The sequence below is a fragment of the Peribacillus sp. SRI_006 genome (genome assembly GCF_057586375.1).
Genome location: NZ_JBYCZT010000026.1, coordinates 1 through 54927, shown reverse-complemented (window position 1 = coordinate 54927; position 54927 = coordinate 1). Strand labels below are relative to the sequence as shown.

45 protein-coding genes are annotated in these 54927 nt (G+C 40.1%); 4 read left to right on the top strand and 41 right to left on the bottom strand.

The genetic code is table 11. The annotated features are described in order from the left end of the window. Window position 1: 1 nt before the first annotated feature. The 5 genes from AC2YHV_RS26310 to AC2YHV_RS26290 all read right to left on the bottom strand — a co-directional run bounded on the left by AC2YHV_RS26310 (window position 2) and on the right by AC2YHV_RS26290 (window position 6205). The gene (locus AC2YHV_RS26310) at window positions 2-673 is read right to left on the bottom strand and encodes an SOS response-associated peptidase (protein ID WP_106026528.1); all 672 of its coding nucleotides are present in this window, start codon (window positions 671-673) and stop codon (window positions 2-4) included. A gap of 59 nt (window positions 674-732) precedes the next feature. Beyond that, complete coding sequence (locus AC2YHV_RS26305; RefSeq protein ID WP_156404305.1) at window positions 733-888, bottom strand: hypothetical protein; 156 nt, start codon at window positions 886-888, stop codon at window positions 733-735. Window positions 889-1212: 324 nt separating this feature from the next. Then, window positions 1213-2169: a formimidoylglutamase gene (hutG, locus tag AC2YHV_RS26300; RefSeq protein WP_487374468.1), complete on the bottom strand. Its 957-nt coding sequence runs from the start codon at window positions 2167-2169 to the stop codon at window positions 1213-1215. A 468-nt stretch (window positions 2170-2637) separates the two neighbouring features. After that, window positions 2638-5253 carry a phosphoenolpyruvate synthase gene (gene ppsA / locus AC2YHV_RS26295; protein ID WP_487374467.1) on the bottom strand — a complete coding sequence of 872 codons (2616 nt, stop codon included), beginning with the start codon at window positions 5251-5253 and terminating at the stop codon, window positions 2638-2640. A 547-nt stretch (window positions 5254-5800) separates the two neighbouring features. Continuing rightward, complete coding sequence (locus tag AC2YHV_RS26290; RefSeq protein WP_057275944.1) at window positions 5801-6205, bottom strand: VOC family protein; 405 nt, start codon at window positions 6203-6205, stop codon at window positions 5801-5803. 784 nt (window positions 6206-6989) lie between these two features. On the opposite strand from AC2YHV_RS26290, the gene AC2YHV_RS26285 reads away from it, so the two are divergent. Then, on the top strand, window positions 6990-7439 hold the full coding sequence (locus AC2YHV_RS26285) for an SRPBCC domain-containing protein (RefSeq protein WP_487374470.1): 450 nt from the start codon (window positions 6990-6992) through the stop codon (window positions 7437-7439). 33 nt (window positions 7440-7472) lie between these two features. On the opposite strand, the gene ggt is transcribed toward AC2YHV_RS26285, so the two are convergent. The 4 genes from ggt to AC2YHV_RS26265 all read right to left on the bottom strand — a co-directional run bounded on the left by ggt (window position 7473) and on the right by AC2YHV_RS26265 (window position 13319). Next, window positions 7473-9548, bottom strand: a complete 2076-nt coding sequence (ggt, locus tag AC2YHV_RS26280) for a gamma-glutamyltransferase (protein ID WP_487374466.1) — start codon at window positions 9546-9548, stop codon at window positions 7473-7475. A 218-nt stretch (window positions 9549-9766) separates the two neighbouring features. Then, the gene (locus tag AC2YHV_RS26275) at window positions 9767-11761 is read right to left on the bottom strand and encodes a TRAP transporter permease (RefSeq protein WP_095678321.1); all 1995 of its coding nucleotides are present in this window, start codon (window positions 11759-11761) and stop codon (window positions 9767-9769) included. Continuing rightward, complete coding sequence (locus AC2YHV_RS26270; RefSeq protein ID WP_095678320.1) at window positions 11754-12260, bottom strand: DUF1850 domain-containing protein; 507 nt, start codon at window positions 12258-12260, stop codon at window positions 11754-11756. The genes AC2YHV_RS26275 and AC2YHV_RS26270 overlap by 8 nt, the downstream gene beginning before the upstream one ends. Window positions 12261-12344: 84 nt before the next feature. Then, window positions 12345-13319 (bottom strand): TAXI family TRAP transporter solute-binding subunit, encoded by a 975-nt coding sequence (locus tag AC2YHV_RS26265; RefSeq protein WP_268565771.1) that lies wholly within the window; start codon window positions 13317-13319, stop codon window positions 12345-12347. A gap of 387 nt (window positions 13320-13706) precedes the next feature. On the opposite strand from AC2YHV_RS26265, the gene AC2YHV_RS26260 reads away from it, so the two are divergent. After that, complete coding sequence (locus AC2YHV_RS26260) at window positions 13707-14618, top strand: LysR family transcriptional regulator (RefSeq protein WP_057275948.1); 912 nt, start codon at window positions 13707-13709, stop codon at window positions 14616-14618. A gap of 515 nt (window positions 14619-15133) precedes the next feature. On the opposite strand, the gene AC2YHV_RS26255 is transcribed toward AC2YHV_RS26260, so the two are convergent. The 5 genes from AC2YHV_RS26255 to AC2YHV_RS26235 form a co-directional block, all read right to left on the bottom strand. Beyond that, window positions 15134-16126, bottom strand: coding sequence for an NAD(P)/FAD-dependent oxidoreductase (locus AC2YHV_RS26255; protein WP_034312587.1), 993 nt, complete (start codon window positions 16124-16126; stop codon window positions 15134-15136). A gap of 222 nt (window positions 16127-16348) precedes the next feature. Next, a complete protein-coding gene (locus AC2YHV_RS26250; RefSeq protein WP_034312590.1) occupies window positions 16349-16597 on the bottom strand; it encodes a ferredoxin in 249 nt (82 codons plus the stop codon). Window positions 16598-16664: 67 nt separating this feature from the next. Beyond that, entirely contained in the window at window positions 16665-17459 is a 795-nt protein-coding gene (locus AC2YHV_RS26245) for an alpha/beta fold hydrolase (protein ID WP_487374465.1), read from the bottom strand. A 175-nt stretch (window positions 17460-17634) separates the two neighbouring features. Then, window positions 17635-18423, bottom strand: coding sequence for an SDR family NAD(P)-dependent oxidoreductase (locus AC2YHV_RS26240; RefSeq protein WP_487374464.1), 789 nt, complete (start codon window positions 18421-18423; stop codon window positions 17635-17637). A gap of 363 nt (window positions 18424-18786) precedes the next feature. Next, window positions 18787-20067, bottom strand: coding sequence for an MFS transporter (locus AC2YHV_RS26235; protein WP_098936549.1), 1281 nt, complete (start codon window positions 20065-20067; stop codon window positions 18787-18789). A 705-nt stretch (window positions 20068-20772) separates the two neighbouring features. Between AC2YHV_RS26235 and AC2YHV_RS26230 the strand changes: the two genes are divergently transcribed. Continuing rightward, window positions 20773-21795: an NAD(P)H-dependent amine dehydrogenase family protein gene (locus AC2YHV_RS26230; RefSeq protein WP_487374463.1), complete on the top strand. Its 1023-nt coding sequence runs from the start codon at window positions 20773-20775 to the stop codon at window positions 21793-21795. A gap of 217 nt (window positions 21796-22012) precedes the next feature. Here AC2YHV_RS26230 and AC2YHV_RS26225 read toward each other — a convergent pair whose 3' ends face one another. The 27 genes from AC2YHV_RS26225 to AC2YHV_RS26095 all read right to left on the bottom strand — a co-directional run bounded on the left by AC2YHV_RS26225 (window position 22013) and on the right by AC2YHV_RS26095 (window position 53361). Continuing rightward, window positions 22013-22768 (bottom strand): IclR family transcriptional regulator, encoded by a 756-nt coding sequence (locus AC2YHV_RS26225; protein ID WP_034312598.1) that lies wholly within the window; start codon window positions 22766-22768, stop codon window positions 22013-22015. Window positions 22769-23024: 256 nt separating this feature from the next. Continuing rightward, a complete protein-coding gene (locus AC2YHV_RS26220; RefSeq protein WP_487374462.1) occupies window positions 23025-24752 on the bottom strand; it encodes a sensor histidine kinase in 1728 nt (575 codons plus the stop codon). Between the two features lie 23 nt (window positions 24753-24775). Beyond that, the gene (locus tag AC2YHV_RS26215; protein WP_034312603.1) at window positions 24776-25237 is read right to left on the bottom strand and encodes a GAF domain-containing protein; all 462 of its coding nucleotides are present in this window, start codon (window positions 25235-25237) and stop codon (window positions 24776-24778) included. Further along, window positions 25227-25880 carry a response regulator transcription factor gene (locus AC2YHV_RS26210; RefSeq protein ID WP_034312606.1) on the bottom strand — a complete coding sequence of 218 codons (654 nt, stop codon included), beginning with the start codon at window positions 25878-25880 and terminating at the stop codon, window positions 25227-25229. The genes AC2YHV_RS26215 and AC2YHV_RS26210 overlap by 11 nt, the downstream gene beginning before the upstream one ends. A gap of 89 nt (window positions 25881-25969) precedes the next feature. Beyond that, the gene (locus AC2YHV_RS26205; protein WP_487374461.1) at window positions 25970-26620 is read right to left on the bottom strand and encodes a sensor histidine kinase; all 651 of its coding nucleotides are present in this window, start codon (window positions 26618-26620) and stop codon (window positions 25970-25972) included. Window positions 26621-26816: 196 nt separating this feature from the next. Then, window positions 26817-28322 (bottom strand): nitrate/nitrite transporter, encoded by a 1506-nt coding sequence (locus AC2YHV_RS26200; protein WP_098864609.1) that lies wholly within the window; start codon window positions 28320-28322, stop codon window positions 26817-26819. Beyond that, the gene (locus AC2YHV_RS26195) at window positions 28315-28602 is read right to left on the bottom strand and encodes a hypothetical protein (protein ID WP_268937906.1); all 288 of its coding nucleotides are present in this window, start codon (window positions 28600-28602) and stop codon (window positions 28315-28317) included. The genes AC2YHV_RS26200 and AC2YHV_RS26195 overlap by 8 nt, the downstream gene beginning before the upstream one ends. After that, a complete protein-coding gene (locus AC2YHV_RS26190) occupies window positions 28589-28900 on the bottom strand; it encodes a hypothetical protein (protein WP_054396283.1) in 312 nt (103 codons plus the stop codon). The genes AC2YHV_RS26195 and AC2YHV_RS26190 overlap by 14 nt, the downstream gene beginning before the upstream one ends. Before the next feature lie 186 nt (window positions 28901-29086). Beyond that, complete coding sequence (locus AC2YHV_RS26185) at window positions 29087-29614, bottom strand: Rieske (2Fe-2S) protein (RefSeq protein ID WP_487374460.1); 528 nt, start codon at window positions 29612-29614, stop codon at window positions 29087-29089. A gap of 11 nt (window positions 29615-29625) precedes the next feature. Continuing rightward, on the bottom strand, window positions 29626-30186 hold the full coding sequence (locus AC2YHV_RS26180; protein WP_487374459.1) for a 4Fe-4S dicluster domain-containing protein: 561 nt from the start codon (window positions 30184-30186) through the stop codon (window positions 29626-29628). Further along, window positions 30187-32355 (bottom strand): molybdopterin oxidoreductase family protein, encoded by a 2169-nt coding sequence (locus AC2YHV_RS26175; RefSeq protein ID WP_268937903.1) that lies wholly within the window; start codon window positions 32353-32355, stop codon window positions 30187-30189. It abuts the gene before it with no gap. After that, window positions 32342-33424 carry a hypothetical protein gene (locus tag AC2YHV_RS26170; RefSeq protein WP_063591345.1) on the bottom strand — a complete coding sequence of 361 codons (1083 nt, stop codon included), beginning with the start codon at window positions 33422-33424 and terminating at the stop codon, window positions 32342-32344. Before AC2YHV_RS26170 ends, AC2YHV_RS26175 begins: the two co-directional genes overlap by 14 nt. A gap of 904 nt (window positions 33425-34328) precedes the next feature. Further along, window positions 34329-35324, bottom strand: a complete 996-nt coding sequence (locus AC2YHV_RS26165) for a 5-oxoprolinase subunit C family protein (protein ID WP_487374458.1) — start codon at window positions 35322-35324, stop codon at window positions 34329-34331. Next, window positions 35321-36079 carry a 5-oxoprolinase subunit PxpB gene (gene pxpB / locus AC2YHV_RS26160; RefSeq protein WP_187049262.1) on the bottom strand — a complete coding sequence of 253 codons (759 nt, stop codon included), beginning with the start codon at window positions 36077-36079 and terminating at the stop codon, window positions 35321-35323. The genes AC2YHV_RS26165 and pxpB overlap by 4 nt, the downstream gene beginning before the upstream one ends. Before the next feature lie 22 nt (window positions 36080-36101). Next, entirely contained in the window at window positions 36102-36893 is a 792-nt protein-coding gene (locus AC2YHV_RS26155) for a putative hydro-lyase (protein ID WP_191929855.1), read from the bottom strand. A 90-nt stretch (window positions 36894-36983) separates the two neighbouring features. Next, window positions 36984-38123, bottom strand: coding sequence for an NRAMP family divalent metal transporter (locus AC2YHV_RS26150; protein ID WP_487374469.1), 1140 nt, complete (start codon window positions 38121-38123; stop codon window positions 36984-36986). A gap of 121 nt (window positions 38124-38244) precedes the next feature. Next, window positions 38245-39003, bottom strand: a complete 759-nt coding sequence (gene pxpA, locus AC2YHV_RS26145; protein WP_063576516.1) for a 5-oxoprolinase subunit PxpA — start codon at window positions 39001-39003, stop codon at window positions 38245-38247. A 261-nt stretch (window positions 39004-39264) separates the two neighbouring features. After that, entirely contained in the window at window positions 39265-40389 is a 1125-nt protein-coding gene (gene solA / locus AC2YHV_RS26140) for an N-methyl-L-tryptophan oxidase (RefSeq protein ID WP_487374457.1), read from the bottom strand. A 93-nt stretch (window positions 40390-40482) separates the two neighbouring features. Beyond that, complete coding sequence (gene hutH, locus AC2YHV_RS26135) at window positions 40483-42042, bottom strand: histidine ammonia-lyase (RefSeq protein WP_487374456.1); 1560 nt, start codon at window positions 42040-42042, stop codon at window positions 40483-40485. Between the two features lie 81 nt (window positions 42043-42123). Beyond that, window positions 42124-43509, bottom strand: a complete 1386-nt coding sequence (locus AC2YHV_RS26130; protein ID WP_268937899.1) for an MFS transporter — start codon at window positions 43507-43509, stop codon at window positions 42124-42126. A 214-nt stretch (window positions 43510-43723) separates the two neighbouring features. Continuing rightward, the gene (locus tag AC2YHV_RS26125; protein ID WP_164468791.1) at window positions 43724-43876 is read right to left on the bottom strand and encodes a hypothetical protein; all 153 of its coding nucleotides are present in this window, start codon (window positions 43874-43876) and stop codon (window positions 43724-43726) included. 442 nt (window positions 43877-44318) lie between these two features. Then, window positions 44319-45641, bottom strand: a complete 1323-nt coding sequence (locus AC2YHV_RS26120; protein ID WP_187049260.1) for an MFS transporter — start codon at window positions 45639-45641, stop codon at window positions 44319-44321. Between the two features lie 439 nt (window positions 45642-46080). Continuing rightward, window positions 46081-47379, bottom strand: coding sequence for an imidazolonepropionase (gene hutI, locus AC2YHV_RS26115; RefSeq protein WP_063576520.1), 1299 nt, complete (start codon window positions 47377-47379; stop codon window positions 46081-46083). Then, window positions 47376-49052 (bottom strand): urocanate hydratase, encoded by a 1677-nt coding sequence (gene hutU, locus AC2YHV_RS26110; RefSeq protein WP_063576521.1) that lies wholly within the window; start codon window positions 49050-49052, stop codon window positions 47376-47378. The genes hutI and hutU overlap by 4 nt, the downstream gene beginning before the upstream one ends. Window positions 49053-49590: 538 nt before the next feature. Then, window positions 49591-51060, bottom strand: coding sequence for a helix-turn-helix transcriptional regulator (locus tag AC2YHV_RS26105; protein WP_487374455.1), 1470 nt, complete (start codon window positions 51058-51060; stop codon window positions 49591-49593). Window positions 51061-51523: 463 nt separating this feature from the next. Beyond that, window positions 51524-52405: a DMT family transporter gene (locus AC2YHV_RS26100; protein ID WP_487374454.1), complete on the bottom strand. Its 882-nt coding sequence runs from the start codon at window positions 52403-52405 to the stop codon at window positions 51524-51526. After that, a complete protein-coding gene (locus tag AC2YHV_RS26095) occupies window positions 52405-53361 on the bottom strand; it encodes a DMT family transporter (protein ID WP_487374453.1) in 957 nt (318 codons plus the stop codon). The genes AC2YHV_RS26100 and AC2YHV_RS26095 overlap by 1 nt, the downstream gene beginning before the upstream one ends. A 115-nt stretch (window positions 53362-53476) precedes the next feature. Here AC2YHV_RS26095 and AC2YHV_RS26090 point away from each other — a divergent pair, with 115 nt between their 5' ends. Further along, window positions 53477-54820 (top strand): aminotransferase-like domain-containing protein, encoded by a 1344-nt coding sequence (locus AC2YHV_RS26090; protein ID WP_487374452.1) that lies wholly within the window; start codon window positions 53477-53479, stop codon window positions 54818-54820. Window positions 54821-54927 lie beyond the last annotated feature (107 nt).

Genomic DNA, 54927 nt, shown 5'->3' with positions numbered 1-54927 from the left:
CTCAACAAATTTGTTGGATTAGGTTAGGTGTATTATTTTTAGTCGAGTTTACATCAGTCGATACTTCAAATGCTTCCATCTGTTCCGAATCGAATGATTTTAAATACTGTTGCAGATATGCAGGATCATTAATGGAAGGATTCAACCAATCTTTTTCATCTTCTGGTTTTAGGATGACAGGCATGCGGTCATGAATGCTGGTCATTAGCTCATTTGGCACAGTTGTTATAACAGAGCACGAATAGATGCTGATGCCTTCAGGAGATTTCCAGGATTCCCAGAGACCGGCCATTCCAAATGGAGCATGATTCTTCAGTTTTATCCGCATCGGTATTTTTCTTTCTGGTGTCTTCTTCCATTCATAAAAAGAGTCAGCGATTATCAAGCATCTCTTCTTCTTATACGCATTCCTGAAGCTTGCTTTTTCAGCAATGGTTTCCGCTCTGGCATTGATCATTTTGTAGCCCGCTTTTTCGTCTTTTGCCCAGAAAGGAATGAGTCCCCACCGAAGATATCCAAGCCGGTTCCTTACCCCGTCATTAATGACGGAGAGCACGGATTGGGAGGGAGCAATATTGTAGCTGAATTGGTATTCCTCATCAAATGACCCTTGGATATCAAACCGTTCTTTTATTTCTTCTATGTCAGTGAAAAGAGTGAAACGTCCACACATTATATCGCCACCGTATTAAGATTTATTACAGTGTATCAAATGGAATGGGCAGGCACAAATCAGCTTTCTAAAATCCTGATATCAGTAAATGGTTGATTAAATAATTCGCTGGAAATCAAAAGAGTGCCAAGGACTTCTCTTTCATCTTCAGCTTTAATGATTTCCGACAAAATTAAGGTACTGCCATTCCTGACCGTTACTTTATATTCATTCATGGAATCCCTCCTCAAAAGGCTAGATGGTTGTTATTATAAACCAAAAACCCACAAGTATCAGTATTGAACTTAGCAGAGGCATGGAAAATCCACATGCCTTTATACTTTAAATGGTTAGTCGAACGAAGCAATGCCAAGGACCATGAACCCTTGTGAAGGAGGCGCAAAAAACTGTCCATGAATGATTCATGGACAGTCTGGGGGCTTTAAAGGTTTTTCGCTTCAATATTGAAGATAACATTAAGGAAAGCCCCAACAGTCGATACGAAAAGAAACGCTCTTTCTGGGAAGACCGTAATTGGAGTTGCCGCCATCCAATGTCCATTATTTAAAATGCAGCAAAACCTCATTTATTAAATGCCCTGCCAATGTAACGGTCTTATTATTTTCGTCCAATGAAGGGTTCACTTCAGAGATATCAAATGAGAGGATCTTTTCATTCGATACGATATGCCTAATAATGGCACGGACCAATTTCGGATCCAGTCCAAACGGCGATGGTGCACTTACCCCAGGTGCGTAGGCTGAATCAATAACATCCGTACATAATGTAAGCATGATATAGTCATTTTCCTTAGCGAATTCATTTATCCTCCGCTTCGTTTCATCCATTTCGTATAATGACAAATCTTCTTCCAATATGTAGTCGACATTACTCCTCTCTGCAGTTTCAAACAGTGCCTTCGTATTCCCCTGCTTCTGAATTCCGATACATAAATAGCCACAACTTTGATCTTCGTCCAAAATCTGCTTAAACATCGTGCCAGATGAAGTTTCATTTTCATAAGGTCTCATATCAAAGTGAGCGTCAATATTAATAATCCCTAGTCTAGCTTTTGGTCCAATGGATTTCCTAATCCCAAGATAATGGCCATACAGGGTTTCGTGACCTCCCCCAAGTATGATAGGAATCGCTTTACTCTCCAAAATCCGGGCAACAGCTGATCCCAGTTGAGATTGGGCGGCTTCCATCTCTGTACTTTCACATATTACATCGCCAGCATCCACCAGCTCGGTTTGGGAAGGTAAATGACAAGGTAATTTTGCCAACGATTGCCTAATATGATCAGGACCCTCGGCAGCACCAACCCTGCCTTTATTCCTTTTGACGCCTTCATCACATTTAAAGCCAATCAGTCCAAAAGTTCGTGATGCATTGGAAGAGGTGTCTAATTCCGAAATGGGTGCCAAGCGCACTCTTTGGTGGTATCTGAAGCTGTCCAGGTCAGTTTGGGAATCAATTCTTCCATTCCAATATTTTAAAGTCGGGTGAGTATACATAATTTCTCCTTTATTTTAAAAATTCCGAAATATCTTTCTTAAAAATTATAATAGAGATAATGTATAATTACCAATACAAAAATTTAATATTTCTATAGAAGGTCAGCGTACATTTATGATATTGACAGATATATCTGTTGGAGAATATCTTCCTTGTATCCGTTTGACATTGCTGCTCAAGCCAGTAGATTTAGCAAGGGCGTATCGATTTTGCCTATAAATAAAATCCACAAAAAGCCCAATTTCTCGGTGTTGCAAAGAGAGAAATTGGGCTTTGCATCATATAAAAGCGACCTTTAACAGAAGGCCCGATCTCAAGTTGATCTTACTAAACTTTAGTATCAATTTTCAGTTACTGCCCCCTTATATGACCTAGTGACAGGGGGCTTTGCCAAAAACCGCAAAGCATCATGATTTCAATGATTCTCCTAATTCGAATGTCCTTCTTTATGATAGAAATGTAATGAATTATAGTATTTCTATATAACCTTCTGTTCCATTTACTCGAATACGTTGCCCATCTTTTATCAGCTTGGTGGCATTTACCACACCGACAACGGCAGGTAAGCCATATTCACGCGCGATGACTGCTCCATGGGTCATCAGCCCGCCAACTTCGGTGACGAGTCCTTTTATGGATACAAATAATGGTGTCCAGCTAGGATCGGTGAAGGTTGTAACCAGTATATCTCCATCTTCTAGATCTGCATCTTCCATGTTTAGGATGACGCGTGCTCTGCCCTCTATAATTCCGGAAGAAACCGGTAGACCTACAATAGCATCGGCCATGAGATTGTCTCGTTTATACTCCCCTATAATGATTTCACCATCAGACGTGATAACCCGTGGTGGAGTAAGTTTTTCATATAATCTGTACTCGTCTTTTCGTTTGCTGATCATCTGGTAATCTAGTTTATTTGTTCGTACGACTTCAAGAAGTTCTTCAAAAGTGAGATAATATATATCTTCTTTTTCATGAATAACATTGGCTTGTACGAGTTGTTCGGCTTCCTTGAGTAAAGACTGCTTATAAACGAAGTAGCGGTTAACCATGCCGTATTTTGGATATTCCCGATAACCGATGAAATTCCGGATTAGACTGATCATTCGTTTTGTTTCTTTGGCTTTTTGTTCACCATCTGGTAATTGCTTCAATCGATCTAATATCTCTAGTTCTTTTTTCAAAGCTTCCTGTCGCCCTTGCTCAAATTTCAGATTGCTGGCATTAGGCTCAAAGTTTTTGATATTACTTAGAATCACGGGGACAAGTGTAGTTGGTTTTTCGCTCCAACGGGTTTTAGTAATATCGATTTCTCCAGCACATCGCATTCCGTATTTGCCGAGATAATCATAGATAGCATCCTGAGTTTCCTGACCACCATCAAACTTAACTAGTTCATCCATAAAATTATCATCTTTTACTTGTTGTAAATAATCAATTACTTTTGGATAAGGACGTATCACATCTGCGACATCCATTAGGGCCAGACCCATTTCTGAAGTTATATTGTTTGGTACAGATTGAGAAAGCGTGTCGGCTGCGTTTTTTTCACCTAACCACTTATTCATTTTTTCATTGATCCATGATGATGCATCTATAGCAGCCATAAACACAGCTGAACTTTGTGGGTCAAATAAAATCTTCTTTAATATCTGGATATCTTCCAGAATGAAATCAAATAACTCCGAACCTGATTTCGTTTGGATGTTTTGTTTTAATTCTTCTATCGATGTTTGACTACGTTTAATCAAATCAGAAACGATTGTCGGGTCGTTTTCAATTTGTGCCCTAGAATCCGCAGACGGCACACTTTTATTGCTTTTACCGGAACTCTGTTCTTTCTTATCATTTGGTACAGATTTTATGAAATCCCCTCGCTCTATTATGTTAATGAGTGCGTCTTTCATGAGCGGGTCGTGTTGTCCCATGGCCTCTACTAACATTTTTCTGTTTTCAGGTGAAGCCACCATATGTGTGACATCAACAAACAACCTTCCGCCAGCTATACGCATGGGTGCAGGAGTCGTTAACAGCCAAAAAGATAATCCCAATGGTTTCATGGCGTCCGTCATCATTTGTTGATGACCGACAGATACATAAACGTGATTCTCTTGATCATTCGCTTCTGGGATGGGGTATAAAGTAGTGATTGGACGGCTCTGGACAATATAAATTGTATCATCAACCAAACACCATTCGATATCTTGCGGACAGCCAAAATGCGCTTCAAGCTTTCTGCCGATCCTTTCAAGCCCCAACACTTGCTCATCTGATAGGGTCGATAAAACCTGCTGCCCCGGCTCAATTTCCTTTTCCACCGTTCCGCCTTCTTTTCGTGCATATATAGCCAACTTTTTGGCAGAAATCTTCTTCTCCACAATCCTACCTTCTTGCACTTTATAATTGTCCGCAGACACTAAGCCAGAGACAAGTGCCTCACCCAGCCCAAAGCTAGCATCGATCGAAAGCACCTTGCGGTTTGAGGAAACTGGATCAGCTGTAAATAGTATTCCTGAAGCTTGTGGAAAAATCATCCTTTGAATAACAACAGACAGATAAACCTTGCGATGGTCAAATCCGTTTTGCATTCGGTAAATCACGGCACGATCAGTAAATAGTGAAGCCCAGCACTTACTAATATGTTGTAAAATTGAATCTTTTCCTTTGATGTTTAGATAGGTATCCTGTTGACCTGCAAAGGAGGCAAATGGAAGATCTTCGGCTGTAGCGCTAGAACGAACAGCATATGCATGCTCGAAGCCAAAAGTTAAGAGACATCGGTCGATATCTTCTTCGATCCCCTTGTCGATCTCGATTCCCTCAATCAGATCACGAATCTTCCTGCTAATTTCACTTATTCTTTTTCGTTCGTCCACTTTTTGTACTGCAAGCTGATCGAGTAATTGATGAAGCTCATCATTTTCCCCAATGACTCTTTTAAATGCCTCAGTAGTAACACAAAATCCTTCTGGTACAAGAATTCCATCAATCCTCGAGCATTCGCCCAAATTCATCCCTTTGCCACCGACCACCATTTGTTTTGTTTTATCGATCTCCCGAAACTCCAGTACATATGGTTTCATTTCTTTCCCTCCCATTTATCGCTTAATACCAAGACAATCATATGAAAATTGTTCATGTGATCAACCATTAACGCTGTCCGGTCGTTCTTGCTCCTACTGAAGTTCCATGTTCCTATCAAACACTCCTTTAAAAAAATAAAAAAGGTTTGACTGAGAAGGAAATTATGTTGTATAATTATAATAGGGTATAATTTATACAAAATACTAAATTGGTGTATCTATATAAATTTAACACAGTTTCTCATTTTTTTCAATGTAATTTCATGACCACAATTGTAGTAAATGCAAAGTCAGAAAACCCCATTTTACAAGACAACTCACATAAATGATTTCCAAATATCCAATCATTTATTGCAGCTTAAGGGAAAATACGGATGTACAACCTTAATAAACTCCAATAGTAAAAATCCCGGTTTCTTAGTATTAAGAAATCGGGATTTTTTAGATACTCCATTAAAGCGTCCGAGCTTTATTGAGAATTTTTAAAATTTTCACCTTCCCAAATAATAGTAACGACTTTACAAAGAAGGATGTCTTCTGGTTTAGATTAATTGACAGTAAACATCCATGAAACACCAAATTTATCCTTCAACGAACCGTGAAGTTTCGCAAAGAATGTTTCATGAAGATCCATATGTATAGATCCCTCTTCTTTTAATGTGTTCCATGCCTTTCTAGCTTGTTCCACCGAGTTCAGCTCCACACTTACAACCACTTTGTCACTATCATTCAATTCACGGTTTGAATCAGAACCCATTATAACTCCATCTTCTGTTAATCTTAATTGTGAGTAAAGAACAAGGTCTTTATCACTTTCTTCAACAGGAAAGTCTGGACTTGATGGGATCTCACTATATTTTTGCATAGCAATAAGTTCCCCGCCAAAAGCCTCGATATAAAATTTGAAAGCCTCTTCACATTCTCTGTTAAACATTAAATATGGTTTAATCATTTTCATTCTCCTTTGAATCAAGATTGGATTCCTTAATAATAACCGGTACCAAGATTATCATCGTTACAAGCATACACGAACGTCAGTTCTGTTTTCAAATAAAAACTTCTGATCGTTCTTTTTTAATAAAACTTAAACCTATATCATTATGCACAAAAATAGCATTGTTATATTCTCGACGTACAGCATGGTAAACGGTTTCCAAAAATAGAACGTGATTTCATCAACAAAACTTATAATGATATCCACAATGCAGCACTATCCCGGAACAAGGATCAGCGCTCATTTTTTCATTTTAGGGGAAGGATATTTTTGGTACCGCCTCGGAGGACAACAATACATTTCTTCAATATTATTTGACGGGAATATTCCTGTTTGTTTATATCTCACACAAAGGACTATCATTCTAATAAATCGTGGGGTAAAGATGAATACTAGATTATTAATTACTCTTCGGGTGGGAATAGTGAACTCAATAGAAACGGCCCTTTCACCGCGGGAAAATATGCAGAACGACTTTAGATTCGGCATCCATTGGCATCCAAATATATAAGCGGGCTTCATAAATCAGGAGTAGTGGAATTTATACGGAAGCAATTCGTCGAATTTACAAGCTTCGTCCAGAGCCCGTTAGCATTAAACTTTTGGTTTGAACAGTATTGTGAAATATGGGAGAAAGACTCGACAGCTTGGAACATTAACTGAAATATCGGAGGAATAAAATGTTTCCAAAAACAATGCTCCTCGCGAGCTTGTATTTAAGGCTTTTACCGAATCAGAACATCTGCAGAACTGGCGGGGCCCAAAAGGATGGGCTTTTGATATTTCTAAGTTCGAGCTTCGCCAGGAAGGTGTTTGCCATTACAGCCAGGCATCTCCTGATGGTAATGTAATGTGGGTCAAATTTGTTTATCATGTAAATGCCCCAGATAAACTCGTTTACCCCTCTTTCTTTTCTGATGAAATGGGTAACATCGTACGTGCTCCTTTTAACGACAACTGGCCATTGGAAACTCTCAATACTTTTACATTCACCGAGCATGTAGGTAAAACAATACTTACGGTGATTGGGCACCTGTATCCCCAACCGAGGAGGAAACGGTTCAGGAGGGCTTTTCAGGAACCTTCGTTCAACTGGCTGACTACCTCTCTACTATTTCATATGACTAAAAAACAACCCCAGACCTCTCTTTACATAGAGAAGTCCGGGGTTGTCAAGTTTAGGTTCATTTAGTAATCAAGTTCCCGAGCGGACTTAGAAAAGCAATCAATTCGTGACACTGCCATCTTCGTCCGGATCCTCAATATCCGCCGGATCTTTTTCCAATAGTGCCTCTTTGTCTTTTTCGTTCCATCTTGTTTTATACCCTAATGATTTCGCTACTCCTAACACAGGTAGATACGATTTTTTATCTGGTTTAAATGTTTCTAAATCCCTTGTTTGGATTACACCCAAACCTAGTAGCAATTTATCTGATTGGATATAGGGTTTATCATCGATCAGTTTCATTTGATCAGCTGTATAAGGATAAACGGCTCCATTCACTTTTAAGGTAAACGGTCCCTTTTTTTCTTCTTTTATTTCTTTCGGCTTTTTCGATTTATGAGAAACATCATACACACCTTGAACAGTTCCTTCTCTCGTATTATCGGCTCCTCCATACATTTTTCCCTTTTCATAATCATAAATAACAGCTTGCACATTTCCGATATGTTGCGGTTTTTCTTCATAAACATGGCCTTTAGCCATCAACTCAAGCCTTGTATTTTGTTCAATTCCCGGTTCCCATCTTACTGTCGGATAACCAGCAGAATAAATACGTGGCGCATATATGGCATCTTGAATGGGCATTTTATGATCAAGCACGTTCATGATCGTTTCAGATACCGATGCGATTATCGTCGCTCCTCCTGGTGAACCAACGGCCATGAAAGGATTGCCATCTTTTAATACGAAGGTCGGGGACATACTGCTTCTTGGTCTTTTTCCTGGTTCCACCTGGTTAACTCCACCCGGTGTGGCATCAAAATCCGTCATTTCATTATTTAGCATGAACCCATAATCTGGTACCATGATACCAGATCCGAATACTTGCTCGATTGTAGTCGTATAAGCAACCATATTCCCCCACTTATCCATTACAGAAAAGTGAGTCGTTTGTCCGATTGGGGTTTTCTCTTCTTTTACCATCTTCATTGCAGTGGGTTCTTTGCCCTCATACTTCCATGGATCGCCCGCTTTGACATCAGCTGTTGATCTATTTGGATTGATGAGTTTTCTTCTTTCTTTAATATAATCTTCATCTAATAGTCCCTCTGTTGGTACATCATAAAAATCTTCATCCGCCATATAAGCAGCGCGATCGGCAAAAGCAAGATGCATGGCTTCGGTTAGATGATGAAGATACTCAGGTGAGTTGGCCCCCATCTTTTGCACATCGTATCCTTCCATAAGCTCCAGAATTTGCAGAACAGTCAGACTGCCTGAGCTTGGTGAAGCTGCCCCTACCACTTCAAATCCCCTATATTCCGATTTAATCGGCTCTCTTTCCTTCACTTCATAGTTTTCCAAATCCTCAGTTGTCATCGTTCCTTCACGCTTTTGAACTTCTTCGGTAAGCGCTTCCCCGATTTCACCTTTATAAAAAACGTCAGAACCTTGTTTTTTTATTAACTTAAGAGTCTTTGCCAGATCTGGCTGAACAAGGGTGTCTCCTTCCTCCAACGGCTTTCCGTCTGGTACAAAAACTTTTGCAGCCGATTGGTTATTTTTAAGCTTTGTTACATTTTCATCGATATATTGTGCTGTTGCCCAATTGACTTTTACCCCTTCTTCAGCTTGTTTAATGGCCGGGCCTATGACTTGTGATAATTTCAATGTTCCATATTTCTCAAGAGAAGTCTCCACCCCCATAAGAGTCCCAGGAACTGCAACCGCTTTCCCGGATGTATGCCGCTTACTAAAAGGAATAGGTTTTCCCTTTTCATCTAAAAAAAGTTTAGGCGTAACATTTTGAGGTGCCATTTCGCGATTTTCGATCATCGTTATTTTATTTTCCTTTTTATTATAAATCATGATAAAACCACCGCCGCCGATTCCAGACATCATTGGTTCAACCACATTTAACGATAATTGAATGGCTGCCGCTGCATCGACTGCATTTCCGCCTTGTTTTAGTATCTCTATACCCGCTTCAGCTGCTAACGGATGAGAAACTGATACGATTCCATTTGTAAAACCCTTTCCCATTGACCCATCCACTCCAGGAACACTTGCAAAAGCCGGTGTGATCATACAAAAGAAACTGAAAGTAACTAAAATAAAACTTTTTAAAAATTTCATGAATTAGTCTCCTTTCAAAATAAAACAAATTGGGTTTTATCATAAGGCAAGTGGATATACGAGCAGAATTCTCTTGTAGGAATATGCTGGTTGTCTCGATAAAAAACAGTAAGCACATTCCCATTTTCGTTGCATTCTCGATGATGCTTCACTTCAAAAAATCACCCCCCCCGAATGGTTAAGCTCTACCCTTTACTTCCGGATTGATATTCGCAGGGTCAACTTTTCTCAATACTTTGGTTATTTTCCAAGATCTTGGAGCTGTCGTGATTGTCATTTTTCCAAAGATATTGTAAAGCCAGCAACACGATAAAAGCGGATATCCCAATGATGTCCGATACCGTTTCAGGGTAGATCAATAGTAAACCTACGATTACGGCGAGGACTCTTTCTAACCAGTTCATTCCCCTCATCCAGTAACCTATGACACCCGCCCCAATTGCAATCATGCCTGCCATTGCTGTAAGTACGACCCATGCAACCTCCATCCAAGTTGTATCGATCATTAGCATTTGCGGGGAGAGAACAAAAATATATGGAATGATGAATGCAGCGATGGCAAGTTTCGATGACTCAATCCCCGTTTTTATCGGCTCGCCTCCCGCTACCCCTGCCGCTGCAAATGCCGCTAAAGCAACTGGAGGAGTTATATCTGCTATAATGCCAAAATAGAAAACGAATAAATGTGCAGATAGATCGGGAACACCAAGCAAAATTATCGCAGGCGCTGCAATCGTCGATGTGATTACATAATTGGCGGTCGTAGGTGAACCCATTCCTAATATAAGTGCCGCTACCATAGTGAGCATCAGAGTTGGAATCAAATATCCACCAGCTAAATCAATCAAGCCATTAGCAAGCTTAAGTCCTAGCCCAGTTTTCGTGACGATACCGACAATAATGCCTGCTGCTGCTGTTGCAGCGGCCACTGCAAGAGCTGTTCGGGCCCCATCCACCAATGCATAAATGATATCGATGAATTTCATGCGTACATCCTTGTTTATGAAACCTACAAGAACCGAGATGGCGATGGAATACAGTGCTGCATGTGTAACCGTGATATTCATCATGAGCAATAAAATAATGGCAAGGATCGGTATTAGTAAATAAAGCTTGCCGAACACTTCCTTTTTACTTGGCATCTCTTCTTGCGTTAACCCTCGCAGCCCAAGACGTTTCGCTTCAAAATGGGTCATGATCCAAATTCCTGAAAAATAAAGGATAGCTGGAATCGCAGCCGCCTTTGCTATATCCCAATACGTAATTCCATTCCCAATGAACTCAACCATTAAGAATGCCGCTGCCCCCATTACCGGAGGCATCAATTGCCCGCCTGTTGAAGCAGCCGCCTCTACCGCCCCGGCAAATTCCTTCTTATATCCAAGATTTTTCATCATAGGTATCGTAAATGCTCCTGATGTGACCACATTAGCCACAGAGCTTCCGCTAATCGTTCCTTGAAGAGCACTTGAAAAAATCGCAACCTTTGCAGGTCCCCCTATCCTTCTGCCGGCAATGGCGGTAGAGAGATCATTAAAGTATTGACCGACGCCTGTTCGCACCAGAAATGATCCAAACAGTAAAAATAGGAAGATGAATGTCGATGACACCGCTAACGGAGTACCCAAAATGCCCTCTGTCGAGAAGAACATCGTTTGCACCAGACGCTCCAGAGTCAAACCGCGATGAGCAAGGAATCCTGGCATATACTGTCCAAAAATTCCATAGAAAATGAATAATATAGCAATGACCATGATAGGAAGACCAACTGCACGCCTGGTCGCTTCCAAAACCAGCAGAATGGCCATAAAACCGACAGCAAAATCCAATACGCCTAAACGCCCTACATTCATGACGATATCTTCGAAAAATAAGGGCCAATATGCACCTACCCCAATACTAAGGATTGCTAATATGATATCGTACCAGGCAATTTGAAACTTTCCTTTTTCACGCTTCTTCCGGTTTGCAGGAAATAGTAAAAATACTAAGGAGAGTGCAAACCCTAAATGTATCGTCCGTTGGATTTGGGCTGTAAAAACACCAAATATGGCAGTATATAATTGGAATAGCGAAAAAGCCAGGAGTCCAAAAAACGCAATGTGGCCCAAGACACCAGTTAATTTCCTTGTCCCGGCTTCTGGATCATATTTTTCCAATAACTCCTGCTGCTCTGCTTCGGTTAAATATTTGATTTTTTCATTATCAGCCACTAATCTTCACTCCCTTCAACTGTTCCCACAATGAAATTCTTTCCGATGAAATCCTGACCCATGTGCCTGGTTCCATGAAGTCTGCCAATGTGTATGTTTTTCCATCATATATTAATCGATGATTGGCTTTAACTTGTCCTACCCGTAAATCTATAAATGTGAATGTACGTTGCATATTTTTTATGAAGTAGGTACCGTCTTTTACTTCAAACACTTCCTCACCCTCTGCATTGGAAGGCATACCGACAGCAAAGTCATCATAGGCAAGTTCCGTTTGTTCGATTTGCTTATCCGATAACCGATATGATTCCAAAACATCTGTGAGGTGGATGGAGTGTGTATATTTAATCTTGAATTCTTTTTCTTTTTTCAAAGGAAAGTATGCGACTAATTCCCCTTGGTCCTCGAAGGAAAAGGCTATTACATGCTTATAAGGAAAAAAGAATAAAAAAGTGATGAGCAGAGGTATAAGAAAAGCCATGAATTTCTTGAATATCATAGGTACCCCTTTCAAAACCAGTGTCCCATTTAGAAAAAAATGAAGCCGATAGACCACATAAAGCGAGCTACCGACCCAATTGCATTACTTGGAAACACCTTTTTCTTTAAAGTATTTTGCTGCTCCAGGATGCACTTCCATATCCCCTAATCCTTCAAGTGCAGTTTCTGCTGTAAGGAACTTGCCTTTTGCATGTGTGATTTGATCTGTGTTGTCATAAACAGCTTTAGTCATTTCATAAACTAAATCTTCATCAAGATCCTTAGTAACCACTAACATCGCTTTAACAGCAACTGTTTTCACATCGGATTTGATTTTGTACGTTCCACTTGGAATTGTATCTTCAGCATAGTATGGATACTTTTTAACCAATGCTTTAATTTTGTCCTCTGCAATAGGCAGTACCATAAGATCATTTTGGACGGACAGCGCCTCAACTGCACCAGTTGGCGTACCTGCCGTAATGAAGGCTGCGTCAATATTGCCTGCTTGGATTCCTTCGGTCGACTCATCAAAAGATAGATTTTGCCCTTTAATATCTTTTTCGGACAAACCATGAATCTCCAGGATTTGCATGGCATTAATGTATGCACCAGAACCCGGAGCACCTACCGATACCTTTTTACCCTTTAAATCCTCGATTGATTTAATTCCGCTTTTCGCAGTCGTTACAATTTGAACAGTTTCAGGATATAAGGAGCTGATCGCCATTATATTGTCAATGGGTTTCCCATCGAACATTTCTGTTCCTTCAAGTGCATATGCCGCGATATCCGTTTGCGAAAAGGCGATTTCAGCCTCTCCAACCCTTAATGTTTCCATGTTTTCGGCTGAGGCGCCAGATGTCTGAGGTGTTATATTCGCTTTTGTTTTATCGGAAATGATTTTTCCAATTTGTCCTCCAAGCGGATAGTATGTACCTCCCGTTCCACCTGTCAACAGGCTCAAGTTTTGTTTACCGCTGCCTGAAGCACCTTCATTGCTGTCTTTACAAGCTGTGATAATACCGGTGACCGTCAAAATCATGACCAATAAAAAGCACTTATGAAATCTTTTCATAAAATTCCCCCCTCATATGTTTTCTTCATCCGCAGGAGATGATAGTGTTATTATTCTACCGACCGCCTCACTTTCCCTTTTTTTACAAAATCAGACATATAATCAAAAAGGACTAGTAATTGATTTGAATTTTTTTAAAGAAATAAGAATAACAAGCATAAATATGTATAAACACCTATTAAAAACAAGGAAAATCCGCTATCCAATAGTAATATTCTACCTTTTATTACCTATTCTTCCTTTCTTTAAGGATAATATTGACTCTTCCATTTTAGAAATATATTATTGTTATAAACTTATAAGTAGATGTTATAAAATTTCAGCTTTTGTTTGAGAGGAAATTTTCTTAACCTTGTATTTTCAAATCCGACTGAAGTGGGTGACTGTTTGAATTACCTATCCCTCCGCTATTTCATAGAGGTTTCTAACCATCTTAGTTTCAGTGAGGCTTCCAAAACCCTGCATATATCCCAGCCCGGACTTAGCCAACAGATTTTATCCCTCGAAAAACAATTAGGCTTTAAATTATTGAATCGAACGACAAGAAAAATTACATTGACAGAAGAAGGAGAATACATCTATAAAAAGCTTGCGCCTTCCTTTGAAGATATCGAGAAAACAGTGAATTACATAGTTGAAAACAAAACCATCCCCAAGCCTAAACTGAAGATTGCTACCGTACCCTCTGCAGCTAGTATATATATCCCAAAATTATTGAAAAAGATCGTGGGGCAATACCCGGAAACAGAGTTTTACGTGCATGAAACAACATCTTCAAGAGCAGTAAAACTCGTAAACCAACAAAATTATCACATCGGTTTCATCCGAACGCCCATTCACAGTGACATCATCGCCAATGAAGGATTAAGCATGATTGAATTCATGAGGTTCCCTTTACAATTAGTCGTCTCCATGGATCATCCACTAGCCCAAAAAGAGGCCATACATTTATACGAAGCAAAAGACGAACCTTTTATCCATTATGATGCCGTTCAAGCGCATTCCCTTCAATTCCTTTTGGAAAAGGCTTGTCTGACGGCTGGATTTTCACCTAAAGAATTATGTAAAGGCTCTGAATTACTGACGATTGCCAATCTAATATCCAATAACTTAGGCGTAGCCCTCATGCCGGAAGATATGGTGAGTTTGTTGGGAAAAAGCCAAGTAAAAGCCTTGAACATCGATAACTCGGAATTAACCAGTTCGATATCGGCAGTATGGAAAAACACGGATGCCTCCATTCTGACTAAGCATATTTTGAAAACGTTAGAAAATGATGATGATTTTAACAATATGTAAGATTCTTGGTTGGGTAATTGCTGTGAAGCCAGGTAATTATAGTAAAATGAATGATACTTATCGGTGTTAAAAAGCCCCATTTCTCTTTTATGATACCGAGAAACGGGGCTATTAATATAGGATCATTTCACCTTTTAAACTTCTTTTTTGGCGATGGGGCGTTCCCCCTTATATAACTTATCATAACCTTATCTAAGAAGCCTTGTGCTTATTTAATCCGTATTTCCTGTAACTTTTATAAAGATTAATATTATGAAAAATCGCTATAGAGGCGATACTTAAACCAATCTAAAAAGTCGAATTCCTAACTGTTGAGGAATTCGACTTTTAATTATAACAGTCATATTAACCTGTTCCCTTGTTAAGTAACAAAACATGTAAAGCCTCGAATATATCAAACTTAACTTTTTTTCGATTTTAACCTAGAAAATCGAGATCCCCTATCCATCACTTTTATCTCAGGGACCCAGCCTATGTACTTTAGTCTTCAGAAAAGTCTTGTTGTTAGAAAGAGGTCATCCAAATAATGAAGTACTATGGAGCGGCTGAACTTTCGCCAAAGGATCAATATAGGCTTTAGCATTATTAACTGCCGTAGGACCTTCACCGAATCCGGAAGCAATTAATTTGACCTTTCCATCATACGTACAAATATCCCCGGCAGCGTATATGCCTGAAATATTTGTTTCTTGCTTGGAATTAACGATAATTGCATTTTTATTGATGTTTAGACCCCATTCTTTAATCGCTCCAAGAGAAGAGACAAAGCCGTAATTAATAATTAAATCATCTACGTCAACCACTTCTTTTTGTTGAGTCTTAGTGTGTTCTAAAACTATTTGCGTAATGTGATCTGTTCCTACCAATTCGGAGGGAATATAAGGTGTTTTGACCTCAACAGAGGAATTCACTAATTTTTCTACACTATGCTCATGGGCACGGAATTTATCTCTTCTGTGTATCAATGTTACCTTTTCAGCAATCGGCTCTAACATAAGGGCCCAATCAACAGCAGAATCCCCACCGCCCAGAATCGCCACTTTTCTTCCTTTAAATCGGTTCATATCATTCACGAAATAATGCAAATTCTTATCCTCGAACTGTGTTGAATCTTCCAATTCTAGTTTACGAGGCTGAAAGGCTCCATTTCCAGCAGTAATGATCACTGATTTAGAGAAATGAGTATCGAGGTTTGTAGTGATCTTAAATGTTCCGTCTGCTTGCTTTTCCATTTGTTCAACTGCTTCTTCAAGACAAATTGTTGGTTCGAATACTTTCATTTGTTCTATTAAATTCTCTATCAATTCCTGTGCCCTTACTTTTGGAAAACCAGCTATATCATAAATGAATTTTTCGGGATAAAGAGCCGAAAGCTGTCCACCCAGTTGAGGAAGACTTTCGAGGATTTTCACCTTTGCTTGCCTCATTCCGCCATAGAACGCAGTAAACAAGCCAACTGGGCCGCCGCCAATAATAGTTATGTCATAGACCTTTTTTTCTTCTGTCAATGCAATCACTCCTTGTTCTTCTAGGTTGGTTGTTCATACTGAACATGATTTACTGGTTGTAAGCGATAAACTTGTAATGTTTCCACAAGTAATTCTTCCTTTTCCTTTTTTTCAGAAATGATGGATAAAAGCAATAGAATATCCACCCTTTCAAAGACAATCTGGATATGTCACCACATTAAAAATCTATAAAGCTACTGGTCACAAACGCACCTGAAATAATTATTCAAATTTATTAGGGTTACCATCAAAGGATGTTTGAGCCACTTTTATAGAATCTGTTGGACATCCTTCTGAAGCATCTATCATATCTTCCTCGAGTTCATCAGGTATAATCGCTGCCCCAACATTATTATCCAATATAACGAACGCAATCCCTTCTTCATCATAATCATAAATATCCGGAGCTGAAGCACCACAAGCTCCGCAAGCAATACACGTTTCTTTATCAACGATTGTATAATTAGCCATTTTTCCTATTCATTCCTCTCTCTAATCTAGGCCCTGGTTTTACTAAAGTATTTGCAGAAGCCTTTTCCTACTCAATACCTTTCAAAAATTCCAAAATGCTCGAATTAAACTTCCTTGGATTTTCCTGGTAACACAAATGACCGCCTTCTGGAATAATCACTAGCCGGGAGTTTATTAGCTTTTCATGAATGGCTTCTGATTCCTTAATGGGAGTTACGGTATCCAACTCACCACAAATCACAAGAACAGGAACAGCTATATGAGATAACATACTCATTTGATTTAGATGATAAAGTGAATATGCTACCGAACGATATCCTGCCGGTCTTATCTGTGTCATAATCTCTTTGACACGTGCATGGACATTTTCTGAAGCATGGGGAGATAGCAGTGCTTGTATCCTCTTTTCCGCTATCTCCTTAGTAGAAAGGTTTTCAATTGAAAATAATCGATTTTTCAATTTCGTCTCGTTCTCTTCTGGTGATAGAGCAGCAGCCCCCCTTGTCGAATCTGCTAATATGAGTTTATTAACCTTATTAGGGTACAGGCTACAGTACTCTATCGCAATTGCCGCTCCCATTGAATGGCCGAGCAGATGGATATTTTCCAGCTTTAGCTGATCTAGCATGCCGTTCAGAATACGTGCGAACTCTTTAAAATGTCTATATTCTTCTGCTGGATCTGAGCTTTTCCCATAACCCGGAGCATCCCATGCGATTACTGTATAATGCTCCTTTAATTCCTGGATTTGTTCCTTCCATGACTGTGAATTATTGCTCATACCATGTAATAATACTAGAGGTTCTCCATTACCTTCTATTTCATAATGAATGCTTAAATCTTCTACTTTTACGAATGGCATACGATCAGTCCCCTTCTAAAGGTAAGTCTCTAACTCTTAAAGCCCCCAAACTTGATATAACTTTCTTAAATTAGAGAATGATTTACTATTTTTATATTTTGCTTGAAACCCTATAAAGAAAGTGCTTCCTTTCCCGTCTTACAATTCAGCTAACGTATTCAAATACCTCTCCAGCTTAGCCAAGGCCCCGCACTGACAATCCGCCGTCGCTGGAAATGATTTCACCAGTGATTGCGCGTGATTCGTCAGAAGCTAACAGTACATAAGCCCCAACGTGATCTTCCGGCATCTGGGCAAGTTGAAGAATATTCCGTTTTTTAATGCTGCTTGCTTTCGTATCATTATCAACGATTTTCACAAATGGACGCAGCGGTGGAATCACCGTGAGTGCTGTCAATGTACCCCCTGGGGCTACGGCATTTACCCGGATGGAAGGCGATAGTTCGAACGCAAGCTGGCGCATCAATCCAATTTGGGCGTGTTTGCTCGCTGTATACCAAACACCGCCGCCATCTGGATAAAAACTTGCACCGGACACGGTAAAAATAATATTGCCATTCGTTTTTTTCAGTTCTTCAAGAGCAGCTTTAGCTCCGAAAAAAGAGCCTTTTACGTTAATATTGAATAGGAAATCATACGCTTCGGAAAGCGCCTCGGGAGTCACATCGGCAAATTTGGCAAATCCATCGAACACGCCTGCATTCGCAACGAAGACATCTAACTTTCCGAATTGCTCAACAGTAGCTTGGACCGCTTGCTCATTGTCTTCGTATTTGCTTACATCTCCCTGATAAGTAAGGATGTTTTCACCAAATTCTCCTTTCATTTTCGCTAATGTCTCTTTAGAGCGGCCGATAATGCTCACTTTTGCTCCTTCTTGTATAAAACGGCGTGTGACAGCTTCTCCTATTCCAGAAGCTCCCCCTGTAATCAAAACGACTTTATCTTTTAAGGCCATGCCCATTGTCTCCACCCCTTCTGATATCTTTCAAACATAATGAACGGTTATCCAAAGATCGTTTCCATTCATATATACGGTCTTGTAGCGAGGACATAATCCTTATATATGTTTCATATATAAAACTATGTTTTTTTATATAAACAATTCTAAAATGTAATCGCTTCATTGTCAATGTAAGCTGTAAAAAAAACTGAAACCATCGTTCGGGAATATGTGCCTTGTACTATATCAAGCTGTGGTAATCCTTATTCCTGTGTACACGTCAATGAGTATTCAAGATTTATTGTGGTTCTCAGTAAGAACCTAGCGTCCCTTCTTACTGAGAGACCCTTTCTAAAAAACGTATGATATTACTTTTTTTGCTCTCTATAAAGTTACTTTGTTTCCTGTTGTATTACTTAGGTGATTTTCGGCAACTTCTTGTTTAATCATAAACAAGTACGCGACAAACCCCAGAGTGGCTGCTACTATCAGCATGGCAATGGAGGGACCAAAATCACCGCCAGACATATCGCGGCTCCACCCCATGATATAGCTTGAAAATCCACCCATAATATTCGTGAATCCCATTAAACCGGCCGCGCGTCCCGCTGTTTCAGGTGTTGAAAATTTGATGATGAAGAAATTGGTTAGATGAAACATTCCTCCCTGAGTTCCCATGGCGAGCCCCATTGAAACCCCGGCCATAATAGGACTAGGTGCAATGACAGCGATTGTCAAAAATACAGCTGTTAGTATGAAAAGAATCGTCGCAAGCAAGCTCGGGCGTTTTGTTTTGTCCGCCAGAAATCCGCCAGCCAGGACAAATCCTAGCGCGAATAGCCATGATAATGAGGTAATCCCAGTCATTGCATCTCTTTCAAAGCCTTTGGCCTCCACGAGATAGGTAGGAAGCCAAATACTGATTCCAAAGAACAGAAAGGACGACATCAAATTGCCAAACCAGACAATCCAATAACGATAATCCTTTGCGAAGAATTGCTTCAACTGCACATCATGCGCTTCGTCCTTTTGGCGAATATAGGAGACTTCCTCATTACTCATGCGTGGATGTTCTTCAGGCGTATTACGAGCCAAATACAGGAACATTGGAATATTTATAAACAAGTTAAAGGCGGCGAGAGCAAAGAACGCGGCCTGCCAATGAAATGTTGAAATAATGAGGATGAGCATAACGGTACCCACTGCCGGGCCAAGGTAGTTTCCAGTAATCCAGAATGACTGTGCCCTGCCAAGCTCTCTTTTATTAAACCAATTCGATATAAATTTACCCGATATCGGGATCATCATTCCTTCCCCGATTCCGAGGATGACCCTACTAATTAAAAACATTTCGTAAGAAGTGGACAGTCCTCCCATGACCATTGTCGCAGTCCATACCAGTAAACCTAAAACAGCTGTTTTCCGCGCCCCTAACTTGTCGATAATAACACCCCAAAAAATGTTGGAACAGGAGTATGAAATCATGAATATAAAGGAAATCAAGCCAATTTTCGCATTTTTATCCGGGCCAGTCAGACCAAGATCACTTAAAAATCCCGGATCGGTTTGGATAACAGAGATACCTACTTTATCAATCTGACCGAAAAACCAGAAGAAAAAAATAGGAATCGCAATGTACAACCATCTTTTTTGACCTTGTAACATGTTATTTCCCCCTTATAATAGGCTCGTTTGAATGCGCTTTCATGATTTTCGATACAAAATGGCTATCATGCTATCAAACTTCACCAACTCCCCCTTTCAAAAGATAGCAGCAACTTTTGTTTCATATAAAAAACATTGTTACCGATATTTAATGTTATATTGAATTTTCTTAATAGTCAATAATATTCCGAATAATATTTTTTAGCAGAAAAAAGTAGTTTTATATACAAAACTAAATAAGGTAGAGTTTCGATAAAAAGAACCCGAAACAATACCTTACCCATCTATCACATAAAACCAGCTAATGTTTCTGCAAATCCTCGTACCTTAGGTAATGCATCTCCATAATTATTTGAAACATCATGATCTGCAGCAATAAAATGTCCATCATGTGACTGAAGCGATTCTTAGTCTAGTTCCGTTCAAGTAAAGAGTTTTAACCGGGAATAGTATGACGGTTTTCTGTCCATCACCCCAACTTATGCTGCAGCTTGAGGTGAATAAGGCATACAATTCGTGAACCGCCAACCAACGTTACCTTAGATAGGTAAACCCAAAATTGAAGAATGATTCTTCTTCCGCTCATTCGGTTGCCGTCTTCCTTTTATAACGATTCTTTATAAATATATAAAAATTAACTATTTTTATTATTTATCATTCAATGTTAGCATTTTGTTATAAGTTATTTGAAAGGATGATAGATGAATGACTATCCAATATTCTGAATTCGCAGTATTCGGGCTCGGTCCCATCGGAATTGAAATTCTACGCAGTGCTTATCAAACGAATCCTCAATCTATTATCGGTGTTGTCGATATTGACCCCGATAAGGTAGGGAAAGATATTGGCTTCCTGATCGATGAAAAGGAAACGAACAAGTGTGTAGTTCCCCATATCCAGGAAGTAAATACTGAAGCTGACCACCCTATCGCCCTACATGCAACCGGTTCCAATGCACAACAAGTATGGCCCCAAATCAAAGAGCTGCTAGATCACGGTTTTTCAGTGGTTTCCACCTGTGAACAGCTTTCCTTCCCTTGGCATCGCTACCCTTTACTTTCAAAGGAAATAGATGATTATGCTAAAGCAAAAGGACTTAGTGTCATCGGGACCGGAATCAATCCAGGGTATATCATGGATACTATGGCCATTTCTTTTACAACAGTATTGACCACCGTTAACCAAATTAAGGTCATCCGTAAAGTCGATGTTTCGAAAAGGCGCCTCCCTTTACAAAAAAAGGTCGGAATCGGGATGACCAGAGAAGAGTTTGAATTTTTGGCCCAACGGAATGAAATTGGGCATGTAGGTCTTGAGGAGTCTGTAAGGTTAATCGCTTATGGGCTGAATTGGGAACTTTCAAATGTTATCAATACCATTGAACCAACGATTGCAAGCGAAACTATGACCGTTCCGCTAACTACCTTAAAACGAGGGGATGTTATGGGGCTCCATCAAATTTCCACAGGCAAGACTGTGGACGGAAAGGAAATTTCCTTGGATTTAACGATGTCTGCAGGTATTAAACAGGAAGATGAAATCGTTATTGAGGGGAACGAAACCCAAAGGTTGATTGTTCCAAACGGCATTTTTGGAGATACTGCAACCGCAGCAATGATCATCAATACCGCTAAGCAAATTGATGCCCTCCGTAAACCAGGTTTACTTACAATGGCTGACATCGGGGTGCCAAGAAATATAAATCAATCACACTTTGTGCGTATTTAATGGCTGACTTGCGATAAAGTATTACGATATAGGAAAAGGTGAACCCCTAATGGTTCACCTTTTCGTTTTGGTTCAACTGGGCATGTGACATGACAAAAAACCACCATAAGCGGTGGCTTTACTTCCTATATGTAGAATGCAGGTTTCGACTAACTTAAATAAGTTATCTTATTTCAGAAAAATATATTCCGAAAATGAAATGACTTTTCTATTTTCATTAATGTGTTCGAGAACCAAGTTTCACGGAAATGGCTTTGGCAGCTTTCGTTACTTTGTCAATCAATTCAGGCAAGCGATCTTCCTGAAATCTTGCTTCAATCCCAGCGACACTAATACCGGCTACTATTTCACCTTTACCATTGAGTATCGGCGCACTCACCGCTTTTGTATAATCCTCCAGTTCTGATGAAGTTATCGTGTACCCATTTGATCTCGCTTCATCCATTGCATGACGGAGTTTAGTTTTATCCGTAATCGTTCCCATGGCGATTGGTTTTAATTGGATGTTTTCCAAATAATTTTCACGCTCTTCTTCTGGCAAAAACGCTAGGATGATTCGAGAATCGCCAGCGTACAATGGCGAACGCCTTCCAATGGATGTATAAAGTCGAACAGGCTGCAGGGTGTCCACCTTTTCAATATACATCGCTTCATCCTTATCCCTTACAATTAAATTCACTGCTTCTTCAACATCATCCCGTAGGTCTTTCATGATCGGATAGGCGATTGACCTGATATCCAAACGCTCCCCTACCAGTTGACCAAACTGCAAAAATATCAATCCAAGTGAATAGCGGCCATCATCGTCCTTTGTCAAAAACCCCATTTCCTCCAAAGATCCCACCATACGGTGTAACGACGTTTTCGGCAAATTGGAAAGTTCCATCATTTCATTAAAGGTCAGTTTTGGATGATTTATGAAAAGGGTTAGGATTTGCATGGATTTCACGACCGTTTTGTTATGTGCCTGCATACAATGTCTCCTTTCACGATACATGTTTTCCTTAACTATCATTCTATTATAAAACATGGAAGAAAGGATGTAATGAAAATAACCGTATTGATTGTTTTTCGAAATGCTCTGTTTGTATTCTCATTTGATTTACCGGCACTTTTTAATATTTGATCGAATCCTTTTATTATCCCGAAGCCCCATGGAACGAGTAATAATGTGAAATGCTGAAGCGTTTAGCTGATTAAGTTACTTGATCATTACGAAAACCCATCCACTACAAAGGCATTTTCAAGATTACTTTTGTCCCTTTCCCTTCACGAGAATGAAGGATAAGGTTTCCTCCGCAAACTCTGGCTCTTTCCTCCATACTGAATAAGCCTACTCCTCTGGTAACTTTTTTGATATCAAAGCCCTTTCCTTGATCTTCTATTTCTACACGAACTTCTTCCTCTATTTCCTGGATCGTCACTGTAGCTTCCTCTGCATAGGCATATTTCCTAATATTTGTTAATGCCTCTTGAATAATACGGTAAATGGTAATTTCTTTGTTTGCATTCAGACGGCAGTTCAAATAGCATTCAAAATGTACCTTGATATGATGATGCTCTAAAAATTGCGCCACTAAAGAGCGTATGGCAGGGAACAGTCCAAGATCATCAAGTACCGATGGCCTTAATTCCCAGGATAGATGCCGGAGTGATTCGATAATTTCGGTCGCTTCATCTTGCATTTGATCTAACAGGGGATGATCCATTTCTGTCTGAAGTCTGTTAATCGTTATGAGATGGCTGTATAAGTTTTGTCCGATATCATCATGAAGCTCTCGGGAAATGCGTTTTCTTTCTTCTTCCTGCACATCAATGATTTTCCCGGTCATTTTCTGAATCTCTTCTTCCGCAAGCTTACGCTGGGTCACTTCATGACGAATCGCTAAATATTGATAAGGTTTCTGGAACTCATCAAGAAATGGAACGATTGTCGTATCCACCCAATAATAAGTATTATCCTTGGTCTTATTTTTAATCTCGCCTTTCCATACTTCCCCTGATGATATTGTTTTCCAAAGATTGTTGAAAAACTCTTTCGAATGAAATCCCGAGTTAATGATCCGATGATCCTGTCCGATCAGCTCTTCTTTTGAAAACTTTGAAATCCGGCAAAATTGATCATTGACATATTTAATCGTCCCTCTTTGATCGGTTATTGCTACAATCGAGGAAGCATCCAAAGCAAATTGGAAATCGGCCATTTTATTTACAAATTTCCCCAACTCCTCTAAAACTCGTTTATATTCGGTAATTTCCTTGCGAATTGCCAGGTATTTATATGGGTTCCCTTTTTCATTTAAGAAAGGGACAATTGTGGTATCGACCCAATAATGAGTTCCATCCTTCGCTTTATTCTTGATTTCACCCCGCCAAACACTCCCTGATAAAATTGTCCGCCAAAGTTCTTGCATAAATTCCTTTGAATGATGACCTGAATTGATAATTCGGTGGTCCTTCCCGATAAGCTCTGTTGCTGAATATTTGGATACCTCACAAAATTTCTTATTAAAGTTTATTATCTTGCCCTTTTCATCAGTAAATGCAACAATCGTGGATTCATCGAGTGCGTAAATTAAATCAACCAGTTCATTGATCGGGTAGGATTGCTGCTGGTTAATCCGTGATTGGTCTTTCACTTTATGGACTACAATTAAGTAATAAAGCTCTTTCGCAAGCTGAAAGGAGTTCACCCTGAAAAAAAGCGAAAAAGCATGACCATCCCGGTGGATCCCCAACTGGTGGATAATCTCCCCTGCTCCGCTGTGTTGCAGGTTTGCCCCTGGTATAAGATTCAGAAGCTTTTCCCCGTTCAATTCATGATGTTCATAACCAAAGTTGTCATATACCTGTTGATTCGCAAAAGAGATGACTCCAGATTCATTGACAAGGATTGTCGCATCGCTGGATCTAGGCGTTACCCCTTTTTCCATTTCCAAATGTTTATTCAAGTCCATACATAATCCTCCTTGTTGCCATGTTAAATTAAGCTGTTCAATTCCTTTTCCAGTTTTTTCGCTGCATCAAGGATCTTATGCTGGTCACTTTCAGAAATGGGCTGAACTGTTCGTTTACCTACTAATAATACCCCTTTGGGAACACCTTTAAATTGAATCGGAACCGCGAAGGCGCAACGGAGATTTTCCGCAAGCATGATGGGATAATCTAAAGCTTTGCCGTGGATATTATTGGGGAAACCCTCAATCTTCATCGGCGTCCCCGTTGATATGACCCTGCCTGCAATTCCTTTTCCATATCGAACAGTTATCCTTTTGTACTTATCATTTCTGTTGCCGGCGGCATAATGCCAGCTTATATCAGGACCTTTTCTGTTTTGTAAGGCAAGTCCTACAAAATCACCGTTCATTTCATCTAATACATATTCACACGCTTTTTTAAATGGTTGTTCCTCTTTCGATTTACTGTCCAAGTTAAATTCCATACCCTAATAACCCCTTTTTTAAAGCGAATGCAACAAGTTCATGCCTTGTTTTCATCTTGAGCTTTTCCATTAGGTTTCCTTTATGGCTTTCAACCGTTTTCACGCTTATGACAAGCTGTCCGGCAATTTCTTTATTGGAAAACCCTTTCGCAATCAACGTAAGTACCTCTTTTTCACGGTCAGACAACAGATTGATAGAATCAGCGGTTCCCTGCTTCACACTGCCTAAATATTCTTCCATTACCCTTTTTGTTGCAGATGGATGAAGGTAAGCATTTCCGTTTGATAAAGATCGGATGGCTACCAATAGTTCTTCATGGGGTGCACTTTTTAAAATACAGCCTGAAGCCCCGGCTTGAATGGTTCTGAACAAATATTCATCATCATCATGCATGGTAAGTATCAATATGGCTACCTCGGGCATGAGTTTCTTCAGTTCTGAAGTAGCCGATAAGCCATCTTTTCCATGTGGCATGCTTAAATCCATGACTACCACATTAGGCTGAAGCTCTAGTGCTCGTTGTATTCCTTCATTCCCCTCTGAAGCTTCCCCAATGACTTCCATATCGGGATGATTGTTTAGTAGCATCTTTAAGCCCATTCTTACAACGGCGTGATCATCGCAAAGCAAAATTTTTATCAAAGCAGCTCCCCCTAGGTTTGTTCGTGTTTGTATCGTTATATGAAACAACAAGGGGGATTGCACAATTCGCAAACCCCTTGTTTAGCATTTTAATATAATGGCAGAGAAATCTCTATAGAAGTCCCATGATCTACTTTTGAAAAAATGGTACAATTCCCGCCAATCAAATGCATTCTTTCACACATGGCAGCAAGCCCGCTCAGCTTATTCATGGCGGCTTCAACCTCAAATCCTTTCCCTGAATCTTTTATCATGATTAATAACATGCCTTTTTCCCATTTGAATAGTATACTTGCTTTTGTTGTATCAGCATACCTTGCTATATTCACCAATGCTTCTTGGCAGACCCTGAAAAGTGTAATGCTATCTCTATCAGAGATTTGCGATTCAATTCCCAGATTCTCCATCTCAACCTCAATACCATAGGTTGAGGTGTATATTTTCATGTAGCTTTTAATAGCTGAAATAAGCCCAAAAGTCGTAAGGGTAGGAGGATGCAATTCTACAGCCAAAAGCCTGATTTCTTGAATTGCCTTCTCCAATAGCTGTTTCATATCACCTGCATAAATTCTCATGGCAGGCTTTTCGATTGCCGTTTCAATGAGCTGCATTCCGGAAAAGAGACTGGAAAGGGACTGCCCCACACCTTCATGAAGCTCCATCGCAATTCTTTTAATCTCTTCTTCATGTGTTTGTATGATATAAGAACTGATGTTGTTTTTAAGTGGCTGAGTATTCATTCCCACCCTCCTTTTTCAATTATCGCTGATTATTGGCCATTCAAAATGCGGCATGCTCCCCCAATTACACTTTCGGCAGAGTGGTGAGAAAACTGACGTATACCTTTTTTCCCACCTGAAACCTAGCATTAGAACTTCTAGTTCTTGAAAACTCCAATTCAGCCTTCAAATCAATCATTTCATGCGCCAGTTCATTTTATGCTTTTTTCACTCTATGACTTGAAATATCACTAAACATACCTGCATATTGAACGACATCCCCCGCATCATTCTTTATCGAACTAATGGTCAGCCATTGCAGATATTGCTGTCCATCCTTTCGGCTATTCCAGATTTCACCTTGCCAAAATCCATTTATCTCAATGGATTTCCACAAATCCTCATAAAAAGTTCGAGACTGTTTACCCGACTTAAGTATACTAGGGTTCTTACCAATTACTTCATTTTCCTGATAACCCGTAATACTGCAAAACGACGGGTTTACTGAAATGATCTTACCGGTGGTATCGGTAATTAGAATCCCTTCTATTGTATGATCGATCACTTCTTTGGCAAGCCCCATTTTGCCTTGGAAATACATCCAAACAACTAAAATCAAACTTGCAAGGGCAACTTCCGACAACGCCATGAACCCGATTGCATAATGTCCTGTGATATTGAATAACAAGGATAAAATTAATGGCGGAAAAAAACCTCCCAAACCGCCCATAGCGGAAACGATCCCATTCACAATACCAGCCTGCTTTTGGAAATACATCGGCACCAGTTTAAAAATAACACCATTTCCCATTCCGGCACATAGGGCAATACTCAAACAGCCAATGGTGTACCAGCCAATTGATGGAGCAAAGGATAGGATCATCGCTGAAACTGTATACACTCCAAAAACGAACATGAGCAAAATGAGGGAATGAAAACGATCTGCAAGCCATCCGCCAATTGGTCTCATAAGGGTAGCAAGTACAATAAAGCCCGCTGTCCTTAGACCAGCATCAACCTTATCCAATCCAAAGTTAGCTACAAGAAAATTTGGCAGATAGATAGTAAATGCAACAAAAGAACCGAATGTTATAAAGTAAAATAAACTTAGCAGCCATAGTTTTTCATTTTTGTAGACACTCTTCACTTGTTCTAAAAGCGGTGTTTTTACTTTCAGCTCTTTTTTATCCCCTAACAGAAAGTTACCTGCGATAAAGACCGCCAAGATCACAAGATAAAGCTGTACAGTTGTTGACCAACCAAAATTCTCAGCTACAACGGGTGCTGCAAATGCCGATACTGCCGTGCCCAGGTTTCCTGCACCGTAAATTCCGTTTATAAAGCCATGACGTTCCTTTGGATAATACTTAGGTAAAGAGGTTACTCCAACAGAGAATACGGCTCCTCCAATACCAAGGAAAAGTCCTCCAATCAACAAGTCGACAAGGGAATCGGCAATGCTGATATAATAAACAGGGAACAATAGTAACATAAAGCTAATCAGAAAAATTTTCCTGGCTCCGAACTGATTGGCGTAAAAGCCAAGGGGGATACGCAGTACAGATCCCAAAATGACAGGAACGGCTGTCACCAGGGCAAGCTGACTCTCCGGTATAGCAATATCTTCTTTAATAAAGGGCATCAGGGAAGAAATTAATACCCATACCATAAATCCGACTATTAAGTTTAAAGTCTGTAATGGAAGCTGTATTTTCTTAATCATTCTGATCACTCTCTCTTCTAATTACATATTGTAAACCCGTGTTTGCGTCAAAAGCTGACCACTCATTTTTATTTCGAACCATATTGCATGTCAGGGGAACAGCGAAAAAATTCAGGTGATCAAAATAAATGCGTAAATGGGTCATGTCAGGACAAATCTCCACCCTATCTATCTTTTTAGTAACAAAAGGCGCTTTATCCTGCCCATCATCATCCAAGATTGCCACTCTGGCTTTTTCCGAGACTAATGATTGTAAACCGTCCAAATTAATGTGTCCCACATGTATTGCACCCTCTCTTTGCACTGTATACATTCATTTGAAAACCCTGCAAATATTCCCAGAATGTATCTTCTGCATGATTCTCGATAAATTCAATTGTTTCCACTACAGACTCCCAATTGCTCATTCCCTTTACTTCGGCAACTACAATATCGGCCCCATCTATTGACTTTTCATCTAAATACCAGTTAAGACGGACATCTTTAAAAAGGTCTGAAAGGAGCTTATCGATTTCAGCAGCAAAATTTCCAGTTGCTTCTTTTACGAAACAAAAATCAAAGTATGTTTCACTGTTCATTTGATTCACGCCTTTTCGTTTTTCGTTTTTTTATAAGTAAATAACGCTAAGGGAAACACCACTATGTTTAATCCCCCAAATATTAGTACATTTATATAATTTTCATAATAAAATTGGTGAACCATAAATTGGGTAAATACAATATTCATCATCAAGAAAGCACAAAGCAACGCGACACCGATGTACTTAAACTTCATAACGCTTCACCCTTACAGCGTATACTGCGCCATTTTCAACTTTCACTTGAATTTCAGGCAGGGGCCTCCTTGGAGGTCCGGCAGTTGGAGCACCTGTTTCAACATCAAATTTCCCATGATGACAAGGACAGATCATTTCACCTTCTTCTTTCACCCAAAATACCGGGCAACGAAGATGTGTGCATGCATTTTGGTATGCTACGTATTTCGTTTCAGACAATCTGATCAAAATGGCATCATCATGATCCCCTGGAAATTTAAACTCCACTGCGTCACCAATTGGAAGTCCGCTTACATTAGTTATTTTTTTGTGAGGATACTCCTTTTCCCCAAGACCCATCAATTCTTTAGCCGCAATCGCTCCCCAAGGAAGGGATGAAATCGCGAATACTCCTGCAGCTCCCACTAGTGTTTTCATGAACCCTCGTCTGTCGAGCATTCTTTCATTATCCCGTTCAATATTATGGGTGTAATTATCTTCATTAAAGGGGATTTTATTATTTTTATCCGACGGCATATAAATCCCTCCTAAAATAGCTTTTCAATTCCTTGTAAAATACCAGGCAAATTTACCTTAACGTTCGTTTCACTTTCAAGATAAGGCAGGCTACTCACCCATTTTCCATTATCTAGATTAAATTGTTTTTTTCTCTTTCCAATTTCCTCATCGGTGAGCCACTGAAGTGTGTTGGATGGACAAACACTTGCACACATTGGCGGGATACCGTTTTTTGTCCGGTCAATACATAAATCGCATTTATACATTAAGTTTTGCTCTGTGTCAAATTTTGGTATCCCATACGGACAAGCGATCGTACAGTTTTGGCAGCCAATACATTTTTCAACTAAAGCTGATAAGACGGCCCCTGTCTCATGTATTTGGATTGCCTGGGCAGGACAACTTCTTGCACAGGCCGGATTCACACAATGGAGGCACATTAGAGGCATCGTCTGCCGATTGACTAGAGGGTTTACATCATAAACGTAGTTCCTGTTCCGCTCTTCATGACCTCCGCATTGTGTACAAGCAGCAAGGCATGACCGGCATCCTATGCAGTTTTCAAGTTCTAAATAGAGCCTCTTTTTCATTTATTTCACCTTCTTTATTTCGACTTTTTCCATTTGAGCCGCACAGACCTTAAACTCCGGCATACGGGATATTGGGTCAAGCGCTGCAATCGTTAATAGGTTGATAGATTGCTCGTGCCCAAAGTGGTATGGAACAAATACAGTGTCCTTACGAATTGCTTCTGTAATTTTCACTTTATAGAATGCCTCGCCTCTCCGGGTGTACAGGCGGACCTTATCCTCATGGTCCATATTGTATTTTTTTGCTGTTTCCGGATGCACTTCGACGTATGGCTCCGGGCACATATCACGCAGAAACTGGATTCTTCTCGTCTGGTTTCCAGATAAGTAGTGGTAAACGACACGACCGGTTGTTAAACGAAGTGGATATTTTTCATCTGGCTCTTCAGCAGGGGGACGGTAAGGAAGCGCACAAATTTTCGCTTTCCCGTCTGCGTGATAGAATTTTTTATCCAGGAACATATGCGGCGTTCCCATATCATTTTCATCCTTACAAGGCCAAAAAACTCCGTCCTGTTTGTCGATTTTATCCCATGTAGCACCATAATAATCGGCATATCCTCCTTTACTGGCCAGTCTGAATTCATCAGCTATATCTTTTGCTGTTTTCAAATGGGAAAAGTATTTTCCTTTTCCAAGACGTTCTGCAAGTTCTACTTGGATTTGCCAGTCGGGCTTAGATTCACCGATTGGTTCTTGTGCCTTATTTATCTTAATAATTCTTCCTTCAAGGTTAGTAACTGTTCCTTCATCTTCTGACCACGTTACAGATGGCAGGATCACATCCGCAAACTCCGCTGATTCAGAAAGATAGAAATCCGAACACACCATAAAATCAAGATTTTTCATCGAAGTTCTGACGAAATTCAGATTCGGAGCAGATACTGCAGGATTAGAACATAGCAGATACAGTCCGCGAATCGTTTTTTGTTCCATCAACTCAAACATTTCATATGCAGATACACCCGGCTGGGGCATTTCTTCAGGAGTGATTTTCCATACTTTACAAACCTCTGCTACATGTTCAGGGTTTGTAATTTTACGGTATCCTGGCAATAAATCGGCTTTCTGACCATGCTCCCGTCCCCCTTGCCCGTTTCCTTGACCGGTGAATGTCGCTACACCAGACTTTGGCCGTCCGATTTTACCTGTCACAAGCGCCAAGTTTGTATATCCAGATACATTGTCAACACCCTTATGCTGCTGTTCGATTCCACGTGCGAACATGACAACTGCATTTGGTGATTTCCCATAAATTTCTGCTGCACGAATGATTTTTTTCGATGCCACACCTGTAAGCTCACTCGTATATTCCGGTGTAAATTCTTTTACAAGTTCTTTTGTTTCTTCAAACCCGTTCGTATGATTATTAATGAATTCTTCGTCTGCATAACCGTTTTGAATTAATAGATTTAAGATTCCATTAGCAAGGGCAAGATCCGTTCCCGGTTTCAAGTCAAGATGAACATCTGCTCTTCTCGCAATAGGAGTTTCACGGGGATCTGCCACGATAATGTACCCTCCTCTTTCTTGTACGTTCCAAACACGGAACATAGAAGTTGGATGGCATTCTGCTGTGTTGCTTCCTGCGATAAATAAGCAATCTGTTTCATGAATATCAGTCCAAGGTAATGTTGAACCTCTATCAACTCCAAAAGAACGAAGGAATCCCCCCGCTGCACTCGACATGCAAAATCGGCCATTATAATCAATGTAGCGAGTTCCAAGAGCCACACGTGCAAATTTCCCTGTTAAATAGCATTTTTCATTTGTCATTGATACCCCGCTGAAAACGGATAATGAATCTTTTCCATATTTAACTTGAAGTTCCCTGAACTTATTTGCGATTAAATCATACGCCTCATTCCAGCTTGCTTTACGGAAACCTTCCTTTGTTCCCTTTAATGAAGCATCATCACGAATAAGCGGTTTTAAAATACGATCATCATGATTCGTCTGCTGGTAAGCTGTAACCCCTTTTGGACACATTTTCCCAACGGTTACAGGCCAGTCATAACGGGGCTCAACCCCAATGATTTTATTCGTCGCTACATTTACCCTTAAATTCATTCCGCACTGCATTCCGCAATAAGCACAATGGGTTTTGACCAATGTTTCATTCGGGTGTACCACATTACTTTCTGCTTTAAAAAACTTATCCTTTTGCATCCTGGTTTGCCTCCTTAACTTTTACTTCATGGATGGGGAACCCAGAAAATTGGGCAATCCTGTATTTTCTTCGACAAGGAAGGCACATTTCAGCGAGATGGTGGCCTTCTTTCGCTTGGAATTCTATATCATTCCTGCCGAGTACCTCTATGACATCTTTTGATTGTTCTGTTGAAACAAACTCATTACCGCATACTTTGCATCCTTTCATGGATTGTTCCGCATAATGTTCTCTGTAGTTTCTTGCAAATACACTCATTGGGCGGAAAGGTATGTGCGCAAGTTTTCCAAACGGAAGATAAATCAATGTAATGATGACTGACCATTGGTGAATCAGTGACATGGCCGGCTGTCCTGCACCATGCATAAAAATGTTCATGAACGTTAGTGCCAATCCTGTAACGCTGACCAATAACAGCATGAATAATGGAAGGAAGTCATACATGAATTGTTGCTCTGCCCTTGCCTGCATATTTTTCAAACGGCGATAAAGGGCCATGCATACTCCGGAAATGACCATCACTGCTGTTATGTTCAGTGCGTTATATGATAACTTCGCAATGAGCCCATCAGCTGGCACTGTCATTACTTGGATCCCCATTGCGATGATGTTGTAGTAACCGTTCTCGTCCATTGTGAAGTACATCCATCCAAATACTAGAGGAAAGGTCACGAAGCAGGAAAGAATGCAGCCCCAGCCCATAAGAACGTGCTGTGTCCATCGGTAAATTCCCCTGTTCCAGATGAAATTGTATGTTGCTAAATGTTCAACTGTTGTTTTGGGCGTTGATCTTCTTAAGAGAATTTTGATTCCTTTTTTTATAAAAACCTTTGTTGGCGGCCTTTCCCCCCAAGCGATAAATCTGTAAAAGAAACCCCCAATAAAAATAAACGTCCCCACCATATAGCCATAAAGGTTTAAATCCACGTGTGTAAACATTCTCGTACCTATAAACGATAAGAATACAAGTCCGCAAACTGCTAGAAACATAGACTTTGCAAAATGTGATGCAAAAGCATCATCAATCGATTTTCCTGTTTTTTGATTTACGGCGACTTTTGCCTGCATTATTATTCCTCCTCATTACAAACAATTACCATACCCTTATTGTAAGATCTTGTCTGATTGTTCGATATCGGGGAACTTCCCCATCCTTTTGGAAAAATCCCCTTAACTTTTGAAAATAAACAGAAATTCAGGCGTCAGAATGGTGATTAGTCCATATTTCCTTCACTCTAATTTCATAACTTCTTATTTGGGATTGGGGTAATAATGTAAATAAGTACGTATGAGGATGTTGGATTTCAAGATTTTTTTGAAGAAAAAATGCATGTCAACCTCTCCTCACTTTCGAATTGCAAACCGGTTTTGGAAGACATTATTGGACATAGTGGAAGAAAGGGACCTTCTTTATCATGAACTTTGTTTAATGAAACAAAAAAGAAAGCACTCTTTAAGAGTACTTTCTCCAGTTTGCAGACATAAGGTCAACGGTAATCCATATGTGTTTCAGCTTCTTCAATCGTTTTACACATAGAACGAATATCGAAGGTATAATGAATGAAAAATAAGCTTCCTACCTCTGAATACATATCTTTCACCAAGTCATAAATGAAAGTGAAGTCAAGGAAGCCTCAATTTTACCAACCAATATGGTTCGGTGGCACCAGTTGATCTAAAGTAATCATTTCAAGTTGATCTCGCTGAATAGAATCATGTTTAAAAAGCATCCTCTTCACCTCAAGTTTTAATAGACCTATTTTAAAACAAAAATGACTCTAGGCAAAAGTGTTCTATTTAAAAGGTAAAACAAAATTGATTGGAGCGGGTGTTCGAGACTCCAGCGGGAAAAGCGTGTCCAGGGGAGACCCCGCAGGCGAAAGCCGAGAAGGCTCCCGGACCGCCCGCGGAAAGCGAGCCTTACGTTCCAATCAACGTCAAATTGTACATGCTATAAAAAAATGTAGAAGCATTATATATCCAGCCATTTTTTCAAGGCCAATGAAATTGAAACTTTCAATTCCTTCAAATGCCGTTCTTTTTGAAGGAACAGCCGTTCAGCCTCCTTTAAATTCACCCGTGAGAACTGAATCGATTCCCCTGGTTTAACCTGAGCGATAATTGGTAAATCCGCCGTAATCACCTGAGCTATCTTAGGATATCCGCCCGTTGTTTGGCTATCTGAAAGGAGGATGATCGGATTTCCATCTGGAGGAACCTGAACGGACCCATTTGTAACCGCTTCAGATAATAACTCCCCATTATCCTTTAATTTCAGTGCAGGGCCCGATATTCTATATCCCATGCGGTCGGATTGATTGGAAACTTTAAATAACCTCTCTACAAAACTATCTTTACTTGAATCTGTGAAATATTCATATTGGCTTCCATCGATGAAACGGATGTGAGGTTTTCCTCCTGGCATGAACTCCTTCTCATTGACAAACCACTTTGGGAAGGTAAATGAACCTTTAAACGTTCGATCATCAAGATTCATTGAAGGTTCATTAAACTGCAAGACATCGTCAGCCTTTAATGCCCTCCCCATATAGCCGCCAATCCCAGCCCTTAGATATGTGCTTTTACTCTCCATAATTTCAGGAATAGCAAAGCCTCCCGCTACAGTTAAGTACGCCCTGCAACCTGATTTACACCCTTCAAATCGAAGAATCGATCCATTTTTCACAAGAATGGGCTTCCACATCGGTACCACCTTATTATCAAGTGTAGGTGATAAATTTCCACCTGTTATCGAAATCAGGCAATTTTTCTCTACTTTAATGGTCGGACCCATTAAAGTAATTTCCAAGGCCGCTTCTCCTTCTTCATTGCCAACCAACATATTGGCAATTCGTAAAGAATGTGCATCCATCGCGCCGCTTACAATCACCCCATGTTGCTTGAATCCTTTTCTTCCAAGATCCTGTATACTGGTCAATAAACCCGGTTTGATTACGCGCAGGCTCACTGTATCCCCTCCTTAAGAATCATTTCTTTATATTCTTGATCCGTAATCGGATGGAACTTCACAATGTCCCCTGCTTGTAATAGACTTGGAGGATTTACATTCGGTAAAAATAGTTTGGTTGGCGTTTGTCCGATCAATTGCCATCCACCAGGCGTTGATATGGGATATACTCCCGTTTGCATACCGGCAATCCCTACTGCCCCTGCCGGAATGGTCATTCGGGGAGAGGAACGCCTAGGTGTCGCGATGTGCTCTGAAAGTCCGCCAAGAAACGGGAAACCCGGTGCGAACCCGATCATATAAGCCAAATATTCACCGGTTGAATGAATATGAATGACTTCATCAGTAGTCAAATCATTATAGCGTGCAACATATTCCAAATCGGGTCCATATTCATACCCATAGCACACGGGAATGGTAACCGTTCGATGTATCAGTTTCTTATCTTCTTTTAAATCCTGTAATTTCATTTCCAAGATGGAACGGACCACTTCAAAGGGAGATATGGTTTCATTACCATTGCTTTTATTTTGTTCCTTATAAATAACCAGTGGATCATAAAAAACCGTCAAATTGGTATAAGCCGGTACACATTCTATAAACCCTGCAAAAGGTTCATCTTCCAGCAAATCCTTTAACAATTTTATTTTTTTGTGAACGCTGTATTCCATTCCATTCCCGAATGTTATCACGATTGCGGAATCGCCTAATGGAGAAAGTGTACATGCAGTTTTATTCAAAAGCTTTTCCGGCATAGGAATCATCTCTTTCTGTCAGTTATAAAACTCCTAATTTTTCATCACGAATGTCCGTTATGAACATATATCCAGGTGCATGCGTGATCATGATCTCCGGTTTAGTTTCCATAGCAATGGATTGAGGTGTTACACCACATGCCCAAAATACCGGGACTTCCCCTTCACGAATCGTTACTGGATCACCAAAATCCGGATGCTGAATGCTGGAAACACCAATCGCTTCAGGGTCGCCAATATGGATTGGAGCGCCATGAACGGCCGGAAAACGCGATGTCACTTGAGCTGCCCTCACCACATCCTTTTGTGGAATCGGCCTCATGCTAGCCACCATTTTCCCATGAAAAATCCCTGCTTCAATACAAGGGATATTGGTTTTATACATTGGTACATTGCATCCCTCTTCAATGTGACGAATCGATATATCATTGTTTAAAAGGGCGTGTTCGAATGTAAAGCTGCACCCAATTAAAAATCCAACCATATCCTCTTCCCAGTAGTTTGAGATATCCGTTACTTCTTCCACTAATTCTCCATATTTATATACCCTATATTTCGGAATATCGGTGCGGATATCCCCAGACCTCGCTGCAAATGCGGGAATGGGTGAACCAATTTCCGTAACATCCAGCAATGGACAGGATTTAGGGTTACGCTGACAGAATAATAAGAAATCAAAAGCATGCTCTTTTTTTAAGATGGCTAAGTTCGCTTGTGCATAACCGTTAGCCATGCCAGCGGTCGGCTTTATCAATTCGTTGTTTCGAATCATTGAACGCAACTCAGCCGGGGTAGCTTGAGAAAGATCGATCATTAGTATTCATCTCCTATTACGAAGTGGAAGAAAGTGACAAACCGGCACGCCATTTCCACCTATATTTATTGGATTTTCATTCATTGATCATTAAAAAAGTGCTGGCAGTTGTTTCATTAATGTATATACGCCCATCAACGCCATGATGACAACCACGAATACACCGGAAATCGTTAACCATAAAGGATGCTTATAATCACCCACGATATTTTTCTTATATGCGGCAATTAACAATGTTCCAAGAGCAATTGGTAAGATGAGTCCATTAATGGCTCCAACTATAAGCAATACTTTAACCGGTTGGCCAATCAATAGGAAGCAAATGGTCGATACCGCTATAAAGCCAATGATTATCCAGTTAGCCTTCTTATTTATCTTTTCGCTGAAAGTTCTGATAAATGAAACCGAGGTATATGCAGCTCCAACTACAGACGTGATAGCTGCTGCCCACATGACGACGCCAAAGATTTTATATCCTATATTACCGGCAGCTAGTTGAAAAACGGATGCTGCAGGGTTATCCGGATTAATTTGTAATCCTTTCGATACAACACCCAGTACTGCCAGAAATAAGGCAACGCGCATGACTGTCGTGATTAATATCCCCATTACCGAGCTCTTCGTGACCTGAGGTAACGAGTCAACGCCCTTCACTCCTGCATCCAATAGACGATGGCCCCCCGCAAAAGTAATATAGCCGCCTACAGATCCGCCCACTAATGTAACGATGGCGATAATATCGATTTTATCAGGGGCAAAGGTCTTCACTACCGCTTCCCCTACAGGAGGAGAGGTTGTCCAAGCAACGTAAATCATCAAACAAATCATGAAAAATCCAGCGATTTGCGTAAAACGGTCCATCGCTTTTCCTGCTTCTTTCACTACAAAAATCAGTACGGCGATGACTGCGCTTATTGCCGCCCCCGTAGTTGGGGATATTCCCGTCATCGCATTCAGACCTAATCCGGCTCCTGCGATATTTCCAATATTAAATGCCAGCCCGCCCATGACGATCAGTGCTGCCAGTACATAACCCAGCCCAGGAAGGACCATGTTTGCAATCTCTTGACCCCGTTTTTCGGATACAGCAATAATCCGCCATACATTAGTTTGGGCAAATATATCAAGAATGACCGAAATAAGGATAACGAAACCGAAACTTGCCGCAAGGCTTTGGGTGTAAACGGTTGTTTGCATTAAAAAACCTGGTCCTATTGCCGATGTTGCCATTAGGAATGCTGCACCTAACAATAAAGTGCGGTTCGTTTTTGGCTTAGTCAAATTCTTTTTCTGTGCTGTTGTATTTTTGATTGGCTCCAATGGAATCTTCCTCCTGATTGTTTAGTTTTTTTCAAGAAAAGGACTTGACTGTTATTTCAGATAATTGCAAAGATTCCCTAACATGCCGTGCAAATGATAAAGCATGTGCCCCGTCCCCGTGAATACAAATGGTATCTGCTTTTAAAGCCACATCTGAGCCTTGCCGGGACAGTACCTTCCCTTCCTTCACCATGCGAATGACTTGGGCAACCGCAACATCATCGTTTTCAATCAGTGCGTCCTTTTCCAAGCGGGAAGTCAAAGAACCATCATGTTGGTAGGTGCGATCGGCAAATACTTCACTCCCTGTTTGCAATCCGATAGCCTGTCCGGCGCGTATTAATTCACTGCCCGACAAACCAAATAAGATAAGTTCGGGATTCACTTTATATACCGCTTCGGCAATGGCCATGGATAATTCCTTGTTCTTTGCGGCCATATTGTACAAAGCCCCATGCGGTTTCACATGCTGCATACTTCCGCCTTCGGATTGCAGGAAGCCATTTAATGCTCCAATTTGATAGACGACAATATCATAAGCTTCCTGTGGTGAAATATTCATATTGCGTCTGCCAAATCCTATTAAATCCTGTAAACCTGGGTGGGCTCCGATTTTGACATCTTTCCCTAAAGCAAGCTGAACCGTTTTTCTCATGACTGTCGGATCACCAGCGTGGAATCCACAAGCTACATTGACAGATGTTACATAATCCAAAATCTCTTGATCATTACCCATCCGGTAAGCGCCAAAACTTTCTCCTAAATCACAATTCAAATCAACCTTGTTCATACTACCCTCTCCTTTAATATCGGAAATTTTAGTAAACCATAAAAATATGTAAGTACTCTTTCAATCATTCACATGCGTAAGTTCCGTAATTCGGAACTTCAGTTTCATATTTCGGAATATTCTCATTCTAGCATATTTTAATTATTTCGACAATATTTTGTTAGAAAACCTAACATTACAGTTTGATACAAAAAAGCCGTTGTTTCCTTTGTAAGGAAGCAACGGCCATGATTACAGCTTTTAAGTTTGGAGTCTATTAATTCAAAATCGGTTAATCGAAAACAATGAAATATCTTCCTTTGTCGTACCGGAGATAATCAAGTCACTCAAAATTTCTCCCATGACACTGCTGAATTTAAAACCGTGTCCAGAGAAACCTGCGGCTATAGCAATATGTGGATAATAAGGATGTTTATCCACTATAAAATGCTCATCAGGGGTCATGGTATAGATGCAAGTTTTCCCATATTTCATTTTTTGATCAGCAGGCATATATTGCCCTAAAAACCTCATCAAATCTCCTTCATCCTCATCCAATTCACCAAAACCCTTGATACAGCCATCAGGATTGATCCGCTGTCCTCCATCATGTCTCCCTATTTTCAGTCCAGAACCATTTATACTAGGAAAGCCATAATATGTACCAACTGAAGTATCAAAAGTAAAAGCCGGAAAATCATTATGATTATATAATTTTTCATTTGCATGAAACCAGGCAAATGTTTTTCTGATGGGTTCCAGCGGGAGATTCAAATCTAACATCGCCAATATTTTCGGTGCCCACGCCCCAACTGTAACCACTAAAGACTCCGAGTGGAATGTCTGTTCATCCGTTATAACCGTGACCCCGTTACCATGAGCAACTATCTTCCTTACTTCACTGTTTACAATGATGTCGGCACCATGGGATTTCGCAAGTTGTTGATACGCCCTTAAGCACTCTTCACTTTTCAACACACCCGAAGTCGATTCATAGCACCCAATGTAGTCTTCCGGCAGTGTTATTCCTGGCCACCTCTCATGAATTTCATGGTAATCCAATATTTTCATAGGTAAACCATATTCCTTTGATCCTGCTTTCACTTGTTTAATGAAAGTGGAATTCTGGCTTCCAGCATTCAGGACCCCCGTTGGAAGAAATAATGGTTGACCTGAAATTCTTTCCAATTCACCCCAAAGCTTTTGTGATTTAAGTGCCAAGGAAACATACTCCCTGCCTTCACCATAAGCATGCCTAATAATTCTTGTTTCCCCGTGATGGCTCCCCTTATTATGAGGGGGAGCAAAGGAGTCCAATAATAATACTTTTTGTCCTTTTTTTGATAGATAATAACCTGAAGACATACCCATGGATCCAGCTCCAATTACAATTACATCATAATGCATCTTTCATCCCTCCTCCTTTAAATATGGTCCTTCATTTTAAAAAAAGGAAGCCATTTTACTTATAAAATAAAGTAAAACAGCTTCCACATGGTTTTAGAACTCTATTTCCCCAATCTCCCTTTCAACGAGCTTCACTATTTCCCCTTCATGAATTTGCCTATAAATCGCTTCAATGTCAGGATGAAAAAAGCGATCTTCTTCAACCATCGGGACTTCGCTCCGAACTAAATGATATACCTCCTCCGTAACCGGTGACGGTTTCAAAGGTAGATGAAAATCCATTGCTTGCGTTGCCGTCATCAGTTCAATGGCTAAAATATATTCAAGTTTCTTCGAAATCCGATATGCTTTCCTCGAAGCAAAATAGGCAAAACTTATCACGTCTTCTTGATTTGCACATGTAGGGATATTATCTATTGTCGCTGGATGCGAGAGCACCCTGATTTCATTTAATAGCCCGGCAGCTGTATATTGCGGAATCATGTAGCCGCTATTTAAACCTGGATTAACCACTAAGAAATTAGGTAATTCACTAAGGTGATGGTTTACAAGGCGATCTATTCTGCGTTCTGCTATTTTTGCTAAGTTTGCTAACGCTATGGATATCGCATCCGCATAAATCCCAACAAATGAACCATCAAAATTCCCAGCCATCAGGCCAATTCCATCTTCCTCTTCAGGAAAAATCAGAGGATTGTCACTTACAGAGTTCATTTCATTCTCGATTGATACAGCAGCGTCTTTCAATACTCTTTTTATGGCTCCATGGACTTGTGGAATGCATCGTAAGCTAAGTGCATCTTGTAATCTATGTTCCTTGTATGTATCAATGATTTGGCTGCCTTCAAGAATCCTTGATACATTTCTGGCTGTCTTAGCCTGTTCCTCATGTTTTTTCAATGAGTGGGGACGGGGATCAAATGCTTTTATAGTACCCTTCAGCACTTCTAAGGACATGGCTCCCGTAATGTCGGCGGTTTTCGCGGCTTGCATGCTATTGTATAAAGCCAGGACAGCAATCGCGGTGACGGAAGTAGTCCCGCTTGTAAGTGCCAATCCTTCTTTAGCACCTAACGTAACAGGTGCTAATCCCGCTTTCCTTAAAGCTTCCATGCCAGGTATGAGCTCATCTTCATACCATGCCTCCCCTTCACCCATCACCACTAAGGCCATGTGGGCTTCTGGAGAAAGATACCCCACTGACCCATCACCTGGAACAAACGGAATGATATCGTGATTTAATAGTGAAGCAATTAGATTTAATACCTGTAAACGAACTCCTGAATACCCTTGGCCTAAATTCACTAGTATCATCAACTGAATGGCCCTTACGACTTCTTTTTCAAGAGTTTCCCCAACAGAAACGGCATGTGAACGAACAATATTCCGTTGAAGGGTTTCTGCGTCCTTTGGAGAAATCACCTCGGTCATATTACTGCCAAAACCAGTAGTTACACCATAAATCAATCGATTTTCATCTAAAAACTTGTCTATTAAGCTACGTGATTTATTCACCCTATCACAATATGTTTGTGTAAAGGAAACCATCGCCCCATATCTTGCAACCGCAATTACCTCTTCGATTGAGATTTCACCATCACCTAGTACAACCTCTTTAATATCCTTCGGTTGTAAACAATCGGCAGTTGTCATCCTTATACATCTCCTCTCCTATGACTTATCAAGAAGGAGAAAAAAGTTTTGGTCCTTCTCATTTATTTACTGGTAGCTATCTTATGTTATTTTTTCATTTTTCGTAAAGGGAATTTCGGTTCCTTTCGGAGAATTCTCCGTTTCCAGCAATGGGTCACTTGCTTCATGTAATGAAAGATTCTTCGTTTCAGGTGCCCAGGCTATCGATACGATCAAGCCCACCAGCAGAATGGCTGCCATTCCTGCCATTGAGGCACTTAATCCGAATGAACTTAAAGAAACAGGCAGCAGAAATGTTCCAATCGCAGAACCAATCCGACTAATTGCCGTAACCATACCTATTCCCGAGCCACGGATTTCAGTTGGAAAAAGCTCTGCTGGGTATACTAGTGTAAGGTTCGATGCTGCTGACATGAAAAAAGTAAAGATCAAGAAGGCTACCAACATTAAGAATTGAGAACCATTGTGTAAGAAGCTGAGTGAAAACAATGAAACAGTAAGTATCGTGAAAGCCCCGATGGTAAATCCTCTACGAGAAAATTTTGCTAGCAGCCAAAGACCAATAATTGCCCCAACAAGCAAGAATAGATTTAACATGGTATCGGCAAAAAAGTTCTGTTCAAACCCCATTGAACTAAGGATGGAAGGCAGGAAAGTATAAATGGCAAAGTATGGAATAACGAGAGTCAATTTGAATATTCCACCAAAAGCCAACCGCTTACGAAGCCTTTTACTGAAAAGCCCACGAAACCCCAGAGTCTTTTGATTTTCTGTGCCGGTCGCCGTTTCTCCCATTTCAACGTTCGCTCCAAGGTGTTTTTTTACGATTTGGCGAGCTTCTTCGACACGTCCCATGCTGACAAGCCACCTTGGTGATTCAGGCGTTCCTATTCTTAAGATTAAAACCACAATTGCCGGAATGGCTGCGCTGACAAGCATCCAACGCCATGAGTCTGAACCAACCTGGCCCAAGTAATGACCAACAAAGTTTGATGCAACATATCCAAGCGTCCACACTACGTTTATAGACGCGAGGAGCGAGGATCGATACTTTTTGGGAGAAAACTCGGCAAGCAAAGTCGTACCTACAGCGTAATCCCCTCCAAGTCCAAAACCAATCAGCAACCGTAAAATAAAAAGCTCTTCTGGGCTGCTAACAAAAAATTGTAAAATGGTAGCTACCGTGATGAGTAAAAAGTTTACGAGAAAGATTTTCTGTCGGCCTACACGGTCAGAAAGTCTTCCGAGTATTAAAGATCCCGCAAACAGACCGATTAAAGCAGAGCTGCCGATCAGCCCTGTCCACAATGAATTCATATTCATCTGAGGGCCGAATACTGTCAGGGCCATCGCAATGATCCCTAGAGAATAGCCATCACAAAAACTGGAACCGAATGTGAGTCCTGCAATTCGAAAATGAAACCTATTAAACGGGGCATCGTCAATCGTGAATTTTTGTTCGTTCAAAGAATCTCCTCCATTTTTTGATTTATCAGATATATTGATTCAAAAAAAACACCAGAACTGTAACACGCCGTGAGTGGCGAAGAAATTGAATGGAACGATTAAGCTTAATACTATAAAAAAATTGAGCAAAGAATATTATAAAAATATACTCTTTTTATAAACTATATCAAATCATTCTACCTTTTAATTTCTATTTTATATATGAAAATATAGTTTAAGATTCAATCAATTGTTTATCATTGAAATAAATGACTTCACTAAGGATTTTACAGCCTTCCATTACCTCAAATCTATCCCTTGCTTCCTTTTCTGTGCTAAACTCAAACATTTTTATGCCATTTTTCGAATGGATAGTGATTATCCACATAAAACTCCCTCCACATGGAAGATTCATTTCCACGAATTCCTTAAAACACTTTCATTTAATCTCACTGTAAAGTGGTAAAGTGTTTAATGCTGCCAATGGGTAGGATGATAAACCACCATCCTACTATTCAACACCATTACAAATGGATAAATACTTCTAAAAGCCCAATTCATCTGCTGAAATGGGTAGATATTGACTGAAGATCAAGGCCTGATCTTTTTTAGTGATTCTTAAAGGTCAGTTTTTAGAATCACTCTTCAAAAATGGCGTTAAAGAAGGTTTTTACTCGACAAATTCATGCTCACGGCCATTATTTTATCCTTTGAACCGCATGGGCTCTCATAAAAGTAGGAACTAGATCAATCGGATGCTCCTCTTGTAAACTTCTTCTGAAAGTGAAATACATAATCCGTAATCAATATACATCCATTTATGCCTTATCTTAGCTAACCATATTATTGGTGGTTTCCGATGAGTTACCTTGTTTGCCAGGCTTCACGAAAACCATGGCTATCATGCCAATCGTGACGGCTATTGATGCTGCAATAAACATGGCATTATATCCATATATGGCGACAAGACTTCCTGTTAAGGTAGGGGCAATAATGGTAGCCAGATTGGCAATGAAATGAGTTACCCCGCCAAATGTACCAGCTTTATTCGGTTCTGTATCCAGAACCACGATCCAATAAATGGAATTAGGTAAATAATTAAAGGCATTTCCTATACACATTAAAGCAAGTACGGCCGCCGCACTCTCGACAGTCGGAATCAACATAAAACATACAGCAGTACAAAATAAGGAGACTACTGTGAACCAAGATCTGGCAATACGTAAATTCCCTGTTTTCCTGCGTAATATATCTGAGATTTTACCACCTAATAATCCAGTGATAATAGCTCCTACCCAGGGAATCATACCAATATATGAAAGAGAAGAAAGGGAATAATTAAATTCATCTTGCAGATATTTTGGGGTCCATGTAAGTAATAAAATATTTACATATAAAAAGGCAAAATATCCAATTGCATTAAATACTAACGTAGGGTTCTTAAAAAAATGGTACCATGGTACATTTATTTGTTCGTCTAATTTCGTCTCACCTTTTATTAAAATATCTGCTCTTCGAATTTCTTCGAGTTCGGTTTTCGAGACTCTTGGATGATCTTCAGGTAAGTTTGTAAATACTTTGTTCCAGATTGCTACCCAAATAAAGCCTAATATACCGAGAATAACAAATGTTACTTTCCAGTTAGTGAATGTTAGAAGACCTACTACGATGGGTGCAGTAATTAATGCTCCAATTGGCGTTCCAACTAATCCAAGTGCTACAGCAAACCCTTTTTCTTTAGGAGATACCCAGTTTGCCATCGTTCGGTTCATCGTTGATAAGGTAGGTCCTTCAGCTAAACCAAATAAAACACGAAACACCGCAAATCCTGCCAAGGCAGAGCCTCCAAATAATGCTGCACCTATGTGACCTGCGAAGATTGTCCCAATTTCAAAAATAGACCACGTAGTTCCGGCAATGATCCACATGAATTTAGGACCTTTCTTATCTGCTAAAGCACCACCAAATAGTGCACCGAATATATAACCATATCCAAAATACCCCAGTATGGCTCCCCAACTTACTGGATCTAAATTGAACTCCTTGATTATTTCAGCTTGGGCATATGAAAGTGCACCTCTATCAATATAATTTATGATTGTAATAACAATAATCATAAAAATGATAAAATAACGATAGTTATTTCTCAACATGTAATCACTCCTTGATGTTTGGTAGAGAGCAGCAATACTGAATGATTTTAAACATCAGCATTATGCAGCCTGTAATAAATTTAAAGCCATGAATATCCTGGTCTTAGAGAAGCTCAGATCAAGACAAAAAAACATGACAATCGGATACTGGCCAAGTTCTAGTAAAATATAAAAAAACACATTAATAGGCATTCCACCATGGATAGAAGCATGTATACCCGTGCAACTGAAATATCAGATACATCTCTTGCTTTGGCAATTCGGAATACTGTTAGATCATGTTGTACGTATCAAAGCCTTTTTACATCCGCCAAAATTCCAGCGGATATAAAGAGGCTCCTGATACATAGATTAAAGGTTCATTAAATTGGCGTTTCATGAGAGATCCGGTCAACCTAATTATGGTTCGATGGGTATAGACTCTCTTTATTAGTGAATTTTATAGACCAGTCAGGCTTTTGGTATCAGTCTTCACTTTATCATTCACTACTTGCACTCCATTTTTCCATACAGACTTAACGTGATTGACCCCAAATAAATATTGCAACTCCTGATAGTTTTCAACATTCCATAAAACGACATCCGCTTGTTTTCCGACTTCAAGGGATCCGACCCTTTCTTGCCTGTTGATTGCACAAGCAGCATTGTATGTCGCCGCCGTAAGAGCTTCTGCAGGGGTAAGCCGCATCGAAATGCATGCCAGATTCATGACAAGCGGCATGGATGTCGTCGGTGAAGATCCGGGATTGCAATCGGTCGAAATGGCAACAGCCACTCCTTCATCAACCATTCGTCGTCCAGGGGCCGCTTCTTCCCGTAAATACAAGGCAGTGGCTGGAAGCAAGCAAGCAATCGTGCCTGACTTCGCCATAGCAGTAATCCCCTCATCGGAAGCTTTTAACAAATGCTCAGCTGAAATGGCTCCTATCTTCGCAGCTAATTCAGCTCCACCGTATGGCTCAATTTCATCAGCATGAATTTTAGGGATCAAGCCGTACTTTTTCCCCGCCTTTAAAATCCGCTCTGATTGTTCAGGGGTAAAAACCCCCTTTTCACAAAAGACATCATTGAATTCTGCAAGCTTTTCTTCAGAGACGATTGGAAGCATATCATTAATCAGATGATCGACAAATTCATCCTCGCGGCCTTTATAATCCTTTGGAACCGCATGGGCACCCATAAAAGTAGGAACCAGATCAATCGGATGCTCTTCCTGTAGCTTCTTCATCACCCGCAACTGCTTTAATTCGGTTTCCAAATTCATTCCATAGCCGCTTTTACCTTCTACTGTAGTCACGCCATGAGCGAGAAACGAATCAAGTCGTCGCGTGGTTTGCTCCATCAATTCTTCTTCACTTGCTTCCCTTGTCATGCGGGTGGTAGCATGAATGCCCCCACCTGCGTTCATAATGTCCATATATGTTGCGCCTTCAAGCCGCATTTCAAATTCACGTTCCCGACTCCCGCCATATACAACATGCGTATGTGGATCAACTAACCCAGGTGTCACCAAATGGCCAGTTGCATCAAAGACTTCAGCTTCATGCATTCTATCAGCATAGAGTTTTTCCAATTCCTTGGTTGTCCCGACAGCTTGGATCAACCCTGATTCCATCCATATACTTCCATCCTCTATCAAACCAAGCTCCGACATTGCCTCTTTGGAACGCGGACCTTTCCTTTCAGAGGTAAGGGTAGCAAGTTGAGCGGCATGTTTTATCCAAATTGGCTTTGTCATTTTTTATCAATTCCTTTATCAAGCATCGGGATATTAATACCTCTTTCACGGGCTGTTTCCTCTGCAAGTTCATATCCTGCATCAACATGGCGTACTACACCCATCCCAGGGTCCGTTGTCAACACTCGCTCAATCCTGGCTGCTGCTTCTTTTGTGCCATCTGCCACAATTACAACGCCTGCATGCATGGAGTAACCCATTCCTACGCCGCCACCATGATGTACGGAAACCCAGGTTGCACCGCCCACAGCATTCACCATTGCATTTAAGATCGGCCAGTCAGCCACTACATCGGAACCATCCTTCATGGCTTCCGTTTCACGATTCGGCGAAGCGACAGAGCCAGAATCCAAATGGTCACGCCCAATCACGATCGGGGCCTTCAATTCACCGCTTGCAACCATATCATTGAGGATTTTACCAAAACGGGCGCGCTCCCCATAACCAAGCCAGCAAATACGGGAAGGAAGACCTTGGAACTGGATTTTGTCTTGAGCCATTCTAATCCAGTTACATAGATGTTCATTATCAGCGAATTCACGTAAAATGGCTTGGTCTGTTTTATAAATATCTTCTGGATCTCCAGATAGAGCGACCCAACGGAATGGACCTTTACCTTCACAGAATTGCGGACGGATATAAGCTGGAACGAAGCCCGGGAAGTCAAAAGCATTCTCTACCCCTTCATCTTTCGCAACTTGACGGATATTGTTGCCATAATCAAACGTCACAGCTCCTTTTTCCATCATTTCAAGCATCGCCCTTACATGTTTGGCCATTGAAGCTTTAGAGAGTTTAATATACTCTTCTGGATTTGCATTCCGTAATTCTGCAGCCTCCACCATTGACAGGCCTGAAGGAGTATATCCATTTAGCGGATCATGGGCCGAAGTTTGATCCGTCAAGACATCAGGAATGAAGTTCCTTGCGATCATTTCCGGAAGAATATCTGAAGCATTCCCAATCAAACCAATCGATAATGCTTTCCCTGCAAGTTTAGCTTCATTCGCTAAACGAATGGCTTCATCCAATGAATCCGTTTTCACATCGGTATAACGAGTCTCAATCCTCCTGTCAATTCTTGTCTCATCTACATCGATCCCGATACAGACTCCACCGTTCATCGTAACTGCCAGCGGCTGTGCCCCTCCCATTCCGCCTAAACCTGCCGTTAGAGTGATGGTGCCTTTTAACGAGTTATTAAAATGTTGTTTTGCAAGCTCGGCAAAGGTCTCGTATGTACCTTGTACGATCCCTTGAGATCCGATATATATCCAGCTGCCTGCTGTCATCTGCCCATACATCATCAATCCCTTTTTATCAAGTTCATGGAATGTTTCCCAGTTCGCGTATGCAGGGACGATATTTGAATTTGCAAGCAGGACACGTGGTGCATCCGAATGCGTTTTAAAAATGGCCACCGGTTTCCCTGATTGGACAAGTAAAGTTTCATCTTCTTCAAGCTCTTTTAGTGATTTGACGATTGCATCAAAGCATTCCCAGTTACGAGCTGCTTTCCCAATCCCTCCGTATACCACCAAATCTTCTGGACGTTCAGCAACTTCAGGATCCAAATTATTCATAAGCATTCTAAGCACTGCTTCTTGTTGCCATCCTTTAGTATGCAATTCTGTTCCAGTATATCGGATAACCTTATTTGTAATCGTGTTCATTTTCATTTCCCCCTTGTTTTTGTTATATATTCATTCTATAAGAAAAATTCAGAATAATTAATTATAGTTTAATGATTATTTTATAATCTATTTTACTTTTTTGTAGTTAACTTTATTATTTTATGAATAATTTCAATAATTACATTGTTATGAAATAAATAAAAAAGGACGATTCATTTATTGAATCGCCCTTTTTAATACTGTAGACAAACTATAACTTTGATTTCCTCTCCAGGCACTCGCTTTCCGCGGGCGGTCCGGGAGCCTCCTCGGCGCCTTTGCGCCTGCGGGGTCTCCCCTGGACTCGCTTTTCCCGCAGGAGTCTCGAACATCCGCTCCAATCAACTTGTTTTAACATTTAGATATAACCCTTTTGCCTAAAGTCTTCATTGTTTTAATATAGCATTAATAAAACTTGAAGTGATGAGGATGCTTTCTTAACATGATTCTTTTTAATAAGGTCAACTGGAATTTTTTAATCCGAACCCCTTTTGTCTACAAACTGAAAGGACGATTCATTTTATTGAATCGTCCTTTTTTATAATCCAGACCGATATGCTGATGGTGTACAACCTTCAAGCAGTTTGAATTTGGCATTGAAATAGGTTTGATGTGAATAGCCGGCCAATTGTGAGATTTCCTCCAATGATAAATCAGTTTCCTTTAATAAACGTTTAGCTTCCCTAATTCGAACTTGGTGCAGCGTATTTCGAAAAGACTCGCCGGATTCGGCCGCAAATCGACGGCTGAGTGTACTTTTATTGATTCGCAGAGTATCTGCACAACTCGCTAGATTCCACTGTGCGTCCCAATAGTTGGACTCGATCAGTTCCCTTGCCTTTTCGCTGATTGTGCGTGCCCCTTCCTGTAATTGTCCATGATCCTGCAGAAGCATATGGGTGGTGAACGCATGCAGCTCTTTCACTATTTGATGGATGACAGGTTTATGTACAATTTGCTGAAATACATCATAGTATATGGCTTCCAGGGAAGCATTTTGCAAGTTGTATGATTTCATATGCCTGCGAATCTGTGCAAGTACGCTTGTAAGGCGGATACGAACGATTTCCGGGTCGGGGTATGGTCGTTCGAAAGTAAGGAATTCACGCTCAATCCAGTTCCTGATGGCCTTCGCATCCCGTCGCTCGAGCATTTCTATCCATAGTCTTTGTTCAAGAGGAGTGAGGAAGGGATCCATCTCTCGAGGGGAAGTCTGTTGACTTTCGGCTAAGATGATATCATATCCATCAAAAAAGATTTGTCTCGTAAATTCACGAGTTTGCTGATACATCCTTTTTAAAGACTCATCTGATGTTGCCGCCTTTATTATGATGGCAAGGGGCTCATCCATTCTTTCTTTCCAATGGGCAAGGAAGGCCTGATGCTCTTCCTTATATATCTCCATTTCCTTTGTTTCCTGGACACATAAAATAAAATCCGATAAAGCGAAGATTTGATTCTTCCCAGTAAAAGAATATCGTTGCAGCTCATCATAAACTAATGGAAGGGTCTTGTTATCAGGTGTCAAGAAAGCGACCATGGTTATACGGCTTTCATGCTTCCGATCTGTCAAGAAGAAATCTGGATACCCAATATCCAGAGCATTCTCATCATCCATGGTGTTTGACGAGATATGACCTGGACCATTTCTCAATTGAAAACGTAATTGTTGGATATGTTTTACCAAATCCGCCGAAGAAAAAGGACGGAATAAAACATCTTCAGCACGAAAACGTAAGGCTCGATAAGCCGTTTGAAAGATTCGCTCAGATGAAATCCCTAACCAACGAATTCCCCTCCGCTTTAACGAAACACCCATCGCCTCACTTTCATCCGTCCAAATATCCATATCCAAAATAACGAATTCAGGTTGCTGATTGCGTATGCCCTTTTCAAATTCTTCAATCGTTTTCCATAAAATCAGTTTAACTCCCGTTAGGTGGGACTCCACGATCCAACGAATTCCTTGAGCCTCAATCTCATCTTTTGCCACCAAATGAATTTCCACATCATCACCTCATTTCTGCTGTTATTCCTATAATGAATAAATATGATGTCTGTACATGAAAAGAAAAGGAACCCCTTGTCTTTTCGAAAGCACTTGTATCTCCATTCTAATCCCGCCGAAAACTACAAACAAGTCTTATTGGCCAGAACCTTCGATTTAGATTGAATGATGACATGCTCAACCGGTATTTCCATCCCATATATATGTATTTCCTATATGAAAATAAAAAAAGAAACATCATGGAAACCTTATGATTTCCAATGATGTTTCTTTTTTAATCACTTTTAATTTTCCATACATTTAGAACCTTTATTATCTATTAATATTGACTTCAACTTCTTTACCTATGTTTTCATCTGAAGCATCCGTCAATTTTAATGATAATAGCGTAATGACTCCCATCACAAGTAATCCCGATAAAATAAACATCCCTTGAGTAAATGCATCAGTTATGAGAATACTACTATCGTTTCAATTTGATAATTATTTTTTCGTCTAAAAAAACTAATGACATCATTATTATACCCATTCCAATCAATTGATGAATGGACAACGCTTCATGTAAAAAGAAAAACCCTAAAATCATTCCGATGACTGGCACTATATAATTACTATATGAAGTAAATAATGCGCCTTCTTGCCGAATCAGCCTATTAAATAATGCATAAACAACACCTGCATGGAAAATGCCTAAAATCGCTAAGTAGATGGATTGAGATCGTACTATATCCAATTTGAAAGATTGCTCAAACAAAAGGGACATGGGTATGAGCAATGCACTGGCAATCAGTAATACATTTCTCATATGAATGACGGAAGACCCTTCGTTTAATTTCTCCATAAAAATCAATGATAATCCAAAACTCATAGCAGCCAATATCATGAGGATGTTCCCCTGAATACTGTTAGAAAGGTCTTGGATTCCTTGTGTCGGCCAGGAAAGGAAGACAATACCTGCAAATCCGAATAGGATACTTGTAATCTGCGGCCTTGTGCTTTTTCTTTTGAAAAATGCTAGTAAAAAAAGGATGGTAAAGATGGGAACCATTCCAATCAGCACCGCTGCGATGCTGCTAGGCACCGATTTCTGGCCTTGTGCAATAAAAACGAATGGGAGTACAACCTCGAAAAAAGCAATGATAATATACCATTTATAATAACCCCTGGGTACTTTTCGCTCTTCTTTTGATAAAAACAAACCAAAGAAGAGTAAACAGATACCGCCGATGCATGCTTTGATGGCGGATAATGTAATAACCCCAACATTTTCTATGACTAATGCAATAAAGAAAAATTGAGATCCCCATATACCACTAATCAAGAGTAACAATACATATTTATTCATTACTTTACCTCCCTTTTTGGCAATAGGTCGGCAAAAGTCTTACTATTATGCTTGGATTGAATTCCACCAAAATAATTCGTGCCGATTACCCCAGCAAGAATGATCATTGCACCTATTACATGATAATAATGAATCGATTCATGTAAGAAAATCACCCCTGCCATTATCGTAATCAATGTCGCTAAATTACTAAAAACGCTCATTTTAGATGCTGGTAATATAGATAATGAATAGTTTGATAAAAAAGCAGTAAGCAAAGACGATAATACCCCAAGATATACGATTGAAATGAGGAATGCACTACTTGTGAAGGGTAATAAAAAGCTGCTGATGGAATGGTTAATTATATGGTTAATGACGGCCATGCTATTAAAAGTCACAAAACCAAAGAAAGTCATCACATACGTTAACGTAAATAGTGAATATTGCTTTGTTACCTTCCTCGCTATCACATTATAAAGAGCGGCGGCAATCGAGGATAATAAGATCAGGATCGTTCCTTTCCAACTGTGAGCCGCATGTTGCAAGTCATTCATGACAAAGATAAAGATAACCCCCGTAACAGATAAATAAAGAAAAAATTTCTGAGCTCTACCTGCGTATTCTTTCAAAAATAATGAAGCTGATAATAACGTAAAAATTGGTATGGTCGCTTGGATAATACCCGCTTCTGAAGATGAGGTATAAATGAGACCAAACACTTGAAAAATAAAGAATAAAATTGGATAAAGGAACACCAACGGAAGAATTTTCACAGAATCCTTTGCACTCATTTTCACTGACTTCCTCCTTAATAGCTTAATAATTATGGCGATCAAGAAAGCCATCGTAAATCGATGTGCCAATGTATCTAGCGGACTAGCTTCCATTAATGATATTTTTGTAAAGAAAAATGAAAATCCAATAATAATGGCATAAAGTATCGCCGCAAGATAGGCTTTTTTATTTTCTGGCATATTGAGTAATCCTCCTTTTCAACACCCGGCCGGTTGTTAGTATCGTATTAAAAGTTCCACTACGATACAATACAAATATGAAGCATCTGTAACGGTACAGTTTTAGGAGGTAATCATGCTAAAATACTTAGCTTTGTTTAATGAATTTGAATCTCTCATCCAGAATGGACGGCTCAAAGCGGGCTTTAAACTCCCATCTATCCGTCAATTAAGCGATCAACATCAATGTAGTAAAAGTACAGTCTTGAAAGCCCTGCAAGAATTGGAAAAGAGGCATTTAATCTACGCCGTTCCTAAAAGCGGATATTATGTCGTACAAAAAGAATTTGATGGTAAAAGCGAACCCACAACGGAAATCGACTTTGTTACCTCCGCTCCCGCTTGGCATCAATTTCCGTATCATGACTTTCAACATTGCATTAACAAAGCCATCGATACCTATCAGCAAGAATTGTTTATCTATGGCACTCCAAAAGGACTGCCCTCTTTAATTAAAGTGATACAAAAACAATTAGAGCAGTATCAGGTCTTCGCAAAAGAAGAACAGATTTTCATTACTTCTGGCGTGCAGCAAGCACTTTCCTTATTAACGTTAATCCCCTTTCCAAATGAACGTACTCATATACTTGTTGAGCAGCCTAGTTATCATCTATTTGTGGAGCAATTGAAAGCGTACAAGATTTCCGTGCTAGGAATCGAACGAACAGCAGAAGGTATTGATTTAGGGGAGTTAGAACGGATTTTTAGTGATCAGGAAATCAAATTCTTTTATACGATGCCTCGTTTTCATAATCCGTTAGGGACTTCTTATTCTAAAATGGAAAGAGTGGAGATACTAAAACTTGCAGTAAAGTATGGAGTCTATATTGTAGAAGATGATTATTTAGCAGATTTCGAAGAAAATATGAAGGTAGACCCTATTTTTTCCGAGGATACCGATAACATGGTCATTTATTTAAAAAGCTTCTCAAAAATAATGTTTCCAGGATTACGCATAGGTGTTGCCGTATTGCCTAAACCATTAACGGAGAGCTTCCAACTTTATAAAAGAACGTCTGATATTGATAGTTCCATGATTTCACAAGCAGCATTGGAAATCTACATAAAAAGCGGTATGTTTAAACACCATAGAAACCAAGTGCGCCTTTCCTATTCATTGCGTGCAAACTTGCTATATGATGCTCTAGAAAAGCACTCTGCTTCAGACTTTTATCGCCCAGCATCCATATGTATGAACGCTCATATCGTACTGCCTCATCGTTTAAATAGTACTTACCTCATCAATAACTTACAGAATCAACAAGTACTGGTAGAGACGATGGGTCAAAATTATATAGATGGCTTTCACCAGGAAAAAATATTAAAACTAAACGTGTCCAATACAAATATACAAAAACTTGAGCAAGGAATTGCTCTTATTTTCAATGAATTGAATAAAAAGGAGAATTATTACTTATAAAACTTTTACATAAGGTATAGTCACTTTCCACACACGGCAATAAACAAAAATATGGGCAAATGAGCTCAAACAAAAAAGAGCCAATTAGAATTGGCTCTCCAGACTGG

Coding starts and splice junctions, on each gene's coding strand:
- AC2YHV_RS26155 (WP_191929855.1), bottom strand. CDS start 36,893: ATGATCGATCTTTCTCAAGCTACCCCGGCTGAGTTGCGTTCAATGATT.
- AC2YHV_RS26200 (WP_098864609.1), bottom strand. CDS start 28,322: ATGATTAAGAAAATACAGCTTCCATTACAGACTTTAAACTTAATAGTC.
- AC2YHV_RS26225 (WP_034312598.1), bottom strand. CDS start 22,768: ATGCAGGCACATAACAAAACGGTCGTGAAATCCATGCAAATCCTAACC.
- pxpA (WP_063576516.1), bottom strand. CDS start 39,003: ATGAACAAGGTTGATTTGAATTGTGATTTAGGAGAAAGTTTTGGCGCT.
- AC2YHV_RS26270 (WP_095678320.1), bottom strand. CDS start 12,260: ATGATATTCAAGAAATTCATGGCTTTTCTTATACCTCTGCTCATCACT.
- AC2YHV_RS26290 (WP_057275944.1), bottom strand. CDS start 6,205: ATGATTAAACCATATTTAATGTTTAACAGAGAATGTGAAGAGGCTTTC.
- AC2YHV_RS26230 (WP_487374463.1), top strand. CDS start 20,773: ATGACTATCCAATATTCTGAATTCGCAGTATTCGGGCTCGGTCCCATC.
- AC2YHV_RS26125 (WP_164468791.1), bottom strand. CDS start 43,876: ATGTGGATAATCACTATCCATTCGAAAAATGGCATAAAAATGTTTGAG.
- AC2YHV_RS26235 (WP_098936549.1), bottom strand. CDS start 20,067: ATGTTACAAGGTCAAAAAAGATGGTTGTACATTGCGATTCCTATTTTT.
- AC2YHV_RS26305 (WP_156404305.1), bottom strand. CDS start 888: ATGAATGAATATAAAGTAACGGTCAGGAATGGCAGTACCTTAATTTTG.
- AC2YHV_RS26170 (WP_063591345.1), bottom strand. CDS start 33,424: ATGCAGGCAAAAGTCGCCGTAAATCAAAAAACAGGAAAATCGATTGAT.
- AC2YHV_RS26150 (WP_487374469.1), bottom strand. CDS start 38,123: ATGGCAACATCGGCAATAGGACCAGGTTTTTTAATGCAAACAACCGTT.
- AC2YHV_RS26250 (WP_034312590.1), bottom strand. CDS start 16,597: ATGGCTAATTATACAATCGTTGATAAAGAAACGTGTATTGCTTGCGGA.
- AC2YHV_RS26120 (WP_187049260.1), bottom strand. CDS start 45,641: ATGTTGAGAAATAACTATCGTTATTTTATCATTTTTATGATTATTGTT.
- AC2YHV_RS26205 (WP_487374461.1), bottom strand. CDS start 26,620: ATGAATACTCAGCCACTTAAAAACAACATCAGTTCTTATATCATACAA.
- AC2YHV_RS26175 (WP_268937903.1), bottom strand. CDS start 32,355: ATGCAAAAGGATAAGTTTTTTAAAGCAGAAAGTAATGTGGTACACCCG.
- AC2YHV_RS26240 (WP_487374464.1), bottom strand. CDS start 18,423: ATGGGCATGGCCTTAAAAGATAAAGTCGTTTTGATTACAGGGGGAGCT.
- hutI (WP_063576520.1), bottom strand. CDS start 47,379: ATGACAAAGCCAATTTGGATAAAACATGCCGCTCAACTTGCTACCCTT.
- AC2YHV_RS26215 (WP_034312603.1), bottom strand. CDS start 25,237: ATGGAATTTAACTTGGACAGTAAATCGAAAGAGGAACAACCATTTAAA.
- ggt (WP_487374466.1), bottom strand. CDS start 9,548: ATGAAATTTTTAAAAAGTTTTATTTTAGTTACTTTCAGTTTCTTTTGT.
- ppsA (WP_487374467.1), bottom strand. CDS start 5,253: ATGAAACCATATGTACTGGAGTTTCGGGAGATCGATAAAACAAAACAA.
- hutU (WP_063576521.1), bottom strand. CDS start 49,052: ATGAACACGATTACAAATAAGGTTATCCGATATACTGGAACAGAATTG.
- AC2YHV_RS26185 (WP_487374460.1), bottom strand. CDS start 29,614: ATGCCGTCGGATAAAAATAATAAAATCCCCTTTAATGAAGATAATTAC.
- AC2YHV_RS26245 (WP_487374465.1), bottom strand. CDS start 17,459: ATGCCATTCGTAAAAGTAGAAGATTTAAGCATTCATTATGAAATAGAA.
- hutG (WP_487374468.1), bottom strand. CDS start 2,169: ATGTATACTCACCCGACTTTAAAATATTGGAATGGAAGAATTGATTCC.
- AC2YHV_RS26190 (WP_054396283.1), bottom strand. CDS start 28,900: ATGAACAGTGAAACATACTTTGATTTTTGTTTCGTAAAAGAAGCAACT.
- AC2YHV_RS26090 (WP_487374452.1), top strand. CDS start 53,477: ATGCTAAAATACTTAGCTTTGTTTAATGAATTTGAATCTCTCATCCAG.
- AC2YHV_RS26095 (WP_487374453.1), bottom strand. CDS start 53,361: ATGCCAGAAAATAAAAAAGCCTATCTTGCGGCGATACTTTATGCCATT.
- AC2YHV_RS26100 (WP_487374454.1), bottom strand. CDS start 52,405: ATGAATAAATATGTATTGTTACTCTTGATTAGTGGTATATGGGGATCT.
- AC2YHV_RS26310 (WP_106026528.1), bottom strand. CDS start 673: ATGTGTGGACGTTTCACTCTTTTCACTGACATAGAAGAAATAAAAGAA.
- pxpB (WP_187049262.1), bottom strand. CDS start 36,079: ATGCCGGAAAAGCTTTTGAATAAAACTGCATGTACACTTTCTCCATTA.
- AC2YHV_RS26180 (WP_487374459.1), bottom strand. CDS start 30,186: ATGAAAAAGAGGCTCTATTTAGAACTTGAAAACTGCATAGGATGCCGG.
- AC2YHV_RS26220 (WP_487374462.1), bottom strand. CDS start 24,752: ATGGACTTGAATAAACATTTGGAAATGGAAAAAGGGGTAACGCCTAGA.
- solA (WP_487374457.1), bottom strand. CDS start 40,389: ATGCATTATGATGTAATTGTAATTGGAGCTGGATCCATGGGTATGTCT.
- AC2YHV_RS26265 (WP_268565771.1), bottom strand. CDS start 13,319: ATGAAAAGATTTCATAAGTGCTTTTTATTGGTCATGATTTTGACGGTC.
- hutH (WP_487374456.1), bottom strand. CDS start 42,042: ATGACAACTGCCGATTGTTTACAACCGAAGGATATTAAAGAGGTTGTA.